Genomic DNA, 54,527 nt, shown 5'->3' with positions numbered 1-54,527 from the left:
CATCATCAAGCCGTTCAAGTTGGACGACGTGCGCGAATCGTTGTCCGAGATCGGCGTGCAGGGCATTACCGTTACTGAAGTCAAAGGCTTCGGCCGGCAGAAGGGTCACACCGAGCTGTATCGCGGCGCGGAGTACGTGGTCGATTTCCTGCCTAAGGTGAAGATTGATGTCGCCATCGACGACAAGGATCTGGATCGGGTTATCGAGGCGATAACCAAGGCGGCCAACACCGGCAAGATCGGTGACGGCAAGATCTTCGTGGTCAATCTGGAACAGGCAATTCGCATCCGCACCGGCGAAACCGATACCGACGCGATCTAAGCCGCCACAAACCCAACGCCCCAGGAGAAAACAATATGACTCTGCGTAAATTCGCAGGGCTAGGAGCCCTGTTGTCCATCGTAATGCCCAGCCTTGCTCTGGCGGCAGACGAAGTGGCGGCCCCAGTCCTCAACTCCGGCGATACCGCCTGGATGTTGACCTCGACAGCTCTCGTGCTGTTCATGACCATTCCCGGCCTCGCGCTGTTCTATGGCGGCATGGTTCGGTCGAAAAACATTCTTTCCGTGATGATGCAGTGCTTCGCCATTACCGGTCTGATCAGCGTTTTGTGGGTCATTTATGGCTACAGTATCGCGTTCGACACCACCGGCATGGAGCAGGGCGTCGTCAACTTCAACTCGTTCTTCGGCGGCATGGGCAAGGCGTTCCTCGCTGGTGTCACACCAGCCAGCCTGACCGGCCCGGCGGCGCTGTTCCCTGAAGCTGTGTTCATTACCTTCCAGATGACCTTCGCGATCATCACTCCGGCGCTGATCGTCGGTGCGTTCGCCGAGCGGATGAAATTCTCCGCAATGCTGGTCTTCATGGGCGTCTGGTTCACCCTGGTGTATGCGCCGATCGCGCACATGGTCTGGTCCGGTAACGGCGGCCTGATGTGGGACTGGGGCGTGCTGGACTTTGCTGGCGGCACCGTGGTGCACATCAACGCCGGTATCGCCGGTCTGGTGGCCTGCCTGGTACTGGGCAAGCGCAAAGGTTTCCCAAGCACCCCGATGGCGCCGCACAACCTTGGTTACACCCTGATGGGGGCGGCCATGCTGTGGATCGGCTGGTTCGGCTTCAACGCCGGTTCCGCTGCGGCAGCCAACGGCACCGCTGGCATGGCGATGCTGGTGACCCAAATCGCAACCGCCGCCGCTGCGCTGGGCTGGATGCTCGCCGAGTGGCTCACCCATGGTAAACCTAGCGCGCTGGGTATTGCTTCGGGTGTGGTTGCCGGTCTGGTTGCCGTCACGCCGGCTGCCGGCACTGTCGGCCCGATGGGCGCACTGGTGATCGGCCTGGCTGCGGGCGTGGTGTGCTTCTTCTGCGCCACTACCCTTAAACGCAAACTCGGCTACGACGATTCCCTGGACGCCTTCGGCGTGCATGGTATCGGCGGTATCCTCGGTGCGATCCTGACCGGTGTGTTTGCTGCACCATCGATGGGTGGCTTCGGCACTGTGACCGACATCGCCGCGCAAGTATGGATTCAGTGCAAAGGCGTAGGCTTCACAGTGATCTACACCGCGATCGCAACTTTCGTCATCCTCAAGGTCCTGGATGCGGTCATGGGCCTGCGCATCACCGAAGAAGAAGAGGCAGTCGGCATCGATCTGGCGCTTCACAACGAACGCGGCTACAACGTGTAGGCACGCGAAAAAAATTGCCCGGCTTGCCGGGCATTTTTTTGTCTGGAATTTGTCATTGAAGGCAGAGCTGAAAGGATTTTTCCTTCCGGTTTGATGTTGTTTGCGTCGGGTGTTTTTGTGCAGCCAAAGGCTTACAGGATTGAAGGAATATTAGGGTCTTTGTTTTTTCCCAGAGCGCGCTAGAATGCGCCCCGAACGTGCGGAGAACTGTATGTGGCAACAGACTCTGATTACCTTGCGGGCGAGGCCCCGGGGCTTTCATCTGGTAACGGACGAGTTACTCGCCGGCTTGCCTGAACTCAAGGTTTGTCGGGTCGGTCTGTTGCACTTGTGGCTACAGCATACCTCGGCTTCGTTGACCATCAACGAGAACGCCGATCCGGCGGTACGTCGAGACTTCGAACGATTTTTCAATCGTCTGATCCCACAAGGAGCGGACGGCTATGAGCACAACGACGAAGGCCTGGACGACCTCCCGGCGCACTTCAAGGCCAGCGTGCTTGGTTGTCAGCTGAGTTTGCCGATTTCGGCAGGTCGATTGGCGTTAGGGACCTGGCAAGGCGTTTATCTGGGCGAGCACCGCGACCATGGCGGTGCCCGTAAAGTCCTCGCCACCGTATACGGTGACGGGGCGTAACCGCTGGTCACCAGCGGCTGTTGATTTTTTTCCGGCAACCTTCGACAGAAGGCAAAGCTGGGCTATAACTAATCTGCTTTTCGCAAGTCATGAGGTAGAACATGAGCGACGATGATCTGGAAAACGACGACCTCGAAGTAGGCGACGAAGACGAAACCGAAGAAGGTCTGGAAGCAGCGGCGGAAGACGTTGCTGACGACGATGGCGGTGACGATACACCGGCCCCGGCTGCCAAAGGCAAAGCCAAGGCGGCGGTATCGGTCGATGAGTTGCCGAGTGTCGAAGCCAAGAACAAGGAGCGCGATGCTCTCGCGCGGGCCATGGAGGAGTTTTTGGCCAAGGGCGGCAAGGTGCAGGAAGTGGAGGCCAATGTGGTCGCCGATCCGCCCAAGAAGCCTGACAACAAGTACGGCAGCCGGCCTATCTGAGCCTGCTTCCCGCTTGCTGAAAAAGCCCGCCGTCGCTGCGGGCTTTTTCGTGCCTGAAACAAAACCCTCAGGCCTGATGCAAATTCTGTAGGAGCCGGCTTGCTGGCGATGGCAACAAGTCAGTCAATATCGATGTTGAATGATAAAGCGCAATCGCCAGCAAGCCGGCTCCTACAGATTCGATGTTGCGTCGGTATTCCACCGCGCCAACAATGCCGGCAACTCGGTCAGGCTGCGAATCTGCGCATTGGGCAATCGCTCGGCTTCCCAGACCTTCCCCGCCGGGTTGAACCAGATCGCCCGCAATCCAGCCTGTTGCGCACCGGCAATGTCATCGCCCGGATGATCGCCGATGTGCACCGCTGTGTCGGCCGCCGCACCGCCGCGTTGCAAAGCCTCGTGGAACAGTCGCGCATCGGGCTTGGCGATGCCTATGTCTTCGGCACACAACGCAAACTTGAAGTAATCCGCCAGGCCCAGCCTACGCACATCGGCGTTGCCATTGGTGACCACGCCGAGGGCGTAATGGTTGGCCAGCACTTCGAGGGTCGGATGCACCTCCGGGAAGATGTCCAGTTGGTGCCTGGCGTGCAGGAATACTTCAAAGCTCTTGTCCGCAAGATCCGACGCCTCGCCATGCCCATAGCCAGCTTCTTCCAGCGCGTGAAACAGGACCCGGCGACGCAATGCACTGATGCGATGCTTGAGTTCCGGTTCGTTAGCCAGCACCCGTTCGCGGATCGACCAGAGATGCTCCACCGGGACAGACCCCAGGTTCGGCGCGTGCTGGGTTAGCCATTCCCGCAAAACGGCTTCGGCGCTGATGATCACCGGGGCGGTGTCCCACAGGGTGTCGTCGAGGTCGAAGGTGATCAATTGAATGCTCATGAATCGTCGCCCTTAATGCGTTTGGCCCGTGGGTGGGCGCTGTCGTAGACCGTGGCCAGGTGCTGGAAGTCCAGGTGGGTGTAGATCTGCGTGGTCTTGATGTCCGAGTGTCCGAGCAGTTCCTGCACCGCGCGCAGGTCCTGGGAGGATTCCAGTAAATGGCTGGCGAAGGAGTGTCGCAACATGTGCGGATGCAGGTTCTGACCCAGTTCGCGCTCGCCGGCAGCCTTGACCCGCACCTGAATAGTTCTCGGGCCGAGGCGCCGGCCTTGCTGGCTGATGAACACCGCATCGTCTGCCGGATTGGCCATTGCCCGCAGTGGTAACCATTGTTCCAGCGCTTCGCGGGCTTTTTTGCCGACGGGCAGCAACCGGGTCTTGCTGCCCTTGCCGAGCACCTGGACCATGCCGTCGGCCAGATCGAGCTGATCGAGATTCAGCCCCGTCAGTTCTGACAGTCGCAAGCCTGAGGAGTAGAACAGCTCCAGGATCGCCTGATCCCGGCGCGCCAGAAAGTCATCCTCCACCCCACCTTCCAGCAGTTGCAGTGCGCGGTCGGTGTCCAGGGTTTTCGGCAAGCGCCGTTCGCCTTTCGGCGGCGAGAGGCCATTGGCCGGGTCGTGGTCGCACAGGCCTTCGCGGTTCAGATAGTGATAGAGCCCGCGAACGGCCGACAGCAAACGCGCCAGGCTGCGAGACGATTGACCCTGAGCATGCAGACGGGCGATCAGGCTGCGCAGGCGCTGGATGTCGAGCGCTGTCCAGCTGTCAATGTTCTGTTTGGTGCACCATCCCAGCACTTTGTCGAGGTCGCGGCGGTAGGCCGACAGCGTGTGCGGCGACACCTGCCGCTCACTGCGCAGGTGTTCGCAGTAAGCGTCCAGTTGCCGTTCCATGCTCAGCGTACCGAGCGCAGGGAGCTGTTGACCCGTGGCAGTACGCGGCCCATGACTTCGGCGATGTAACTCAGGAACAAGGTGCCGACCGAGCTTTTGTAATGCTGTGGGTCACGGCTGGCGATGGCCAGGATGCCGTGGATGCCTTGATGGCTGATGGCGACAACGGCGGTGGAGCCGATCTGCTTGCGTTGTTCTTCACCGAACAGGAAGTCCAGTTCATGCTCGCGCAGGCTGCCGCTGACGCTTTTGTCTTCGGTAAGCAAGCCGCCGATGGCTACCTGTGCTTCGGCGTGGGTGGCCCAGCGGCCCACCGGCATGGCGTTTTCGCCAAGCAGGATGAGGCTGACGAAGGGCACCTGGAAATCCTGGCGCAGGCTGTCTTCGACCGACATCACCACGTCTTCCAGGCTGGCGGCGTCCATCAACGCGAGGATCAGGCGACGGGTCTTGTCGAACAACCGGTCGTTGTCCCGGGCGACGTCCATCAACTGCGAGAGGCGATGACGCATCTCGATGTTGCGGTCGCGCAGTATGGTCATCTGGCGCTCGACCAGCGATACGGTGTCACCGCGTCGATGGGGGATGCGCATTGCCGGAAGCAGTTCTTCGTGCTCGACGAAAAAGTCCGGATGAGCCTCCAGGTACGCGGCAACGGCCGCCGCCTCCAGAGTCTCGGACGCTGATTCGTCGGCTTGTTGTGTGGGTGCCTGAGGCTTATCGGTCATGGATTTCGCTCGCTCAAAGACGCACTTGTCCTTCATATACGCGCACTGCCGGGCCGGTCATCATCACCGGTTGGCCAGGGCCCGCCCATTCGATGGACAGACGCCCGCCAGGCAGGTCGATCAACAGCGGCGAATCCATCCACCCCTGGCTGATCGCAGCCACTGCAGCGGCGCAGGCCCCGGTTCCGCAGGCCTGGGTTTCCCCGGCTCCGCGTTCCCAGACACGCAACTGCGCACGGTTGCGGTCGATGACCTGGAGAAATCCGACATTGACCCTCGCCGGGAAGCGCGGGTGATGTTCGATTTTCGGCCCCAGTTCATGCACCGGTGCATTGTTGATATCGCTGACACGCACCACGGCATGGGGGTTGCCCATGGACACGGCGGCCAGATCGACTGATGTACCCGCGACGTCGACCTGATAACTCAAGGCCTGCTCAGGTGCCTGGAACGGAATATCCGCTGGCACCAGGCGTGGGGCGCCCATGTTGACGCTGATCTGGCCGTCGTTTCGCACGTCCAGTTCGATGACGCCGCTTTTGGTCTCGACGCGGATCTGCCTTTTTGCAGTCAGGCGCTTGTCGAGCACGAAGCGGGCGAAACAGCGCGCACCATTGCCGCACTGTTCCACTTCGGAGCCATCGGAGTTGAAAATCCGATAACGGAAATCCACGTCCGGGTTGCTCGGCGCCTCGACGATCAGCAACTGGTCGAAACCGATGCCGGTATGCCGATCGCCCCATTGCTTGGCGTGCTTGGGCAGAATATGCGCGTGCTGGCTGACCAGGTCGAGGACCATGAAGTCATTGCCCAGGCCGTGCATTTTGGTAAAACGCAGCAGCATGGCTTACTCCGGCAGCAGGCTTTCGCCAGCAAACAACTCGGCTACCGTTTCACGGCGACGCACTTCAAATGCCTGATCACCGTCCACCAACACTTCGGCGGCGCGGCCGCGGGTGTTGTAGTTGGAACTCATGACAAACCCATAGGCACCGGCCGAATGAACGGCCAGCAGGTCGCCTTCTTCCAGCGCAAGCTCACGATCCTTGGCCAGGAAATCGCCGGTCTCGCAGATTGGGCCGACGATGTCGTAAGCGCGGGCAGCCGAAGTGCGCGGGCGTACGGCAGTCACGTCCATCCAGGCTTGATACAGCGCCGGGCGGATCAGGTCGTTCATGGCAGCGTCGACGATGGCGAAGTCTTTGTGCTCGGTGTGCTTGAGGTACTCGACCTGGGTCAGCAGCACGCCGGCATTGGCGACGATGAAGCGGCCCGGCTCGAACACCAGCGCCAGGTCGCGACCGTCGAGACGTTCGCGCACGGCTTTGATGTAGTCGGCAGCCAGTGGCGGCTCTTCGTCTTTGTATCGCACGCCCAGGCCGCCACCGAGATCGATGTGACGCAGGTAAATGCCACAGTCGCCAAGGCGATCGACCAGGCCCAGCAGGCGGTCCAGAGCATCGATGAACGGCGGCAGGGTGGTCAGTTGCGAACCGATGTGGCAATCGACACCGACCACTTCCAGGTTCGGCAATTGCGCGGCACGCACGTACACGTCTTCGGCGTCGGCGATGGCGATGCCGAACTTGTTCTCTTTGAGACCGGTGGAAATGTACGGGTGGGTGCCGGCATCGACGTCCGGGTTCACGCGCAGCGAAATCGGCGCACGAACACCCAGTTCGGCAGCGACCACTTGCAGACGCTCCAGCTCGTCGGTGGATTCGACGTTGAAGCAGTGCACGCCGACTTCCAGGGCGCGACGCATGTCGTCACGGGTCTTGCCGACACCGGAGAACACGATCTTGTCGGCGCTGCCGCCAGCGGCCAGTACACGTTCCAGCTCGCCACGGGAGACGATGTCAAAACCGGCGCCCAGGCGCGCGAGGACATTCAGTACGCCCAGGTTGGAGTTGGCCTTGACCGCAAAGCACACCAGGTGCGGCATGCCGGCCAGCGCATCGGCGTAAGCCAGGTATTGGGCTTCGATGTGCGCGCGCGAGTAAACGTAGGTCGGTGTACCAAAGCGCTCGGCGATGGCAGACAGGGCAACACCTTCCGCGAACAATTCACCGTCACGGTAGTTAAAAGCGTCCATGATGTTCCCTTATTGGTAGACGTCGTGCTTGTGTGCCTTGGAAGCAGGCTGCTGTTGCGACGATTTGGCCTGCTCGACAGGGTCCATGTTCTCGTCGGGCAGGTACAGCGGGCCTTTTTGACCACAAGCCGACACGAGACAGGCAACCGCGACGAGCGCAGCAAGGGAAGAGATCAGGCGCTTCATGGCGAAATCCTTGAAAATGCATTAATTGCGCCGGAGTATACCGGCCACCCGACAGCTTGCCTATGCAACGGCCCGCCCGTCCGGCGGGGCTTGGCTGCAAGCACATCGAGCCCTGTGGGAGCGGGCTTGCCCGCGATGAGGCCATATCAGGCGCATTAATGTTGAATGTAAGGCCCCGATCGCGAGCAAGCTCGCTCCCACAGTTAGGTAGCTGGTCATTATCCTTTGCAATCAGCGGGGCTCGGTCGTATCTTGCGGCGCTTGAGCCTGATCAGACACTTTTTGAGGTTGCCGTAATGAGTTTGTCCGAAGCGCGTTTCCATGACCTTGTCGATGCCACCCAGCAAATCCTGGAGGACATCTTTGACGACAGCGACCTGGATATCGACCTCGAAAGCTCGGCCGGTGTGCTGACCGTCAAGTTCGAGAACGGCAGCCAGCTGATTTTCAGTCGCCAGGAGCCGCTGCGTCAGCTGTGGCTGGCGGCGGTGTCCGGTGGTTTCCACTTCGACTACGACGAAGAAAGCGAGCGCTGGATGTGCGACAAGAGCGAAGAGCAGCTGGGTGAAATGCTTGAGCGTATCGTCCAGCAGCAGGCCGGTGTCGAACTCGACTTCGAAGGCCTGTGAGATCGTGACCCAGCCAGCGCCCGTCCGTCCGCCCAAGCCGCTCTACAGCAATGTCAGCCCGGCAGTCCCTTCGCCGTGCAGCGGTGTGTGTCGGCTGGATGAGCAGAAAGTCTGCCTGGGCTGCTTTCGCCACGTTGAAGACATTCGCGAATGGCGCTCGGCGGATGACGAACGGCGCAGAGTGATCTGTGCGCAGGCTACTCAACGCAAATCCTGCGTCTGACCTAAAATCCTGTGGGAGCTAGCCTGCTAGCGAATGCGTTCAATCAGTCGACCTCTGATTGATTGATAAACCGCTTCGCTAGCAGGCTAGCTCCCACAAGGTTCCTCGGTTTCAGCACCATGGTCGCCCCTGGCTTGTATATTTTTTGAGCTGTGATAGTGTCCGGATACGCCTCAACCCATCGAGGCTCGTGAAAACCCCGCCTTCTTCTGGCGGGGTTTTGCTTTTTTCGTGCAGAAGAAAGGAGTCTGCCCTGATCATGACCGCACCTTCCATCACCCTTACCCGTCTGGACGTCCAGCGTCTGGAGCGCCTGATCGACAGCCTGGACGACACGCTGCCGGGCGTTATCGCGTTGCAAACCGAACTGGATCGCGCCGATACGGTGGTCGGCCACGATGAAGTGCCCGCCGATGTCGTGACCATGAACTCCCGGGTGCATTGCCGTGAAGAAGGCAGCGGCAAGGACTATCACCTGACGCTGGTCTACCCGAAGGACGCCAACGCCGACGAAGGCAAGATTTCCATCCTGGCGCCTGTTGGCAGCGCGCTGCTGGGACTGAAGGTCGGCCAACACATCGACTGGCCGGCTCCGGGTGGCAAGACATTGAAGCTGACCTTGCTGGAAGTTGAGTCGCAACCGGCCAATGGTGGCGCCTTTCCCGAGTGACCCCGTCAGACCTGATCGAGCGCCTCGTTCAAAGCGCGCTCCAGGTCAGCCTTGTAGCGCAGATACAAATGAGTGGAGCTCGGCCCGTCACCGAGCAGGCCGGACAGGTCCAGGTCGGTGATGTAGCAGCGGTAGCGCTCGGTTTTGCGCCGCTGCCCAACGATTTCCCGGGCGACCACGCTGAACAGCTGGTCGCCATGCTCCAGCTCCGAGAACTCCCGCTGATTGCAGTACAACGTGACTTGCACCTGACCTGGCGCGGCTTTGCCGATGATCGCCTGGACGTCGTAGAACGGTTTCTTGACCGGGGTTTGCGGGGTCGGTCGCGCTTCGATTCGACGAGCCCGTCCCGGACCTGATGGCAACAGTTGGCAATACCGGGTCTCCAGGCTCAGGGGCTGGGTCGCTTCCATTGGCAGCGAGGCTTCGCGCCGATACTGGATCGATTGCAGGAAGCGTTGCAACGGCATCAACAGGCTTTGCTCGTCGTGCCAGGGCAAACATTGCTGCCACAAGGCATTGAGCTCATCGAGCACGTACACATCAACCTGATCTTCATTGACCCGGTAGAACACTTGAATGCACTCCGGCTGGCCCATTGGCAGGAACAGCGCGAGGGCGTGGTCTTCCAGTGCATTGGGGTCCAGGTGCAGGGGACTGAAGCTCGGTCGTTCTTCGCCCAGGTAGTCGATCAGCGCTGGCAGCGTGGCCAGGGCTATGTGACGGACCTGGCCGGGCACCAGCTCCAGCACGTGGTAATGCTGCTGGACCTGGATCAGGTAGCGATGATTGAGCTGGCTGAGCAGCAGGTTCTGCGCGTTATCGAAGATTTCTTCCACGCGTTGCGCGATGAATTGCGCGCGGTTATGGCAGAAGCAACGCACCCGCAGCCTCGGTTGCTGCGAACCTGTAGGCAGGTTGTTGAGGTGATCGCGCAAGCAGTCGAGCAGGGCGTGGGGGCCGTCGTAGCGGCTGACCAGCACTTCGTTCCAGCTATTGAGCGTGACCTGATCCAGGGTCAGTACGAGGTTTTCCCTGACGCCGGCATAACTCAAGGAATCGGTGCGCTCGGTGGTCATCAGAATGTTCAAGTCGCGGTGGTGCTTGAGCGGATCGATCCCGACGTTTACCAAAATCAGCACTTCGCTTGGCACGCTCGCTCGCAGCAGTGTTTCTTCTGCGACGGTGGGCAGCGGCAGAGCAATGGTCTGCTGGAGGCTGCCGAGCAGGTTGAACAGTTCGAACTCGCTCAAGTCGCTGCTGCCAGGGTGCAGGGCCAGGCGGGTGCTGCTGTCGATCACGCCGTTGCGGTGGCACCAACCGAGCAGTTCCAGCAAATGGCGACCGCGTTTGATCGGCGCGAAATGCTCCCACTCCAGTGCAGTCAGGCTGCCGTTGTACAAACCCCATTGACCTTGCCCCGGCTCTTTTTTGTTTGGGGCGTGCACCAGCGTGAGGGTGTCTTCGGCCAGGTCCGGGGCAATGCCGGGGTTAATGACCTCTACTTTGCCGGCCTTGCGCTCGAACGCGGCGTACAGGCGACGGCCCAGGACACTGAGATCGCGTTTGTTGATCCGGCTGACGGTTTGTTCGTCGCGGGCGAACTGGGTCAGGAAGCGGTAGCTGTAATTCAATTCGCTGACCAGGGCTCGCCTTTCCGAGCCGACCTGGCGGACTTTCCATTGGCTGCGACTATCAAGCAATGCCAGTTGTCGCTGATCCCAATGCCATTCCCGGGCCAGCCGTTCAAGCAAGCAGCGTTGCCAGCTCTGGGTTCGGCTGCTGGTGCCGGTCAGTTTGCGATTGACCTTCAGATACAGGGCGCGGCGGACCAGTTCCAATCGTTGCGGTTCGTTGCGAGCAGTGAGGTATTCCTCGATGCGCCGGTAAACCACCATGTACGGATCGAGCTCGTCGAGGTCCAGGTGATTGGCGAATACCGCTTGCTTGAAGCGCAGGCTCAGGCAATGAACCCTTGGGTGTTCGCTGGCATAAACTTCGGTCAGCAAAAGCTTGAGAACCGATTTGTAAGGTGACTCGATGCCCTTGAACAACTGCCAGAGCCCGGCACCGATAAATTCACCCGGTGGAATGTAGGCCAGGTGGCCAAGATCGAGAGTTTCGTCAGCGCGGATGAAACGTTTTGAAATCAGGGCGTGTGTATAGCGCTCGTAACTCGACTCTTCGTAGACCGGTACCAGCCACCAGATCGGTGTTCGCCCGGCCAGCCAGATCGCGGTGCGATAAAACTCGTCCAGCAACAGATAGTGCTGGGTGGTGCCGCAATCTTCAGAGCTCAGTTGGGTATCGCGCTCGCCGCGAACGAAACTCACCGGCTCGATCAGGAAAAAGTGCGCCTCGGCGCCCTGGCTCGCCGCCCAGGTTTCCAGCAACTGACATTTTTTGCGCAATTCGGCGAGTTCGTTCTCGGTCAGGTCAGGCCCATGACAGACCCACACATCCATGTCGCTCTGATCGGCTTGCGCCAAAGTGCCAAGGCTACCCATCAGGAACAGGCCATGAATCGGCCGCGGCGGATTGCTGCCATGGCGTGGCTTGTAGGAAAAAGAGCGGGTCAGGCGCTGTGCTTCGGCCAGGAGATTGGTGTCCGGCTCGAAATTCGACAGCCCGGCCGGCGTGCTGCCCGAAACGTAACCTGGCAATAACGGATGATTGACGTGGAAAAACAGAGGCAGCAGGGTCAGGACCGATTGTTGGCGGGTCGATAACCCTTCCATGGCCCGGCCCAGACGGCCTTCGTTGAGTTTCAGAAAGCGTGCGCGCAGCTGGTTCAGAACCTTGCGGTCGATTCCCTCGTCCAGATCGGGGCGGATTTCATGGTTGCGGGTCATGTCAGCTCAAACCGGCTCGCAGGGCCCGGGCATGGGACTCTTCGGATGAGGCGCAGTTTAGCGCCTTGAGCCGAGGACTTTTAAGCTGATTTTGTTTTTCTGGCGTCAGATTTCTATCGTCAGGCGACAAAAATCAGAACGTATGCCCGCGGAAATCCCAGGATCGGGGTCTCCGTGGGCGATGGGGCAGAATTCAGGCTGTTTCTTCGGCGTTAAGAATGGTCAGCACGGTTTGCACATTTTGCGCGGCGTCACGACCCAGGCTGGTTAGATAACCGCCATCAGGCTGGTCGGTCAGTTCTTTTTCAAAAAGGCGTTTGGCGGCGGCAATGTGTTTCGGGGCAGCGGTCTGATGAATCTTCAGACCTTCCTGGGAACTGTCCAGGTTGAAGAGTGCGAGGACTTCCAGTTCGGCAACCAACTCAGGGGTAAGCGACATAAGGACTCCAGACTTTCTAGGAATTGGACGACAGCGCCCCTAAGGTGAGCCCACTTGCGCGGCATGTCCAGTGCTCGCGACAGGGTTTTTTCGATGGGGGCAACGTTCCCCGGCGGAACGTAATTCACTGGGGTGGGATCAGTGTAGTCGCGGGCTGACTGGCAACCGGACGGATTGGCAACAAATTGTGTGGGATAGGCATTTTGTGGCGAGGGAGCTTGACCCCGCTGGGTCGCGGAGCGGCCCCAAGAGCTTTACGACTGCTTCCCAGTCGAGCGGGAGCAAGCTCCCTCGCCACAGTGATCGGCGTCGATGCTTACTTCTTTTCCGGCGGCAATTCGGGCAATGCGCGCAGCGCTGCTTCGTACCATTCGGTATTGAACGCGCGGTCTTCTTCGAGAATCGCGTCGATTTCTACTGCCAGTACATGAGCCATCAGATTGAGGATTTCTTCGCGCTCGTAACCCACCAGGGTCAGCTTGTTGAACGTCGCCTTGGCCGCTGGCGGATTGTCGCTTTCAATCTGGTTTTCGATGGCCTGGATCAGGGTGCTCTCGGCGAACTCTTCTTCGTCGTTGTCGATATCGGTTGGCTCGCTCATGGCAGGCTCCTTGGAGAAAGACGGCCAGTCTACCCGCATTCAGGCGCGTGATGCTGCTGGCAAGAAACCCTGAAGCGTTCTATAAACAGCCACTGCCCACCCCCGCACGGCCTGGAGGCTATGTGATGCTCAAGCTCTACGGTTTTTCTGTCAGTAACTACTACAACATGGTCAAACTGGCTCTGCTGGAAAAAGGCCTGCCGTTTGAAGAGGTGCCGTTTTATGCAGGCACCAGCCCCGAAGCGCTGGCGATCAGCCCGCGCGGGAAGGTCCCGGTTTTGCACGTCGAACAGGGTTTCATCAACGAAACCAGCGTAATACTGGAATACATCGAGCAGAGCCAGAAAGGTACGCCGCTGCTGCCGAGTGATCCGTTCGAACGCGCACAGGTTCTCGCGTTGGCCAGGGAAATCGAGTTGTATATCGAACTGCCGGGTCGGGCTTGCTACCCCGAAGCGTTTTTTGGCGCGAAGGTACCCGAGGCGATCAAGGAAAAGACCAAGGCTGAGTTGCAGCTCGGCATGGCAGCATTGGGCAGGCACGGAAAATTCAGCCCCTACGTGGCGGGCGACAGCCTGAGCGTGGCGGATCTGTATTTCCTGTACAGCGTGCCGTTGGCGTGTGGGGTCGCCAAGAAGCTGTTTGGCATCGACCTGTTGGCCGACTTGCCGGCAGCCAAGGCGTTGCTGGAGCGTCTGGGGCAAAACCCGAACGTGCAGCGAGTGGCGGCGGACAAGGAGGCGGGGATGCCCGCGTTCATGGCGATGATTGCGGGGAAGAAATAGGTCTTGTAGCGCGTCAATAACACATTCGCGGGCAAGTTGAATCGCCGCACCGCTTGCTCCTACGGGCTTGAATCAAACCCGGGGAGTGTGCGGTGCGACGCCCCTGCCAAGCTTCAGCGGCTGACGAGTAATGCCTGGCCGCGGGCTACCGCAGCCTTCACCTGCGCTGGCGCAGTACCGCCGATGTGGTTGCGGGCATTGACCGAACCTTCCAGGGTCAGCACGGCAAACACGTCCTGATCGATCTGGTCGCTGAACTTGCGCAGTTCCTCCAGGCTCATTTCTGCCAGATCCTTGCCGCTGTCCACGCCGTATTTCACGGCATGTCCAACGATTTCGTGGCAGTCGCGGAACGGCAGGCCGCGTCGCACCAGATAGTCAGCCAGATCTGTGGCGGTTGAAAAACCCCGCAGGGCCGCTTCGCGCATCATGGCGTGCTTGGGCTTGATCGCCGGGACCATATCGGCAAAGGCGCGCAGCGAGTCGCGCAGGGTGTCGGCGGCGTCGAACAGCGGTTCCTTGTCTTCCTGGTTGTCCTTGTTGTAAGCAAGAGGCTGGCCTTTCATCAGGGTCAGCAGGCCCATCAGCGCTCCAAATACGCGGCCTGTCTTGCCACGAACCAGCTCAGGCACGTCCGGGTTTTTCTTTTGCGGCATGATCGAACTGCCGGTGCAGAAGCGGTCTGGCAGATCAATGAACTGGAACTGCGCGCTGGTCCATAGCACCAGTTCTTCCGAGAAGCGCGACAGGTGCATCATCGCGATGCTGGCGGCCGAGCAGAATTCGATAGCGAAGTCGCGATCGGAGACGTTATCCAGCGAATTGCCGCCGACTGCGTCGAAACCCAGCAGCTGCGCGGTGAACTCACGGTCGATCGGGTAGGTGGTGCCGGCCAGTGCAGCGCTGCCCAGTGGCATGCGGTTGGTGCGCTTGCGGCAGTCGACCAGGCGCTCATAGTCGCGGCTGAGCATTTCGAACCAGGCCAGCATATGGTGGCCGAAGGTCACCGGTTGCGCGGTTTGCAGGTGAGTGAAACCGGGCATGATGCTGGCGGCTTCGCGCTCGGCTTGCTCGAGCAGACCTTTTTGCAGGCGGGTGATTTCGCTCAGGATCAGGTCGATTTCGTCACGCAGCCACAGGCGGATATCGGTGGCAACCTGATCGTTGCGGCTGCGGCCGGTGTGCAGCTTTTTGCCGGTCACGCCGATGCGGTCGGTCAGGCGCGCCTCGATGTTCATATGCACGTCTTCGAGGTCGATGCGCCAGTCGAACTGGCCGGCCTCGATTTCACCCTGGATGGTGTTCAGGCCATCGATGATGCTGTCGCGCTCGGCATCGGTCAGCACGCCAACCTTGGCCAGCATGGTGGCGTGGGCGATCGAGCCCATGATGTCGTGGCGATACAGGCGCTGGTCGAAAGTGACGGAGGCGGTGAAGCGGGCGACGAAGGCGTCGACGGGTTCACTGAAGCGGCCGCCCCAGGACTGATTGGTCTTGTCAGTGCTCATGAATTCGCTCGTTTCGGCTTGAAGTAAGAAGGCGTGGAACGCTGGCGCGGATAATAACAGGGTTGCCAATCCTGTCGCTGACACTGGTCGACACGTTTTTTTCGGGTTGTAACCATGAGCCTGCGCAATTTTGCCAGACGATATTTTTCATTTGAGCAATATCACTCCTGCAACCGTCTACAGTTGGACAGTAGGGATCAGCGCACTTTTCGGTGCGGAGGCTGACTACTACTATAAGAAGAGGGGGTTCATATTGCGTATCAGCAAACCCTGTGGCGGTGCATCGCCGATGCGGGCCTGGGCCGCCATTTGCCCGGCAGACGAAAATTTAGCCGCCGGACCAGCGGCACTTTTTGACGCTCGCGCTAGTCTTAGCGTGGATCGCGGTGACGGACGTCACTCCACCTGTCTACGCTATCCTTGTGCGAGACTCACGCAGGAATCCAGCGCAATATGAATGTCCTGATCGTTGATGACGAACCCTTGGCCCGCGAGCGCCTGAGCCGAATGGTCGGCGAGCTGGAGGGATACAATGTCCTGGAGCCAAGCGCCACGAATGGTGAAGAGGCGTTGGCACTGATCGACAGCCACAAACCGGATATCGTTTTGCTCGATATTCGTATGCCAGGCCTCGATGGCCTGCAAGTGGCTGCGCGACTGTGCGAACGCGAAACCCCGCCCGCCGTGGTGTTTTGCACGGGCCCCGATGAATTTGCCGTGGAAGCCTTACAGGCCAGCGCCGTAGGCTATCTGGTGAAACCTGTGCGAACTGAACAATTGCATGATGCGTTGAAGAGAGCCGAGCGTCCCAATCGCGCCCAGCTCGCGGCCCTGACCCGCCCTGCTGCCGAAAGTGGCAGCGGCCCGCGCAGCCATATCAGCGCCAGAACCCGTAAAGGGATAGAACTGATTCCTCTGGATCAGGTGGTGTACTTCATTGCCGATCACAAGTACGTGACTTTGCGTCACGAGGCCGGCGAAGTCCTGCTCGACGAACCGCTCAAGGCGCTCGAAGACGAATTCGGCGACCGTTTCGTGCGAATCCATCGCAATGCATTGGTGGCGCGTGAACGTATCGAGCGATTGCAACGCACACCGCTCGGGCATTTTCAGCTGTTTCTCAAAGGCCTGAACGGCGATGCATTGATCGTCAGTCGGCGTCATGTGGCCGGCGTGCGAAAAATGATGCAGCAGCTTTAATTCGCCGGCCGCAGGCGTATTTAACACCCGATTTCCGGACATCCGGGGCCAGGGAGGCCGCGCAGTATCTGATACAAGTCAAAGTGGATTTGGCTGAGCTGTTATTATCCGTCGCATTTATTCAGTACGGATTGATCCATGTCCTCTCGCGAGATCCGCATCGCCACCCGCAAAAGTGCGCTTGCCCTGTGGCAGGCCGAATACGTCAAAGCCCGTCTTGAAGCGGCCCATCCGGGCCTGCTCGTGACGCTGGTGCCCATGGTCAGTCGCGGCGACAAGCTGCTCGACTCGCCGCTGTCGAAAATTGGCGGCAAGGGTTTGTTCGTCAAGGAGCTGGAAACCGCGCTCCTGGAAAACGAAGCCGATATTGCCGTGCATTCGATGAAAGACGTGCCGATGGACTTCCCTGAAGGCCTGGGTCTGTTCTGTATCTGTGAGCGTGAAGACCCGCGCGATGCCTTTGTCTCCAATACCTACGCCAGTCTGGATGATTTGCCGCAAGGCAGTATTGTCGGCACATCGAGCCTGCGCCGTCAGGCTCAGTTGCTGACCCGCCGCCCGGACCTGGAAATCCGCTTCCTGCGGGGCAATGTCAACACTCGCCTGGCCAAGCTCGACGCCGGTGAATACGACGCGATCATTCTGGCGGCTGCCGGCCTGATTCGCCTGGGCTTCGAAGACCGCATCACCGCGACCATCAGTGTCGATGACAGCCTGCCGGCCGGTGGCCAAGGCGCAGTGGGCATTGAATGCCGCAGCGCTGACAGCGCAATTCATGCGCTGCTTGCGCCGCTGCATCATCAGGACACTGCCACCCGCGTCACTGCCGAACGTGCCCTCAATAAACATTTGAATGGCGGCTGCCAGGTGCCGATTGCCTGCTACGCCGTACTTGAGGGTGAGCAAGTGTGGTTGCGTGGCCTGGTGGGCGATCCGGGCGGTGGCCTGCTGCTCAGTGCTCAAGCGCGTGCTCCGCGTGGCGATGCCGAGGCGCTGGGTGTGCAAGTGGCAGAAGACTTGCTGAGTCAGGGTGCCGACGACATCCTCAAAGCGGTTTACGGCGAGGCAGGTCACGAGTGACCGGTTGGCGCTTGCTGCTGACGCGGCCCGTCGATGAATCGATGGCGCTGAGCAACTTGCTGGCCGGGCAGGGGGTTTTCAGCAGCAGTCTGCCGCTTTTGGACATCGTGCCGATGGCGGTCACTGACACAATGCTCCTGAGGGTTCAGGCGCTGGATCAATACTGTGCGGTCATTGTGGTCAGCAAGCCGGCGGCGAGAATCGGTGTCGAATTATTGAATCGGCATTGGCCACAACTTCCGCGCATCAAGTGGTTCAGTGTGGGTGCAGCGACGGCGCAAATGCTTCAAGACCGCGGCCTGGATGTGAGCTTTCCGGCAGAAGGTGATGACAGTGAGGCCTTGCTGACGCTGGCGCAATTGCGCGAGGCTATCGCCGGCCCGGATCCGCGAGTGTTGATCATGCGTGGGGAAGGCGGGCGCGAATTGCTGGCTGAGCGTATGCGTGAGCTTGGTGCTAGTGTCGAGTATCTGGAAGTGTACCGCCGCGACCTGCCGAAATATCCGCCAGCAGCACTCCCTGCAAGGATCGAGGCGGAACGCCTGAACGGGCTGGTGGTCAGCAGTGGACAAGGTTTTGAGCACCTGTACCAATTGGCAGGCGATGCCTGGCCGCAGTTGGCGCGATTGCCATTGTTTGTACCAAGTCCCAGGGTTGCCGAGCTGGCGCGTGCCGCCGGGGCCAAAACAGTTGTGGATTGTCGCGGCGCGAGTGCCGCGGCTTTGCTGACGGCGTTACGGGAGCATCCCGTACCCGTTTTTTAATGCAAAGGATGGATACGTGAGCGAAACAGCCTTGCCTAAAGATGACGTGCAGCCAGTGCTCGATGCACCGGTTGATGTACCTGGCGATGACATGCCGCCGCCTGCTGCAGTGCAGCACCGAGGCAATGGGCTGGCAATCGTCGCGCTGCTGCTGGGCGCCGCCGGTGTCGCGGTGGGTGGCTGGGGTGTCTGGCAGGTGCGGCACCTGCAAGCCAATAATCAGCAGCAGTTGAGTCAGGTTCAGGCTTTGAACGATCAGGCGCAAAGCCTGAAACTCAATGAAGAGCGTTTGACTGCGCGGCTGGCGGAGCTGCCTCAGGCCGATGAGCTGGAAGCGCGTAGCCGACTTGTCGCTCAGCTGCAGGGCGATCAACAGCGCTTGAACCAGCGTCTGGAAACTGTCCTGGGCGCCAGCCGCAAGGACTGGCGTCTGGCCGAGGCCGAGCACTTGTTGCGTCTGGCCAGCCTGCGACTGTCCGCCTTGCAAGACATCAGCAGCGCCCAGGCGCTGGTACAGGGCGCTGATGAAATTCTGCGCGAGCAGAATGACCCGGGCTCCTTCGCCGCACGCGAGCAAGTGGCCAAAACCCTGGTGGCTTTGCGCAGCACCGAACAGCCGGATCGCACCGGGTTGTTCCTGCGCATCGGGGCACTGCGTGATCAGGTGATCAGTCTCACTGAGCTGGCTCCGGAATATAAAGACCGTGGCGATTCGTTGCTCGGCCTGACCGCCGATGGCGACGGAGCCAGTCGCTGGGCTCAATGGTGGGATCAGATCTCGCGCTACATCCGCATCGACTTCAACGCCGACAAGAATGTCCGACCTCTGCTGGCGGGCCAGAGCCTGAGTCAGGTTCGCCTGGCGCTGAGCCTGGCGATGGAGCAGGCACAATGGGCTGCGCTCAATGGTCAGGCCGCAGTCTACACCCAGGCGCTGGATGAAGCGCGGGACGTACTCAAGGGCAACTTCAATCCGGATAACCCGCAAAGCAAAGTCATGCTGGAGCAGGTGGCTGAGTTGAGCAAGCAGCCGGTCACTGTGGTCACGCCTGACCTGACGGGCACGCTCAGTGCGGTTCAAGGGTATCTGGAGCGGCGCAATGTGAATGCCGAGGATTCCATCAAGCCGCTGCCAAAACCAGCCGCGAGCGCCGCGCAGGAGGCCACGCCATGAAACGCCTCTATGTGATCGTGTTCCTCGCCATTGCTGTCGCAGCGGCGTTGGGGTTGGCGATTGCCGAGCACGCCGGCTACGTGCTGGTGGCCTACAAGTCTTTCCGATTTGAGTCCAGCCTGTGGGCGACCCTGGCACTGGTGGCCGTGCTGTGGCTGGTCATCTGGGGCATAAAGGCACTGATCGAACTGGTAATGACCTCCAGTGGCGTGGTCAACCCATGGTCTCGGCGTAATCGCAGCCGTCGGGTGCAGGTGGCGATTGAGCACGGTCAACTGGATCTGGCTGAAGGTCGCTGGGCCAGCGCGCAACGTCATCTCTACCGGGCTGCTGAAGCCGAGCGCCAGCCGCTGCTTTATTATCTCGGTGCTGCCCGGGCCGCAAACGAACAAGGGCATTACGAGGAAAGCGACAATCTGTTGGAGCGCGCACTTGAGCGTCAACCCCAGGCCGAACTGGCCATCGCGTTGAATCACGCACAATTGCAGACTGATCGCGGCGATACCGAAGGCGCTCTGGCCACCCTTCAAGCGATGCGCGAACGCCATCCGCATAACGCGCAGGCCCTGCGTCAGTTGCAGCGCCTGCACCAGCAGCGCGGCGACTGGTCGGCAGTGATTCGCCTGTTGCCGGAGCTGCGCAAGGATAAGGTCCTGCCGGCCGCCGAACTTGCCGAGCTGGAGCGTCGGGCCTGGGGTGCGAACCTGTCTCTGGCAGCGCAAACGGACGAGGACGGAACGGTTGGTCAACAGTCACTCGATCGTGCCTGGAAACAGCTGACTTCGGCACAACGACAAGAGCCGCAGCTGGTGCTGGCCTATGCCGAGCAGTTGCGCCAACTGGGAGCCCAGGTTGAAGCCGAGGAAGTCCTGCGTACCGCGCTCAAACGCAACTACAACAGTCACTTGGCGCGTCTCTATGGATTGGTTCGCGGCAGCGATCCGGCTCGTCAGCTTCAAACCGCCGAAGGTTGGCTCAAGGATCATCCGGCGGATCCCAGCCTTCTGTTGACCTTGGGCCGGCTATGCTTGCAAAACAGTTTGTGGGGCAAGGCTCGGGACTATCTGGAAAGCAGCTTGCGCGTGGAGCGCAATCCCGAAGCCTGCGCGGAATTGGCGCGCCTGCTGGCGCAAATGGGTGACGCCGAACGTAGCAATCAGCTTTTTCAGGAAGGTCTCGGTTTGTTGGATGAGCGTCTGTTGGCGGCTCCGCTACCATTGCCGGTTCGCGTCTGAAGCGCGTCTTTTTGCAGCAACTGGCGAGGCACGCGCCAGCTGCTGTAGAAGTGCAAAATGCAGGCAGTTTCCTTTTTCTGGGTGGTCTTCAGCAAAATCCTACAAAGGACTACGTTTAATCCCCTCACCTGCGTCGGGATTTCCCTACACCTGTGGTGAAGTGTCTCTGGCAACCAGCCTTGAAACGCGTTCACGCTTTCCTCTACCGTAACTGTCTGTCTCAACTTTTACGGAAAAGCCATGATTTTGGCCCGCTCACGCTCCTTGTTTTTCATGGCTTTCATCGCCGGTGCTCTGGCGTTGGGCGGTTCCTATTATCTGGAATATGTCGTTGGTCTGCGGCCTTGCGGCTTGTGTCTGTTACAACGCTTTTGCCTGGCACTCTTTACCGGCTGCTGTCTGATGGCTTCAATTCATGGTGCCGGTCGTGTAGGGAATGGCCTCTACTGGCTGCTTACGCTTGTTTGCAGCCTGGCGGGAACTGTCACGGCATGGCGACAGGTGTTGCTGCAAAGCAATCCTCTGAATCATTTAACGGCATGCTCAACCAATTTGAATGACCTGTACGCCAATACATCCTGGGTGTCATTTGTGCGCAAGATGTTCGATGGTACGTCTGACTGTGTGGAAATTTCCTGGACGCTGTTCGATTTAAGCATCACGGAATGGAGCCTGCTGTTGTTTATTGCGATGATGATTCTGGCTGTTTCGCAGGTGTGGCGCGGAGTTCGGATCCGCTGTCAACGACCGCTTAGCGGCGACTCGTCGCGCCGAACGCTTATCAGTGATTAAACACTTGTATGAACATTATCGTCTGCGTACCTTGAAGCCAGTGTCGTGCGGGCATAATCTGGCCCGCACGTGTCATTGGAATTATGTTGCTCGATGACGCTCTGCCTGACCGCCCACCGACGTTACAAGAGGCGAGCGGGCATAGAGCAGCTGACCCACAAGGGAAGAGAGATCACCATGCTCGAAAGTTGTCAGAATGCTCAGGAACGCTGGGGTGGAGTGCACCTGCTGATCGACCGTTGGCTGCAGGAGCGCAAAGAGCTGATCGATGCATACGACAAGCTCGGTGCAGAGCCTGAGGCGCTGGGCGAGAACCGAAAGCCCTTGCAGGAGTTCTGCGGCGTGCTGGTCGACTACGTGTCAGCCGGGCATTTCGAAATTTATGAACAGTTGACGGGGGAGGCCAAGGCCTTCAACGACAAACGTGGGCTGGAACTCGCCGAGACGATCTATCCCCGTATCGATGTCATCACCGAGAAGCTTCTCGCGTTCAATGACCTTTGCGATGAAGGCAAATGTGTCGCCGAGAAGTTCAAGGAGCTGGGCGGACTGTTGCACGAGCGCTTTGAACTGGAAGACTGCCTGATCGAAGTGCTGCATACCGCACACAAGGAAGTCGATTCGGTTCAAGCCTGAATCGCTTCACGCGAGACTCAAAAACGGTGCGCCAGGGCGCGCCGTTTTTTATGCCCGCTCAGCTGGTAGCGCCACGAAGCTCGACTTCGAACACCAGTGGTGTGAACGGTGCGATCACGTCACCGGCACCGTCGGCGCCGTAGGCTTGAGACGAAGGAATCACAAGTCGCCACTTTGCACCGACGGGCATGTTTTGCAGCGCGCTCCGCCATCCGGCAATGACGCTGTCGAGACTGAACCATTGTGGTTGGTTGTTCTGGTCGAATACCGTGCCGTCGGGCAAGCGACCGATGTACAACACTTGCACCTTGCCATTGGGTCCGGCCGTCGCACCATTGCCCGCCGTAAGCTCGGTCAGCAATACACCATCCGCCAGTTCATGAACGCCCGGCCTGGCTTTTTCTTCAGCGAGAAAACGTTGTTCTTTTTCCATGGCCGCCTCGCTGCGCGGTTCGGCTGATTGCATGGCAATCCGGGCTTCGTGCTCGGTCAGGATCTGTTCGATCTGTTCGTCTTTCAGTGCCAGAGGTTTGCCTTGATAGGCTTGTTGCAGGCCTTCGATCAGCGCCTGAAGTTGCAGGTCGGGAACCTCCTGGCGCAAGCGTTCACCCAGGCTCGCCCCCAGGCTGTAAGCAAGATCGTGAGCCTCATTTTCTCGCGTGGTTTCGGCGGCATGTGCCACAGAAAAGAACACGCACAGCGATAAAAAAAAGTAGCGCGACATGGGCTCTCTCCGACCTGAATTGCGCGCGATTATGCCAGTGAGATTGCGCGCAGCGGTGAACTGCTTTTACGTCGACGCAGAAGTTTTTCCGTCCTTTGCAACACAGCGCTTTCGATAGTGTCAACATGCCCTAGCGGCGGTTGCTGCAGAGGTCTAGTATGAGCCGCACTCACTTCAGCCAGGAGGTAAACCATGTCGGCCACCAAGAAGCCAGTAAATACTCCATTGCACCTGCTCCAACAACTCTCGGGCAGCCTGCTCGAGCATCTGGAAACCGCTTGTTCCGAAGCCTTGGCTGATGCTGAGAAATTGCTCGCCAAACTGGAAAAGCAACGCGGTAAAGCCCAAGAAAAACTGCACAAGTCCCGCACCAAATTGCAGGACGCTGCAACCGCTGGAAAAGCCAAGGCGCAAGCCAAGGCCAAAGGCGCAGTAGGCGATCTCGAGGAGTTGCTTGATGCGCTCAAGGATCGTCAATCGGAAACTCGCACCTACATTCTGCAACTCAAGCGCGATGCTCAGGAAAGCCTGAAACTGGCCCAGGGCGTTGGTCGTGTACAAGAAGCTGTCGGCAAGGCGTTGTCCCTGCGTGCAGCCAAACCTGCTGCGGCCCCTGCGAAGAAAGCCGCCGCCAAACCGGCTGCTGCAAAAGCACCGGCCAAGCCTGCCGCTGCAAAAACTGCTGCTGCCAAACCAGCAGCGAAAACTGCCGCCGCCAAGCCCGCTGCAAAACCGGCAGCAAGAAAACCTGCCGCTGCCAGCACCGCCAAACCTGCGGCTAAAACCACGGCCGCAAAACCTGCCGCTGCTCGTTCTGCCGCCAAGCCAGCCGCTGCTCGAACTGCCGCTGCGAAACCTGCTGCAAAACCGGCCGCCAAACCTGCTGCCAAACCAGCAGCACGAACCGCTGCCGCTAAACCTGCAGCGAAGCCTGCCGCCAAACCTGTTGCGGCCAAAACCGCTGCCAAGCCAGCGGCCAAACCTGCTGCCAAAGCACCGGCAAAACCAGCCGCTAAAACAGCTACTGCGAAACCCGCCGCTGCTAAACCTGCCGCCAAGCCTGCTGCAAAACCAGCTGCCAAACCGGCAGTGAGAAAGCCGGTTGCCGCCAAGCCAGCCACAGCACCTGTGGCCAAGCCTGCTACTCCGGCTCCAGCCGCAGCACCTGCCTCGGCATCCACCCCATCGACAGCTACGCCAGCACCAACGCCGGCGTCTGCTCCGAGTGCAGCAGTGACCTCCCCGACCAGCGCTTCCTAAGTGCCGGTTACCGCGACGCGCAGTTGATGCAGCGCGTCGCGGTCCAGGTGGGCGGCGCCAGCCGCCACACCTTCAAGCCAGGCCGAGAGATCGGTCGCCTCATCCTGCGGCCAATTGTGTGCCGATCGTTCCAGTCGCAATAGCAGATGTCGCTCGGCTTCCAGCTCCAGCGCCTTCACTTGTTCACGCAAAGTATGCAAATCGACGTCTTCCGACGCCGCTGCTTTCCACTGCGTGCGCAAGGCTCGTAACGGCCGAACCACGTCGGCGTCCCAGGACTCGGCCACAGTGCGAAGTTGCTGCAAGCGCTGTTCATTGCAGGCGACTCCTCGCCGGCTCAGCCATGCAGCGCACAGCAGCAGGCAGACGTTAACGCCCGCCGACTGCAATTGCAGGCAGGCCTGTTCAACGCCCGGTCGGGCGTAACTGCTCAGGGAAAAGCTCCACAGGTCAGAGGACATAGTGCTACTCGCGCCAGTTGCGAGCGAAGCTGGTAGACTCCGCCGCCATTATGATTCGACTTCAGAACCTGACTTTACAGCGTGGCCCGCAACGTCTGCTAGAAGACGCCGAGCTGACGCTGCACGCCGGCCAGAAAGCCGGCCTCATCGGTGCCAACGGCGCCGGCAAATCGAGCCTGTTCGCCCTGCTTCGGGGTGAACTGCACCCGGACTCTGGTGATTGCTTCCTGCCGGCCGACTGGCGTATCGCCCACATGCGCCAGGAGGTCGACACGCTCGAACGCCTGGCGGTCGACTACGTGCTTGATGGCGACCTGCGCCTGCGTCAGGTGCAACGTGACCTGGCAGTAGCCGAAGCGGCCCACGACGGTGCCGCTCAGGCCCGCCTGCACTCCGAGCTCGATAGCGCCGACGGTTACACCGCCGATGCCCGTGCCCGCAAGTTGCTGGCCGGTTTGGGGTTCACCAACGAGCAGATGGATCGCCAGGTAGGAGATTTCTCCGGTGGCTGGAGGATGCGTCTGAACCTGGCGCAGGCCTTGATGTGTCCTTCGGACCTGCTGCTCCTCGACGAACCGACCAACCACTTGGACCTCGACGCCATCATCTGGCTCGAAGAGTGGCTCAAGAGCTATCCCGGCACCTTGATGCTGATTTCCCACGACCGGGATTTCCTCGATGCCGTGGTCGATCATGTGGCCCACGTCGATCAGCGCAAGATCACCTTGTACCGCGGTGGCTACAGCGCTTTCGAGCGTGCCCGTGCCGAACGTCTGGCCCAGCAACAACAGGCGTACGAGAAGCAGCAGGTGCAACGTGCGCACATGGAAAGCTACATCGCCCGCTTCAAGGCCCAGGCCACCAAGGCCCGTCAGGCCCAGAGCCGGATCAAGGCGCTGGAGCGGATGGAAGAGTTGACCGCTGCCCACGTCGACTCGCCGTTCGATTTCGTCTTCCGTGAATCACAGAAAATTTCCAGCCCGCTGATTGATCTGTCCGATGCTCGCCTGGGCTACGGCGACAAAGCCGTATTGGAAAAGGTCAAGCTGCAACTGACGCCGGGCGCTCGGATCGGTTTGCTTGGTCCGAACGGCGCCGGTAAATCGACCCTGATCAAGAACCTTGCCGGTGAGCTTTCGCCTCTGGCCGGGCGCTTGACCCGTGGCGAGAACACTGTGGTCGGTTATTTCGCCCAGCATCAACTCGACTCTCTGGACTCCAAGGCCAGCCCGTTGCTGCACTTGCAACGTCTGGCGCCGACCGAGCGCGAACAGACCCTGCGCGACTTCCTCGGCGGTTTCGACTTCCGTGGCGCGCGGATCGATGAGCCGGTGCTGAATTTCTCCGGTGGCGAGAAGGCGCGTCTGGCCTTGGCGTTGATTGCCTGGGACCGGCCGAACCTGCTGCTGCTCGACGAACCGACGAACCACCTGGACCTGGAAATGCGCCTGGCGCTGACCATGGCCCTGCAGGAGTTCAGTGGTGCTGTGTTGGTGGTCTCTCACGATCGCCACTTGCTCAAAAGCACCACCGACAATTTCTATCTGGTGGCAGACGGCAAGGTTGAGGAATTCGACGGCGACCTGGAGGACTACACCCGCTGGCTGGTGGAGTATCGCCAGCGCAATGCGCCGGTCAGCAACACGCCGGTCAACCCGGACAAGACTGACAAGAAAGCCCAGCGTCAGGCCGCTGCTGCGTTGCGTCAGCAACTGGCGCCGCACAAGCGCGAGGCCGACAAGCTTGAAGTCGAGCTGGGCAAGCTTCACGAAAAACTGGCGAAGATCGATGCCAGTCTCGGCGACAGCGATATCTACGAGCCGGCGCGCAAAAACGAATTGCGTGACCTGCTGGCCGAACAAGCCAGGCTGAAGGTACGTGAGGCGCAGTTGGAAGAGTCTTGGATGGAAGCGCTCGAACTGCTGGAAAGCATGCAGGCGGAGCTGGAGGCGCTGTCCTGATGGACGCCTTCAAGCTGCCCCTGCCCGCCATGTGGGTGGAGCCGATCTGGCTCGGCGTACAAATCCTGTTGATCCTGCTGGCCGGCTACGTTGCCCAGCGTTTCGTCGCCAAATGCCTGACCCGTCTCGGCGAGCGCTATCCGTTTCCGCCGCAGTTGCTGATGCCGCTGCGCGGTGGCCTGCGCTGGCTGATCATGGGCAGCGCATTGATTTTGGTGCTGGAGCGTCTCGGGGTTTCGGCCACGGTGCTTTGGACGGCGTTGTCGGGGTTTGTCGCAGTCGCGGCGGTGGCGTTTTTCGCCATGTGGAGCGTGCTCTCCAATTTACTGTGCGCGATCCTGATTTTCACCGTCGGCCCGTTCCGGCTGGGCGACGTGGTCGAACTGGTGGATACCACTGACAAGCCGGGCGTGAAAGGGCGCGTGATTGCGATCAATCTGCTCTACACCACATTGATCGAGGCCGAGGAACTCGGCACCGGCAGCGCCATGGTGCAAGTGCCCAACAGCTTGTTCTTTCAGCGTTCGGTCAGGCGTTGGCGCGGGACGGATGTGTTTCCTTCCAGCGGATTTGAGAAGTAGCCCTCAAGATCGCAGCCTTCGGCAGCTCCTACATTGGAACGTGTTTTCCCGTAGGAGCTGCCGAAGGCTGCAATCTTTGTTTTCGACCATCAGCATTCCCTTTTCCTACAAAAAATCGGTAGTCATGGGCCCAAAGCCGCATTAGCTTAGACATCTGTCACGAGTCTGAGTCGAGGTGTGCAATGGAGCTTCAAACGTGGCTGGCGTTCTTTGCCGCCTGCTGGGTGATCAGTCTTTCCCCTGGTGCCGGCGCCATTGCGTCGATGTCCAGCGGTCTGCAATACGGGTTCTGGCGCGGTTACTGGAACGCCTTGGGCCTGCAATTGGGTCTAGCGGTACAAATTGCGATTGTCGGTGCCGGTGTCGGGGCGATTCTCACGGCGTCGGCGACGGCCTTCCATGCGATCAAATGGTTCGGCGTGGCGTACCTGGTCTATCTCGCGATCAAGCAATGGCGCGCGCTGCCCAGCGATATGAGCGATGACGCAGCGGTTCGCCAGATCGGCAAGCCCTTGGCCCTGGTGTTCCGTGGTTTTCTGGTGAACATCAGTAACCCCAAGGCGCTGGTGTTCATGCTCGCGGTACTGCCGCAGTTCATCGATCCGCATGCACCGCTGCTGATTCAGTACGTGATCATCGGCGTCACCATGATCTGCGTCGACTTGATCGTCATGGCCGGCTACACCGGCCTGGCCTCCAAAGTATTACGTCTATTGCGCACACCGAAACAGCAAAAGCGCATGAACCGGACGTTCGCCGGGTTGTTCATCGGTGCGGCGGCCTTCATGGCAACTTTGCGAAAAGCCGCCGTGTAAAAACATCCAAGTAAAAAAGGCGACCCTGACGGTCGCCTTTTTTGTTTGGAAATCAGCACCCTGGTGAGGATGAATCGCTAACAAAGCTTGAGCGAAACCCGGCAGGCGTTAACAATATGTAACTTCGTATTTCCAATTGAGATTCATTCATGATTGCGCCGTCCCGTTTACTGGCCTGGCTGCTGCTGCCGCTGTTTGCGTCATGCAGCTTTCAATTGCTGGCCGATCCCGTTGATGGCGCGCCGCAGGCGTTGCACTTGCTTGATTACATCGGCGCGGACTACCCGGACACGGTGCAGGCTGGAAGCATCATTAATGAGGCCGATTACCGCGCCCAACAAGAGTCGATCAAGGCATTGCAGGCCTTGGTCGAGGCCATGCCGGCCAAGCCGGAGAAAGCCGCTCTGGAGCAGGGCGTGGTCATTCTGCGAAATGCAGTCGCCGCTCGTCAGGAGGGCGCCGAAGTAGCCCGGCAGTCTCGGCAACTGGGCGCAAAGCTGGCCGTGGCCTATGAGGTCAGCCAAGCCCCGATCATTACGCCTGATCCCGCCCGCGGTGCGCCGCTATATGCCCAGCACTGTTCGGTCTGCCACGGTGACACCGGTGCCGGCGACGGCCCGGCGGGTGTCGGCCTGACCCCGCCGCCATCCAATCTGCGCGATGCCACGCGTCTGGATCGCCTGAGCCTCTACGCGATCTACAGTGCTGTGGGCCAGGGCGTGGAGGGGACGGATATGCCGGCTTTTGCTGATCAGCTTGACGATCGTCAACGCTGGGACCTGGCGACCTATATCGCCAGCTTCAGTGCCGAAGTGGCTGCGGTCAACGGTGACAAAATCTACAACATCGCCGACCTGTCCCGTCAGACGCCGGTTGAAGTGCAGGCCGCCGAAGGGCCGCAAGCAGCGGCGACATTCCGTGCCCAAAGAGCGCAGCCTCCACAGGTCAAACGTGGACCGGCGCAATTGCTCGATTACACCGCCGCTACCCTGGACAAGAGTATCGCGGCGTATCGTGCCGGTGATCACGATCAGGCCTATGACCTGTCGGTAGCGGCTTACCTGGAAGGCTTCGAACTGGTTGAGAGCTCTCTCGACAATGTCGATGCCAATGTGCGCAAAGACACCGAAAAATCCTTGATGGCTTACCGTCAGTCGTTGCAGGACGGTTTGTCGGTGAACGAAGTCGAGCAGCGACTGGATGCGGCCAAGGCAAAACTGAAAACCTCAGCCGGATTGTTGGGTGGCGATGGCTTGAGCTGGTCCCTGAGCTACATCTCCGGTCTGCTGATCCTGTTGCGTGAAGGGCTGGAAGCGATCCTGGTGCTGGCGGCGATACTGGCGTTCCTGCGCAACACCGGCCAACAATCGGCGGTACGCAGCGTCAACGTCGGCTGGGGCCTGGCGTTGGTCGCAGGTTTGGCGACCTGGGCGGTGGCAGCCTATGTGATCGATGTCAGCGGTTCACAGCGTGAGTTGCTGGAAGGCGCGACGGCATTGTTCGCCGCCGTCATGGTGCTGTGGTTGGGCGTGTGGATGCACGACCGTCGCCACGCAGCGGCCTGGCAAGACTACATCAAGAGCAGCCTGGTGGGCGGCGGCGGACGGTTCGGCTTTGCGACCCTGGCGTTTTTTTCGGTGTACCGCGAGTTGTTTGAAGTGATTCTGTTCTACGAAACCCTGTGGTTGCAGGCAGGTCCGGCGGGGCATAACGCGGTATTGGCCGGTGGCGCTACGGCGCTGGTGCTGCTGATCGGTCTGGCGTGGGTGATTTTGCGCGGATCGGCCAAGCTGCCGCTGTCGTTGTTCTTCAGCATCAACGCCGGCCTGTTGTGCGCGTTGTCGGTGGTGTTCGCCGGGCATGGCGTGAAGGCGTTGCAAGAGGCCGGAATCTTCGGCACGCGGCCGGTGCCGTTCATTGAGTTCGACTGGCTGGGGATTCACGCGGATGCGTATTCGCTGAGTGCGCAGGCTGTGGCGATCGTAGCGATCGTTGTGTTGTATGGTCGTAGCTGGGTGGCCGAGAAGCGGCGGGTTACGGCTTAACAGCATTCGCTACGCTCATAATCGCGAGCAGGCTCGCCCACAGGATTAGCGTTAACCTTGTGGGAGCGAGTCTGCCCGCGATGCTTTTCAACAGAGGAAAACATGATGCGCGTATGGATCGATGCCGACGCCTGCCCCCGGGCGGCCAAGGACCTGGTAGTGAAGTTCGCCCTCAAGCGTCAGTTCGAAGTGGTGCTGGTGGCCGGGCAACCGCAGATCAAACCGGGTCTGGCGCTGGTCAAGTTGATCGTAGTGCCGAGCGGCCCGGATGCCGCAGATGATTATCTGGTGGAACACGCGGTTCCCGGCGAGCTGGTGATTTGCAGCGACGTGCCGCTGGCCGATCGTTTGGTGAAGAAGGGTGTGGCCGCGCTGGATCCGCGTGGCAAGGAGTTTGACGCGCAGAACATGGGTGATCGGTTGGCGGTGCGTAATCTGTTTACCGATCTGCGCGAACAGGGCCAAGTGAGCGGTGGCCCGGCACCGTTTGGCGAGCGTGAGAAGCAGGCGTTTGCCAACGCGCTGGATCGGATCCTGACCCGGCTCACCCGTAAGATCTGAAAAGATCGCAGCCTGCGGCAGCTCCTACAATGGATCGGTGCGTATCCGTAGGAGCTGCCGCAGGCTGCGATCTTTTGATTTTGCTTTTACGCGTCGTTTTCGTGGGTCAGTTCCAGCACGCGATCCACGAGCTTGTTGATCCCGGACGCCGCTTCACTGATCGATTGCGCCAGCATGTAAGCCGGAGTCGTCACCAGTTTGCGCGCCTTGTCCTCGACGATGTCGTTCACTGCGCATTCCTTGTGGGTCGCACCCATCTTGTTCAGCGCGGCGGCTGTGTCGGTGTCGTTGCCGATCGTACAGGTCACACCGGGGCCGTAGATTTTTGCGGCCAGGGCCGGAGAAATGCAGATCAGGCCGACCGGCTTGCCTGCCTCGGCAAAGGCTTCGGTCAGCGTCAGTACATCCGGTTGAACGCTGCAGCCGGTGCCTTCGATGGCGAAATTGGAAAGGTTCTTGGCCGAACCGAAACCGCCGGGAACGATCAGTGCGTCGAACTCTTCGGCGTTTGCCTCACGGATGTCCTTGACCTCGCCACGGGCAATGCGCGCCGACTCCACCAGTACATTGCGCGACTCGGGCATTTCTTGCCCGGTCAGGTGGTTGATCACATGCAATTGCGCGATATCGGGTGCGAAACACTGCACCTGCGCGCCACGCTGGTCCAGGCGCAACAAGGTAATCACACTTTCGTAAATCTCGGCGCCGTCGTATACGCCACAACCGGAAAGGATCACTGCAACTTTTTTGCTCATGGGCTTTTCTCCAGATTCATGGCGTTAAATGTCCACTAATTTGTCACTCGTTGCCATAGGGTTAATTCGCGGCTACACCTAGCATCTGTCCTCAAGATTCCGATCAGGGCGCGTCATGGACTTCATTCTGTATGCGGTGCCGTTTTTCTTTGTGCTGATTGCCGTCGAATTGCTGGCCGATCGTTGGCGCGGGGTCAGCAACTATCGGATGGCGGACGCGATCAACAGCATCAGCACCGGTGTGTTGTCGACCACCACGGGCCTTTTGACCAAGGGTGTGGGGTTGGTGACCTACGCCTTCGCTCTCAAGCATCTGGCGCTGTTCGAGCTGCCCGCCGACAGCGTCTGGGTCTGGGTATTGGCCTTCGTCTTTTATGACTTCTGCTACTACTGGCTGCACCGCATGGGGCACGAGCGCAATATCCTCTGGGCCGCCCATTCGGTGCATCACCAGAGCGAGGACTACAACCTGTCCACCGCCTTGCGCCAAACCAGCACCGGTTTTCTGTTGAGCTGGATTTTCTATCTGCCGATGGCGGTCGTTGGTGTGCCGTTGATTGTGTTCGTCAGTGTCGCAGCGCTCAATTTGCTGTACCAGTTCTGGGTGCACACGCGGCACATTCCCAAGCTCGGCTGGTTCGAGTGGTTTTTCGTCACGCCATCCAATCATCGGGCTCACCATGCACAGAACGCTCTCTACATGGATCGCAACTACGGCGGGGTGTTCATTATTTGGGACCGTCTATTCGGCTCGTTCCAGGAAGAAGACGACAACGAACCAGTGATTTTCGGCGTGACCACGCCCTTGGCGAGCTGGAATCCGGTGTGGGCGAATGTGCAGTTCTATGCGCAACTATGGGCAGACGCCCGGCGTGCCGAAAATACCTGGGACAAGCTGCGAATCTGGTTCATGCGCACCGGTTGGCGGCCGGCTGATGTGGCGGCCAAATATCCCATGAACAAGCCGGACCTGAGCCAGTTCCGCAAGTTCGAAGTGGCGCTGGACGGGCGTCAACAGGTCTACGTGCTGTTGCAGTTCTGCGCCTACATTGCGTTGGGCAGTTACCTGATGAATCTGGAGCCGCGCTTGCCGGCCGCCGCCCTCCTGTTGGGCTGGGGAGCGGTGGCGTTCGGCTTGTTTGTACTGGGCGTGGCCCTGGAGAATCGCCCGTGGGCGTTGAAGCTGGAGCTATTGCGACTGGCATCGAACCTGCCGCTGGTGTGGCTGGCGCCGATGGTGGGACTATGGCCAGCCAGTGCCGTGGGTTGGGTCGGCTTGCTCAGTTACAGCCTGTTGAGTGGAATCGGCCTCTACTGCTGTAGAAACCGCTTCACTCGGCTGGCGTCGTAGGGCCTTCGGTTTTGGCTCGTTCGGCTTTCAGGGCCTGTTCGTCGGCGTAGATCTTTTTGGCCAGGCGGGCATTCTTGAAGCGCCGACGCAGCCATAGCACCACGCCCAGGACCAGCAAGGCGCCGAGTACCCACAGTTCATACTTCTTCACGCTGCCGAGCATGCCTTCGAGCACCGCGCCAAAGTGATAGGCCGCTGCCGCGAGGGCAGTGGCCCAGATTGCCGCACCAATCCCGTTCAGCAACAGGTAACGTCCCGGCGGATAACCCGACAGACCGATGGCCACCGGCATGACGGTGCGCAATCCGTAAACGAAGCGGAAACTCAGGACCCAGATATCCGGGTGTCTGCGGATATGCTCCAGCGCCCGGTCACCCATCATTTGCCAACGAGGTTTGCGGGCCAGTAATTTGCGGCCATGCTTGCGTCCCAGGAAGTACCACAGCTGATCGCCGGCATAACTGCCGCAAAAAGCCACGACCACCACCAGGTTGATGTCCATGTATCCACGGAACGCGAGGAAGCCCGCGAGCACGAGAATGGTTTCGCCTTCGAAAAACGTGCCAAGGAACAGGGCAAAATAGCCGAAGTCATGCAGAAATTGTTGGAGCATTGTCTGGGTGCTGGCGAAATGAACGCGCAGCCTAACCCTTCGGGCACATTCAGGAAAGTGTCCAAATGTGTCTCGACGTGAACATTTCCTACAAGGACAATGGAATGCGGCTACCTGTCACAGGGTGCGCACAACTGTCATGTGTTCGTCATAATGGCCGCTTATAACTGTCACGCTCGCCCGTCTGCGCGGGCTCAGGAGTCTGCCGTGAGTTTTACCCCCGCCAACCGTCTGTTCCCCGCCACCCGCCTGCGCCGTAATCGTCGAGACGATTTTTCGCGTCGTCTGGTTCGTGAAAATGTCCTGAGCGTCGATGATCTGATCCTGCCGGTGTTTGTGCTCGATGGCGAAAACCGTCGTGAAGCGGTGGCTTCGATGCCGGGCGTGGAGCGCCTGACCATCGACCTGTTGCTCGAAGAAGCGGCCAAGTGGGTCGAACTGGGGATTCCGGCACTGGCGCTGTTCCCGGTGACCCCTGCGGAGCTCAAGTCGCTGGATGCCGCCGAAGCCTGGAACCCCGAAGGCATCGCGCAACGCGCCACCCGTGCCTTGCGCGCGCAGTTCCCTGAGCTGGGGGTGATTACCGACGTTGCACTCGACCCGTTCACCACCCACGGTCAGGACGGCATCCTCGACGAGGAGGGCTATGTGCAGAACGACATCACCGTCGACGCGCTGGTCAGGCAAGCGCTGTCCCACGCCGAAGCTGGCGCTCAGGTGGTGGCCCCGTCGGACATGATGGACGGCCGCATCCAGGCGATCCGTGAAGCGCTCGAAGTGGCCGGTCACGTCAACGTGCGGATCATGGCCTACTCGGCGAAGTACGCCAGTGCTTATTACGGCCCGTTCCGCGATGCGGTCGGTTCGGCGCTTAACCTGGGCAAGGCCAACAAGGCCTCCTATCAGATGGACCCGGCCAACAGCAACGAAGCCCTGCACGAAGTGGCGGCGGACTTGTCAGAAGGCGCAGACATGGTCATGGTCAAGCCAGGCATGCCGTATCTGGACATCCTGTGCCGGGTCAAAGAAGAATTCAAAGTGCCGACGTTTGTTTATCAAGTCAGCGGCGAATACGCCATGCACATGGCGGCAATACAGAATGGCTGGTTGAGCGAAGGGGTTATTCTAGAGTCCCTGACCGCTTTCAAACGTGCAGGGGCTGATGGCATCCTGACGTACTTTGCCGTTCGTGCTGCTCAATTGTTACGAGAGCAAAAATAGCCCTCCCAGGAACATTCGATGAATACCGAAGTACTCACTGAAGTTGCCGTAAAAGACGCTCAACCGGTGGTGGAGCAAATCGACGAGACCCCGCCGGAGCTGGAGCCTGCTCCGCCTGCCGTGGTCGTCGAGGCTGCTGTGGCAGCGCCGGCGATTGCGATTCCCGGTCTGGATGACAGCAGCCTGTACATCCACCGTGAGCTGTCGCAACTGCAGTTCAATATCCGCGTGCTGGAGCAGGCACTGGATGAGTCCTACCCGTTGCTGGAGCGGCTGAAGTTTTTGCTGATCTTCTCCAGTAACCTGGACGAGTTCTTCGAGATTCGCGTTGCCGGCCTGAAGAAGCAGATCACCTTTGCCCGTGAGCAGGCGGGCGCCGATGGCCTGCAACCGCATCAGGCGCTGGCGCGCATCAGCGAACTGGTGCACGGTCACGTTGATCGTCAGTACGCCATTCTCAATGACATTCTGTTGCCGGAGCTGGAGAAACATCAGGTCCGCTTCATCCGGCGCCGTAACTGGACGACCAAGCTCAAGACCTGGGTACGTCGCTACTTCCGTGACGAAATCGCGCCGATCATCACTCCGATCGGCCTCGACCCGACGCACCCGTTTCCGTTGCTGGTGAACAAGAGCCTCAACTTCATCGTCGAACTTGAAGGCATCGATGCCTTCGGCCGCGACTCTGGCCTGGCGATCATTCCTGCGCCTCGTCTGTTGCCGCGCATCATCAAGGTGCCGGAAGAAGTCGGCGGCGCTGGCGACAATTATGTCTTCCTGTCGTCGATGATTCACGCTCACGCCGATGACCTGTTCCAGGGCATGAAGGTGAAGGGCTGCTATCAGTTCCGCCTGACCCGCAACGCCGACCTGGCGCTGGACTCCGAAGATGTCGAAGACCTTGCCCGCGCCCTGCGTGGTGAGTTGTTCTCGCGTCGTTACGGTGATGCGGTGCGTCTGGAAGTGGCCGACACCTGCCCGAAACATCTGTCCGATTACCTGCTCAAGCAATTCAACTTGAGCGAGTCGGAGCTGTATCAAGTCAATGGTCCGGTGAACCTGACGCGTCTGTTCAGCATCACCGGCCTGGACAGTCAGCGCGAGCTGCAATATCTGCCCTTCACCCCACAGATCCCGAAGCTGCTGCAAAACAGCGAGAACATCTTCAGCGTGATCAGCAAGCAGGACATTCTGCTGCTGCACCCGTTCGAGTCGTTCACCCCGGTGGTCGACTTGCTGCGCCAGGCCGCCAAGGATCCGCACGTGCTGGCGGTGCGTCAGACCTTGTACCGGTCGGGCGCCAACTCGGAAATCGTCGATGCGCTGGTGGATGCAGCGCGCAACGGCAAGGAAGTCACTGCGGTGATCGAACTGCGTGCGCGCTTCGACGAAGAGTCCAACCTGCAACTGGCCAGCCGTCTGCAAGCGGCCGGTGCGGTGGTGATCTACGGTGTGGTCGGCTTCAAGACCCACGCCAAGATGATGCTCATCCTGCGCCGCGAGGCCGGTGAGATCGTGCGTTACGCGCACCTCGGCACCGGTAACTACCACGCCGGCAACGCCCGCCTGTATACCGACTACAGCCTGCTGACCTCTGACGATGCCTTGTGTGAAGACGTTGGCAAATTGTTCAGCCAGTTGATCGGCATGGGTAAAACCCTGCGCATGAAGAAGTTGCTGCACGCGCCGTTCACCCTGAAGAAGGGCATGCTCGACATGATTGCCCGCGAAACCCAGTTCGCCGTCGACGGCAAGCCGGCGCACATCATTGCCAAGTTCAACTCGCTGACCGATCCGAAGATCATCCGCGCGCTATACAAGGCCAGCCAGTCGGGCGTGCGCATCGATCTGGTGGTACGTGGCATGTGCTGCCTGCGACCGGGCATCGCCGGGGTGTCGCACAATATCCACGTGCGTTCGATCATCGGACGTTTCCTGGAACACACCCGGGTCTTCTACTTCCTAAATGGCGGCGACGAGCAAATGTTCCTCTCCAGCGCCGACTGGATGGAGCGCAACCTCGACAAGCGCGTCGAGACTTGCTTCCCGGTCGAAGGCAAGAAGCTGATCATGCGGGTCAAGAAAGAGCTGGAGTTGTATCTCACCGACAATACGCACAGCTGGAGCCTGCAGTCGGACGGTCGTTACATCCGTAACACGCCGACCGGCAACCAGAACCCGCGCAGCGCCCAGGCTACTTTGCTGGAGCGATTGGGCAGCCCGATCCTGACTGTGCGGTAACGCCGGCCGGGAGTAAAAAAATGGCGATCCCAAGGGATCGCCATTTTTGTTTTCACCGAATTCTGTAGGAGCTGGCTTGCCAGCGATGGCGTACGTTCAGTCACCGCATGGCGTGATAACGCATCGCCGGCAAGCCGGCTCCTACAGGGACGTCAGCGAACACTGAGGACGATATCGACCCGGGTCAGCCATTGCGCTTCAATTTCGAAGTCGGCCTGGGTCAACTGGTTTTCATCCAGCCAGTTTTCCGGGAATACCACTTCCAGGCTGTTGCCATTGGCGTTCAGTTCCACCTGAGGCATTTGCTGGGTGCCGCGGATGTGGTGGAACAGGATCGCAAAGCGCAGCAGTACGCACAGGCGGATCAGCTTGATGCCGTCAACTTCGATATCGGCAAACTTGTCCTTGGGAATGTTGCGGCGGTGGCCGCGCACCAACAGTGCGAGCATCAATTGATCTTCGCGGGAGAACCCGGCCAGATCCGAATGCTCGATCAGGTAAGCGCCGTGCTTGTGGTACTGATAGTGGGCGATGTCCAGGCCCACTTCATGGACCTTGGCAGCCCAGCCGAGCAGTTCGCGCCAGACGCCGTCTTCCAGATCCCAGTCTGCAGCCACCTGATCGAAGGCATGCAGAGCCTTGCGCTCGACGCGCACCGCCTGCTCCAGGTCGACGTGATAACGCTCCATCAGCGAGGTGAGGGTACGTTCGCGCACGTCTTCATGATGATGGCGGCCGAGCAGGTCATAGAGCACGCCTTCACGCAGGGCGCCTTCGCAGTGATCCATGCGTTGCAGTTCCAGAGCATCGAAGATGGCTTCGAGAATCGCCAGGCCTGCCGGGAAAATCGCCCGGCGGTCCGGTTTGATGCCTTCGAAGTCGATCTTCTCGACATCGCCGAGCTTGATCAGCTTGCGCTTGAGCCACGCCAGCCCTTCGGCGTTGACCTCGCCGGTGCCATGGCCGCCAGCCTTGAGGGCCAGGCCGATGGCGCGGATGGTGCCCGAGGAGCCAATGGCTTCATCCCAGGTCAGGCGGTGCAGGGCGTGTTCGATGCTCATGATTTCCAGCCGCGCTGCGGTGTACGCCTGGGCGTAGCGGGCTGGGGTGATCTTTCCGTCCTTGAAATAACGCTGGGTGAAGCTGACGCAACCCATCTGCAGGCTTTCGCGCAGCAGCGGTTCGAAGCGCTGGCCGATGATGAATTCAGTACTGCCGCCGCCAATGTCGGCCACCAGGCGCTTGCCCGGTGTGTCGGCGAGGGTGTGGGAGACGCCGAGGTAAATCAGGCGCGCCTCTTCACGGCCGGAAATGACTTCCACGGGGTGACCGAGGATTTCTTCGGCGCGATGGATAAATTCGGCACGGTTACGGGCTTCGCGCAGGGCGTTGGTGCCAACGATCCGCACGGCGCCTGTTGGCATACCGTTGATCAGTTGGGCAAAGCGCTTGAGACAGTCGAGCCCGCGCTGCATCGACTCTTCGCTGAGGCGGCGCTCTTCGTCGATGCCGGCCGCCAGCTGAACTTTCTCCCCGAGGCGCTCGAGAATGCGGATTTCACCGTTCTGGGCTTTGGCCACGACCATGTGAAAGCTGTTGGAGCCCAGGTCGATTGCGGCGATCAGGGACAGATTCTTGGCTTTGGATTGCGGCATGGTCAGGGGTCTCGGTCGATAACCTCGACATCGTGCCACGATCAACGGCTGACGCCAACGCGCATGGTTCAATGCCTTGATCCAGCGCACGGCTTGCGGACATGGGCTATACCCAAATTCATGAGCCACCATAGCGAGACTCAATCATCTGCACCTTCCTGAACGTAGGAAGGGCGGCTATGATGGGCCACGTTTTTTTGCTTACAACCTGGAGAATTCCATGAGCAGCGATCTTATCAAACACGTTAGCGACGCTAGCTTCGAGGCCGACGTACTCAAGGCCGAAGGCGCTGTACTGGTCGACTACTGGGCTGAGTGGTGTGGCCCTTGCAAAATGATCGCTCCGGTTCTGGACGAAATTGCCGAAACCTACAAAGGCAAGCTGACCGTTGCCAAACTGAACATCGACGAAAACCAGGAAACCCCGGCCAAGCACGGCGTGCGCGGTATCCCGACCCTGATGCTGTTCAAGAACGGCAACGTTGAAGCGACCAAGGTCGGCGCACTGTCGAAGTCGCAACTGGCCGCTTTCCTCGACGCCAACATCTAAGCGTCGTTGCAGCGTGTCAGAAAAAAGCCCCGCAAATAGCGGGGCTTTTTCGTTATAGAGGGCTAGACGCTCCGAAACTCAGGTGTTACATTCGGCCCCGCGCTGGTTTCTCCAGTGCCCCCTGCTAGCCGTCGCCGACGCACTCCTTTTCGAATAAGTACGCGATCCTGTCGCCTTCTCTGCGGCGCGGCCTCATTAAGCCAAAAGCTTAATTTCCCCCCTCCATAAATGATTACGTCATTCCTATATGAATCTGACTGAACTCAAGCAAAAGCCGATTACCGAACTGCTCGAATTGGCCGAACAGATGGGCATAGAAAATATGGCCCGTTCGCGCAAGCAGGACGTGATTTTCTCCCTGCTGAAAAAGCACGCGAAAAGCGGCGAGGAAATCTCCGGTGATGGCGTGCTGGAGATTCTCCAGGACGGCTTCGGCTTCCTGCGCTCCGCTGACGCTTCCTATCTCGCAGGTCCAGACGATATCTACGTCTCGCCGAGCCAGATCCGTCGTTTCAACTTGCGCACCGGTGACACCATCGTTGGCAAGATCCGCCCTCCGAAGGAAGGCGAGCGTTATTTCGCGTTGCTCAAGGTCGATACGATCAACTTCGACCGTCCGGAAAACGCGAAAAACAAGATTCTCTTCGAGAACCTGACCCCGCTGTTCCCGACCGTGCGCATGAAGATGGAAGCCGGTAACGGTTCCACCGAAGACTTGACCGGTCGTGTCATCGACCTGTGCGCCCCGATCGGTAAAGGCCAGCGCGGTCTGATCGTTGCACCGCCGAAAGCCGGCAAGACGATCATGCTGCAAAACATTGCCGCGAATATCGCGCGTAACAACCCTGAAGTTCACCTGATCGTGCTGCTGATCGACGAACGTCCGGAAGAAGTGACCGAAATGCAGCGCACCGTGCGCGGCGAAGTGGTTGCCTCGACGTTCGACGAGCCGCCAACCCGCCACGTGCAGGTTGCCGAAATGGTGATCGAGAAGGCCAAGCGCCTGGTCGAGCACAAAAAGGACGTGGTGATCCTGCTCGACTCCATCACCCGTCTGGCCCGTGCCTACAACACCGTGATCCCGAGCTCCGGCAAGGTACTGACCGGTGGTGTCGATGCCCACGCCCTGGAGAAACCGAAACGTTTCTTCGGCGCCGCGCGAAACATCGAAGAAGGCGGCTCGCTGACCATCATCGCCACCGCGCTGGTTGAAACCGGCTCGAAGATGGACGAAGTGATCTACGAGGAGTTCAAAGGTACCGGCAACATGGAGCTGCCTCTGGATCGCCGTATCGCTGAAAAACGCGTCTTCCCGGCCATCAACATCAACCGTTCCGGTACCCGCCGCGAAGAGTTGCTGACCGCCGACGACGAGTTGCAGCGCATGTGGATTCTGCGCAAGCTGCTGCACCCGATGGACGAAGTCGCTGCCATCGAGTTCCTGGTCGACAAGCTGAAAACGACCAAGACCAACGATGAGTTCTTCCTGTCGATGAAACGCAAGTAAGTCGAGCAGGCCAAAAAGCCGGGGAAACCCGGCTTTTTGCTATCTGTTTTTTGATCAACAGGCAGTTCGTGGTTCTGAACCGAAGGGTTCGGCGCTAAACTGCCTGCCCCGAACGCCACGGCCAACACGAGGCTCACGCATGCAGTATCGCGACTTGCGCGACTTTATCAGCGGGCTGGAACAGCGCGGCGAACTCAAGCGCATCCAGATCCCGGTGTCCCCAGTGCTCGAAATGACCGAGGTCTGCGACCGCACATTGCGCGCAAAAGGCCCGGCCCTGCTATTCGAAAAGCCAACCGGTTACGACATACCGGTGCTCGGCAATCTGTTCGGCACCCCCGAGCGTGTGGCGTTGGGCATGGGCGCCGAAGCGGTCAGCGAACTGCGCGAGATCGGCAAGTTGCTGGCGTTCCTCAAGGAACCCGAGCCGCCGAAGGGGCTGAAAGATGCCTGGTCCAAACTGCCGATTTTCCGCAAGATCATTTCGATGGCACCCAAGGTCGTCAAAGATGCGGTCTGCCAGGAAGTGGTCATCGAAGGCGACGACGTCGACCTCTCGACACTGCCAGTACAGACCTGCTGGCCGGGCGATGTTGCGCCGCTGATCACTTGGGGCCTGACCGTCACCAAAGGCCCGAACAAGGATCGCCAGAACCTCGGCATCTATCGTCAGCAAGTGATTGGCCGCAACAAGGTCATCATGCGCTGGCTGAGCCACCGCGGCGGCGCGCTGGACTACCGAGAGTGGTGCGAGAAGCATCCGGGCCAGCCGTTCCCCGTGGCCGTGGCGCTGGGCGCCGACCCTGCGACCATCCTTGGTGCAGTGACGCCTGTCCCCGACAGCCTTTCCGAGTACGCCTTCGCTGGCCTCTTGCGCGGTAATCGCACCGAACTGGTGAAGTGCCGGGGCAACGACCTGCAAGTGCCGGCCACCGCCGAGATCATCCTCGAAGGCGTGATCCATCCGGGCGAGATGGCCGATGAAGGCCCTTACGGCGACCACACCGGTTACTACAACGAAGTCGACAGCTTCCCGGTGTTCACCGTTGAGCGCATCACCCACCGGATCAAGCCGATCTACCACAGCACCTACACCGGCCGTCCGCCGGATGAGCCGGCGATCCTCGGCGTTGCGTTGAACGAAGTGTTCGTGCCGATCCTGCAGAAGCAGTTCCCGGAGATCACCGATTTCTATCTGCCGCCTGAGGGCTGTTCCTATCGCATGGCCATCGTGACCATGAAGAAGTCCTATCCCGGCCACGCCAAGCGGGTAATGCTCGGTGTCTGGTCGTTTTTGCGACAGTTCATGTACACCAAGTTCGTTATCGTCACCGACGACGATATCAACGCCCGGGACTGGAACGATGTGATCTGGGCCATCACTACGCGCATGGACCCCAAGCGCGACACGGTGATGATCGAAAACACGCCGATCGACTACCTGGACTTCGCTTCACCGGTGTCTGGCCTGGGTTCGAAAATGGGCCTCGATGCCACGCATAAATGGCCTGGTGAAACCACCCGCGAGTGGGGCCGGGTGATCGTCAAGGACGATGCCGTCACACAACGGATCGATGCCATCTGGAATCAGTTAGGAATAGATTGATGCGTGTAACCTTGCAGCCCTCCGGAGCAGTGCTTGAGATATTGCCCGGCGAGCGGATTCTCGATGGCGCACGACGCCTGGGCTATGAATGCCCGCAAAGCTGCCGCAACGGCAATTGCCACGTGTGCGCGGCGCTGTTGGTGGAAGGCCGGGTCGAACAGGCCGGCAATGTGCGGGACCATGGCGAGTTCTACACTTGCATAGCGGAGCCGCTGGAAGACTGCATCGTGCTGTGGGATGGCGTGCTCGCGCTGGGAGAACTGCCGGTGCGCAGCGTGTCGTGTCAGGTCCTTGAGTGCAAGGAAGTGGGTGGCGATACCTGGCGCGTGCGTCTGCGGGCTCCAGCCGGGAAACCGCCGCGTTACCATGCCGGGCAATACTTGATGATCGAACGGGAGAGTGGCGAGAAATCCGCTTTCTCCCTGGCCTCGGCACCGCACGGGGGGCGCGACCTCGAGATTCACGTCCTGGCGCGCGAAACCAGTGCGCTGAGTCTCATCGAGCAGCTCCAGCGCCGCCCCATGGTGCGGGTCGAGCTGCCATTCGGCGATACCCATCTCGCGGAACTGCCGGACGGCCCCTTGGTGCTGATCGCAGCAGGTACTGGCATGGGCCAGATCCACAGCCTGATCGAACATTGCCGGGCCTCTGGTTTCAAATACCCGGTGCACCTGTATTGGGGAGTGCGCCGCCCTGAAGATTTTTATCAGATCGAACATTGGGACGAATGGCTGAAGTTACCCAATCTGTTCCTGCACAAAGTCGTCAGCGACCAATGCGGATGGGGGGGGCGCTGCGGCATGCTGCATGAAGCGGTTTGCGAGGACTTCCCGAACCTGAAGCCTCTGCATGTGTACGCCAGCGGCTCTCCGGCGATGGTCTACGGCACACTGGACGCGCTGGTGGAGGCGGGCATGGACGCTCACCAAATGCGCGCCGACGTTTTTGCGTATGCGCCTCGATCTTGATCCTCGATCTTGATTACGCCCCTCCAAACTGTAGGAGCGAGCATGCTCGCGATGAACTCAAGAGCGCCGCGGGCAGCCAGACTCCCCGCGTAATCGTTAACGACCATCGCGAGCCTGCTCGCTCCTACAGGTTATAACTCTCTATATAGCTTATCGGTATTTATACAAATTTATAAATGTCGGTAGGTTATATGTCGTCCAGGCTATTAATTAAGAACTGTGCAATGGCATTTAAATTGCCTTAAAACTTATGTGCCTTATTGTTACAACGGTGCGTTCTATTAAGTAATTCCTTCACTCGCGGGGAGCTGAACGCTATTCGCCATGAGCGCCATTGAATCCGCTTTTTTGAATCTGGCTTACCCTCCGCGGCTCGATCTGGGGCCGCAGCTCACGCACGAACAATTGCTCGGCTCAATGCAATCGACCATGGCACGCCACAAGGGCGGGCCGGTGTGGCTGTTCGCGTATGGATCGCTGATCTGGCGGCCGGAATGCACGGCGGTCGAGCGGGTTCGCGGCCGGGTGCATGGGTACCATCGCGGGCTGTACCTGTGGTCCCACGAACATCGCGGCACCCCGGAAATGCCCGGCCTGGTGTTTGGCCTGGATCGCGGCGGCTCGTGCAGTGGTTTCGCCTATCGCTTGCCCGAAGAGCAACTGGAAGCCTCGCTGTATGCGCTTTGGCAGCGTGAGATGCCGTTCCCTTCCTATCGCCCGCACTGGCTCAACTGCCGTCTCGAAGACGGTAGTCAGGTTCAGGCCTTGGGATTTGTTCTGGAGCGGCATCTACCGAGCTATGCCGGCAACCTGCCGGATCATGTGCTGAGCCACGTGTTTGAAAACGCTTGCGGGCGTTACGGCACCACTCGTGATTATGTCGAGCAGACCGCGCACGCCCTGCGCAGCCACGCCATGCCAGACCGGAATCTGGAGGCGCGGCTCAAGCGTTGTAAGTCAAAAGCCGATCAAGCGAGTGCTTCGCGGCCCTGACTGGCGACTTGTTTGTGACGTAGCGTCGGGGCCAGGAAGGCCATCGCCAGCAGGCAGGCGCCGACCAGCAGCACGAAACCGCCATCCCAGCCGAAATGGTCCACGGTGTAGCCCATCGCTGCACTGGCCGCGACCGACCCCCCCAGATACCCGAACAGCCCCGTGAATCCTGCTGCCGTACCGGCCGCTTTCTTCGGTGCCAGTTCCAGTGCCTGCAGGCCGATCAGCATCACCGGGCCGTAGATCAGGAAGCCGATGGACAGCAGCGCGATCATGTCGACCATCGGGTTGCCGGCCGGATTGAGCCAGTAAACCAGCGTCGCAACTGTCACCAGTGCCATGAACACCATGCCGGTCAGGCCACGGTTGCCACGGAAGATCTTGTCCGACATCCAGCCGCACAGCAGCGTGCCCGGAATGCCTGCCCACTCGTAGAAGAAGTATGCCCACGAGGTTTTATCCACGGTGAAGCCCTTGGCTTCCTTGAGGTAGGTCGGCGCCCAGTCCAGCACGCCGTAGCGCAGCAGGTAAACGAAGACGTTGGCCAGGGCGATGTACCAGAGCATTTTGTTGCGCAGCACGTATTTGACGAAGATTTCCTTGTGTGAAGGGCGTTGTAAGAAGCGTTACCTGTTTTCGTTGAGGGACATTCGAGCTGCCTGAAAGAGGGCAGGCCTTTGGGAAAGGTCCTTCGCTCAAAACGGAAGTCATGGCGTTATGCGCAACGACCTTGGTCCGTAACCTTTTGTGCTGTTGCCAGGTCTGGCGTTGCAGGCGAAGGGAGTAGGGATATGCGGTGGTGGTTGTGTGGAGTGTTGTTGCTGACTTCTGTGGGTATCAGGGCTGGGGAGGTATTCCTGATTCCAGAGAACAATCCCAAGCCGATTTATCCGATGGCGCTGCATCGGGCGGGCATCACCGGCATGGTGCGTATCAGCATGGGACCCACTCGCTTTCACCGACGCAACTGCCGGAAGAGAAGCGTCTGGCGCTGATTGCCAAGCTCAACAAAAGCATCCCTACGATAGTCATGCGCTGTAATTCCTACCCGGCGAGTCGGTATGTACGGTTTTTGCCGGAGGAGATTCGGGTGTTGCTCTGAATCTCAAAAATAAGCGCGACTCAAGGCCGCGCTTATTGGCAGGCGGAGATTCAGCGAACCTGCACCACCACTTTCCCGACCGCCTTGCGCTGTCCAAGGTCATTGATCGCCTGCGCTGCATTGCTCAGCGGATACACCTGTGACACCAGCGGTTTCAACTTGCCTTCGGCAAACCAGCCAAACAACTGCTGGAAATTCGCCGCATTGTCCTGCGGCTGGCGTTGGGCAAATGAGCCCCAGAACACGCCGAGCACAGCGGCGCCCTTGAGCAGGGCCAGGTTGACCGGCAATTCGGGAATGCGTCCGCTGGCGAAGCCGACCACCAGCAGGCGGCCGTTCCAGGCGATGGCGCGGATGGCCTGATCGAACAGGTCGCCACCGACCGGGTCGTAGATCACGTCGGCGCCCTGGCCGTCGGTGAGGCGCTTGATTTCATCCTTGAGGCTGGTTTCGCTGTAGTTGATCAACTCATCGGCGCCAGCAGCCTTGGCCACGGCGAGTTTCTCTGCGCTGCTGGCGGCGGCGATGACGCGGGCGCCCATGGCTTTGCCGATTTCCACCGCTGCCAGGCCGACGCCGCCGGAAGCGCCGAGCACCAGCAGGGTTTCACCGGGTTGCAGGTTGGCGCGCTGCTTGAGGGCGTGCATCGAGGTGCCGTAGGTCATGCTGAACGCGGCGGCGGTGTTGAAGTCCATCGACGGCGGGATAGGCAGCACGTTGTAGCCTGGCACCGCGACCTGTTCGGCGAAACTACCCCAGCCGGTCAGGGCCATGACCCGGTCGCCGACTTTCAGGTGGCTGACCTTTTCGCCCACTTCGCTGACGATCCCGGCCGCTTCACCGCCCGGGGAAAACGGGAAGGGCGGTTTGAACTGGTACTTGCCCTCGATGATCAGCGTGTCGGGGAAATTAACCCCGGCGGCGTGCACCTCCAGCAGGACTTCGTTCTTCTTTGCGACAGGACTGGCGACTTCTTCCAGCACCAGCGATTCGGCGGGGCCGAAGGCTTTGCACAGCACGGCTTTCATCAGGGCTATTCCTTTGGGAGTGATGGCCGATAAGTGTAGGTGTGTGAGTCGACGGGTCAACGAGCATGCCCGGCCCTGATAGTCAGCCATAAGCTTGTGCTGGCGTGGCGGGTCGTTATGCTAGGCCGCAAACCGGATAAGGAGCGAATTGTGAAAGCGTGGATCATGTTGATGCTGGCCCTGTCTCTGCCTGTGGCAGCGGTGGCCGAAGAAGCCAAAGAAGAAACAGCGCCGAAGGTCAACTACATCACGTTGAGCCCGCCGTTCGTGGGTAACTACGGACTGGACGGTACGCCGAAGCTCAAGGTCTACAAGGCTGATGTGGCGTTGCGTGTGACCGGTGACGAGGCGACCAAAGCAGTGAAGGCCAATGAGCCGTTGATTCGTAACCAGCTGGTGGCGCTGTTTGCCCAACAGACCACCGAGACGATGAATAACGTTGAGGCCAAGGAAAAGCTGCGTCAGGAAGCGCTGAAACAGACCCAGCAGATCATGAATGATGAAACCGGCAAGCCGGTGGTTGAGGATTTGTTGTTCAACAACCTGATCATCCAGTAATGCTGGATCCGTAGGAGCCGGCTTGCTGGCGATAGCGCCCTCGAGACCGCCATCGCCAGCAAGCCGGCTCCTACGAAGGCATATCAGCGCAGTGCAATCACTGCCGCCCACTGATCTTCAGTCACTGGCATCACCGAAAGCCGCGAACCCTTCTGCACCAATGGCATCTCGGCCAACGCAGCCTGCTGCTTCAGATAGTCCAACTTCAGCACCCGAGCAAACGTTTCGACGTGTGCGACATCGATCGCACTCCAGGCGTTTTTCTCTGCTGTGGCCTTTGGGTCGTAGTAATGGCTTTCCGGATCCAGCGCCGTAGGGTCCGGATACGCGGCTTCGACAATCTTGCCGATCCCGGCAATACCTGGCTCGGGGCAGCTTGAGTGATAAAAGAAAAACTCGTCCCCCACCGTCATCGCCCGCAGGAAGTTGCGCGCCTGATAGTTGCGAACTCCGTCCCAGCGCGCTTTGCCGAGCTTTTCCAGCCCCTTTATCGAGAGTTCGTCGGGCTCGGATTTCATCAGCCAATAGGCCATGGTCTTGGCTCCTTGCGAGGTGAATGGGCAGGTTGTCAGGCGATTTTATGACAAACCGACAGTCGGTTGACGCCATCATTTGCGCAGCGGTTCACGTTGACGCAAAATGCCGGCCTTTAAAGCTTGACGCTGCTGCACGGCCTACAAACGGAAACCGCTGCTGTCATCGTGTTGATATGCCTTTGGGGGGCAATCGATGAAACGCAAACCGGATTTACTATGGATTTTGGTCATTTTGTTCGGCCTTGGCGTCGTGACCACTGGCTATGCCCAAAGCCTGTGGGCCAACAAGACCGATGCGCCGGTCGAACTCGCAGAGCTGCAACAACAGTCGACAGCCTTCAAGCGCTGATCCTGTCTTTTCGGCGCCGCTGATTCCAGTGGCGCCTAATCCGCGTAATACCAGGCCTTGTCCGTAACCGTCCCTTGCAGCGGCACATCCCAGCTCGCCTGAGCCAATCGCTCGACTTTCTGGCATTCATGGGCCAGCCCCAACAACGTCGGCTTGCGCCAGTCATTGCGACGCGCCAGGTAGGCCAGGCTTCGATCATAGAAGCCGCCACCCATGCCCAGTCGTCCACCGACGTCGTCAAAACCCACCAGCGGAAGCAGTACCAGGTCCAGCGCCCAGATTTTGCGCTGGCGGGCGATGTTGGCTCGTGGTTCGAGGATTCGGAAGCGGTTGGGCTTGAGTTTTTCCCCAGGGCGAACTCGCTGGAAGGCCATTTTGGTTCGCGGCCAGGCGCTCAGCACCGGAAGGTAAGTGGCCTTGCCTCGGCGTTGGGCGGCACGCAACAGCAGGCGCGGGTCGATTTCACCGTCGGTGGGCAGGTAGAGCGAGATGTGTTTGGCGCGGCGAAACAATGGCTGTTGAGCCAATTGTCTATACAGCCCGCGAGCGGCCTGGCGCTGCTGACTGGGTGTCAGTGCGCGGCGGGCCTTGCGCAGCATGCGTCGAAGTTGCGGGCGGGGAAGCAGCGCAGGTTCGGTCATGGAATCGGGCTTCGGCAGGACGGATACGTAAATCGTACCCGTAAAAAAGCCGATGCCGGTATTTGAACCGGCATCGGACTGGAATCAGGCTCCCCGGATGGACCGCTGCTGACTTAGCCCTTGAACCCGAAAGTTCAAGGTGGAAGATGCAGTAGGCTTTAAGGCTTTCCGTCTAGCGGACATGCACACCAGCCCAACGTGCAACCTCCAGGGTAGTGCGAATCGGCTCAGGGACGTGGTCAACTGGCAAGCACCCCAGGGAGTGATGCGAGTATAACTCAAGCGATCGCGCGAATCAGCCTTTGGTGACGTCCGGATCGGTGGCGAGCACCAGATCGACACGATCGAGCAAGTCGCGAACCTGCTCGCGGGTCGAACCGCTTGCCTGTGCATCCGGGCGTTCTTCCTTGTGCAGCAGGTCATGCGTGATGTTCAGCGCAGCCATTACGGCGATGCGATCGGCGCCGATGACTTTGCCGCTGCTGCGGATCTCGCGCATCTTGCCGTCCAGGTAGCGGGCGGCGCTCACCAGATTGCTGCGTTCTTCCTGGGGGCAGATGATCGAATACTCTTTGTCGAGGATCTGCACGGTGACGCTATTGCTTGAACTCATGAGTCTTGCTCCAGGGCCTTGAGGCGCGAAATCATCGATTCGACCTTACGCCGGGCGATTTCGTTTTTTTCAATGAGGTGCGCGCGTTCCTCGCGCCAGGTCTTTTCCTGAGCTAGTAAGAGTCCGTTTTGGCTCTTAAGTTGCTCGACTCGGGTAATCAGCAACTCGAGTCTGGCCATCAGTGCTTGCAGATCGGTGTCTTCCATTGTCTTCACTGTCTGATGGGTGTTGGACTGCGTGAGCGAACGTGTTGGCGATGAACCTGAGAACGTTGCGGGGTGTCAGGTACCCAGCGTAATCGTTTGCGACCATCGCGAGCGTGCTCGCTCCTACGGGGTAGTCGATGTAGGATACAAGGCCTTCATTCTAGACATAGCGCCGTCTGGCGCCTAGCTGCCCATGACCATTCAGAATTCCCCGTACCAAGCCTTCGCCACCCTGCTGACTTCCAGCGGCCATAACGTCTCACCTGCCGAATTGCATGGACTGCTGCTCGGCCGCAGCTGCGCCGGCGCTGGTTTCGAGCCAGAAGGCTGGCTGATCGATGCGGCCGAACTGCTCGAAAACGAGCCGCAGGACAACGTTCGCAGCGCCTTGATCGGTTTGCAAGAGATGGTAAAGGGAGAGCTCACCGGCGATGACGTAACTGTCGTTTTGTTGCTGCCGACCGACGATGCGCCGCTCACGGAGCGTGCCGCCGCCCTGGGCCAATGGTGCCAGGGTTTCCTCAGTGGCTTCGGCCTGAACTGCCGTGACAGCAGCGCCCTGAGCACTGAGGCCACTGAGGTTCTGCAGGATCTGGCGGCCATTTCCCAGGTGCAAGACGCCCTGGAGGAGTCCGACGACGGTGAAAACGACTATATGGAAGTCATGGAGTACCTGCGCGTCGCGCCGCTGCTGTTGTTCTCCGAGACCAAAAAAGACGTACCGGCCGCTGCCAAACCGTCTTTGCATTAATCGTAAGAAAGGGAAAACCATCTGCCCATGATCCATATCCCGAAATCGGAATACAGCCGTCGCCGCAAGGCCTTGATGGCGCAGATGGAACCCAACAGCATCGCCATTCTGCCCGCCGCCGCAGTTGCCATCCGCAACCGCGATGTCGAGCACGTCTACCGCCAGGACAGTGATTTCCAATACCTCAGCGGTTTTCCCGAGCCTCAGGCTGTGCTGGTGTTAATGCCGGGGCGCGTGCATGGCGAATACATCCTGTTCTGCCGCGAACGCAACGCCGAACGCGAGTTGTGGGATGGTCTGCGTGCGGGGCAAGAGGGCGCTATTCGCGATTTCGGCGCTGACGACGCATTCCCTATCACCGATATCGACGACATCCTGCCGGGCCTGATCGAAGGTCGCGACCGGGTGTATTCGGCGATGGGCAGCAACCCCGAATTCGACCGTCACCTGATGGACTGGATCAACGTGATCCGCTCCAAGGCCAACCTCGGCGCCCAGCCACCGAACGAATACGTTGCCCTGGATCATCTGCTTCACGACATGCGCCTGTATAAATCGACGACAGAAGTGAAGGTGATGCGCGAGGCCGCGCGGATTTCCGCCCAAGCGCACATTCGGGCCATGCAGGCTTGCCGCGCCGGGCTGCACGAATTCAGTCTGGAAGCGGAGCTTGATTACGAATTCCGCAAGGGCGGAGCGAAAATGCCGGCCTATGGTTCGATCGTCGCGGCGGGACGCAACAGCTGCATCCTGCATTACCAGCAGAATGATGCGGTGCTCAAGGACGGTGACCTGGTGTTGATCGACGCCGGTTGCGAGATCGATTGCTACGCCAGTGATATCACCCGCACCTTTCCTGTCAGCGGCAAGTATTCAGCGGAACAGAAAGCGATTTACGAGTTGGTACTGGCTTCCCAGGAAGCGGCCTTCGCCGAAATCGCACCGAACAAGCACTGGAATCAGGCGCACGAAGCGACGGTCCGGGTCATCACGGCCGGTCTGGTCAAACTCGGCCTGCTTGAGGGTGACATCGACGAGTTGATCGCCAGCGAAGCCTACAAGGCCTTTTACATGCACCGGGCCGGGCATTGGCTGGGGATGGACGTGCATGATGTCGGCGAATACAAGGTCGGTGGCGAATGGCGCGTTCTGGAAGTCGGCATGGCGCTGACCGTGGAGCCGGGCATTTACATTGCTACGGACAATCAGAAAGTCGCAAAAAAATGGCGTGGCATTGGCGTGCGCATCGAGGACGACGTAGTGGTCACTAAAACCGGCTGTGAAATCTTGACCCGTGGCGTGCCGAAAACGGTTGCCGAGATCGAGGCCCTGATGGCTCAAGCGCGGACGCAAGCCGCATGAGTCGAGTCAATCTGGCAATTATCGGTGGCGGTCTGGTCGGTGCGAGCCTGGCGTTGGCTTTACAGGCCGGGGCCAAGGCCCGGGGCTGGAAGATCGTGCTGATCGAACCGTTTGCCCCTGGCGACACGTATCAACCGAGTTACGACGCCCGTTCTTCGGCGTTGTCCTTCGGTTCTCGGCAGATTTACCAGCGGTTGGGCATCTGGCAGGAAATTTCCCGTCGCGCCGAACCGATCAAGCAGATTCATGTGTCCGACCGTGGCCGTTTTTCCACTGCGCGGCTGTCGGCCATGGAAGAGGGCGTTCCCGCGCTGGGTTATGTGGTTGAAAACGCTTGGCTGGGCCAATGCCTGTGGCAAGGCCTGGACAAGGATGTGATCAGCTGGCGTTGCCCGGCGGAAGTTACGCGCATGGAGCCGCTGACCGATGGCTATCGCCTGACCCTCAACGATGAAACCACTCTGGAGTGCGACCTCGCGGTGCTCGCCGATGGCGGTCGTTCCGGTCTGCGCGAGCAACTGGGGATCGGCATCAAGAAGCGCCCGTACAACCAGAGCGCGCTGATTGCCAACATCACCCCGAGCGAATCCCACAACGGCATGGCGTTCGAGCGCTTCACCGATGACGGTCCAATGGCATTGCTGCCGCTGCCGGACAATCGCTGTGCGCTGGTCTGGACCCGTCTGGGGATGGACGCGCAACGGCTCGCGGCCCTCGATGAACGCAGTTTTCTCAGCGAGTTGCAGGGCGTGTTCGGCTATCGCCTCGGCACGTTGAAACAGGTCGGAGCGCGGCATCTGTATCCGTTGACGCTGGTGGAGGCCGAGGAGCAGGTGCGTGCGCATCTGGCCGTGCTCGGCAACGCCGCTCACAGCCTGCACCCGATTGCCGGCCAGGGTTTCAACCTGTCCCTGCGTGATGCTCAGGCGTTGGCCGATGCCTTGCTCGCCAGTGAAAAACCACTGGGCGATTTCGCCACGTTGCAGGCGTACCGCGAACATCAGCGCCTCGATCAGGACCTCACCGTGGGCTTCTCCGATCAGGTCACGCGGCTGTTCGGCAGCACCCAGCCGCTGGTGTCCCTGGGGCGCAACATTGGCTTGCTCGGTCTCGACCTGCTGCCCCCGGCCAAGCGCTGGTTCGCTCGCCAGGCCATGGGTTTGGGTACTCGTCCTGATGCTTAAGTGGCTGACTCGCAAAATCGGCAAGGCGCGATTGATGCGCCGCTTCATGAGCTTCTATCCGCCATACCTGGGCGCGGGCGTGCGGGTGCAACACATCAGCGATGACTTCCGGGATGTCCGGGTGAGCATGGGCCTGACCTGGTACAACCGCAATTACGTCGGTACCCAGTTCGGGGGCAGCCTGTACTCGATGGTCGATCCGTTTTTCATGTTGATGCTGATGGAAAACCTCGGACGCCAATACATCGTCTGGGACAAAGCCGCCGACATCGATTTCATCTCGCCGGGCAAAGGTCCGGTCTTCGCCCGCTTCACCATCGACGACACCTTGCTCGATGAGATCCGCCGGCAGACGGCCAATGGCGAAAAATACCTGCCGCAATTGCAAGTCGATATTCACGACGGCGCTGGCCACCTCGTGGCCCGGGTCGGGAAAACCCTTTACGTGCGGCTCAAGCCGCAAGAGAGACAGGCTTAAAGCATGGAAATGCGCGCAGATCTGGTGATTGTCGGGGCAGGAATGGTTGGTAGCGCCCTGGCGCTGGCGTTGCAGGACAGCGGGCTGGAAGTGCTGCTGCTGGACGGCAGCCCGTTGAGCGTCAAGCGCTTCGACGACCAGGCGCCGTTTGAACCGCGGGTGAGCGCCTTGTCGGCGGCAAGCCAGCGGATTCTCGAGCGCCTGGGCGTATGGGACGGTATCGTCAAACGCCGCAGTGCCCCTTACACCGACATGCACGTCTGGGACGGCAGCGGCACCGGGCAGATCCACTTCTCGGCCGCCAGCGTGCATGCCGACGTGCTGGGGCATATCGTCGAGAACCGCGTTGTTCAGGATGCCTTGCTTGATCGATTGCACGATGGCGACCTGGGGATGCTGGCCAACGCGCGCCTGGAGCAGATGCGCCGCTCCGGTGACGACTGGCTGCTGACCCTGGCCGATGGCCGCACCTTGCGCGCGCCGCTGGTGATCGCGGCGGACGGCGCCAATTCGGCGGTGCGACGCCTGACCGGTGTCGCGACGCGCGAGTGGGATTACCTGCACCACGCGATCGTCACCAGTGTGCGTTGCTCGAAACCTCATCAAATGACGGCCTGGCAGCGATTTACCGACGACGGTCCTTTGGCCTTCCTGCCGCTGGGGCGGGATGGTCAACAGGATTGGTGTTCAATTGTCTGGTCGACCACGCCAGGCGAGGCTGATCGCCTGATGGCAATGGACGACGAGGGGTTCTGCAAGGCGCTTGAGCGGGCCTTCGAAGGGCGGCTCGGTGAAGTCCTCAGTGCCGATCCACGATTGTGTGTGCCGCTGCGTCAACGCCATGCCAAGCGCTATGTGGCTGAAGGCCTGGCGTTGATCGGCGATGCGGCCCACACCATTCACCCACTGGCCGGGCAAGGTGTGAACCTTGGATTTCTCGATGCTGCGGTGTTGGCTGAAGTGCTGTTGCAAGCCGCTGCCAGAGGCGAGCGGCTTGCGGATGTAAAGGTGCTCAGCCGGTTTGAGCGTCGTCGCATGCCGCACAACCTGGCGTTGATGGCCGCGATGGAAGGCTTCGAGCGGTTGTTCCAGGCCGATCCGCTGCCGGTGCGCTGGTTGCGCAATACCGGGTTGAAGATGGTTGACCAGATGCCCGAGGCCAAGGCGTTGTTTGTGCGTGAGGCGTTAGGGCTGATCGGCGATTTGCCAGCGCTCGCCAAAGCCTGAGGTTCCCCTACAGCGAGTGCGGTGGGATTTGCGGTTGTGCAACATCTGGTAACTCCTCCGCAAACTGTTCGATTGAGAAGGGAAATGTGAGTCCTTATCATTTGGCCTCATTTTTTCAATCGAGAGACCGCTCCCATGTTGGCACCGAAGCGTCTACTGACCGCAATCGCCCTGACCCTGATCGGCAGCACCGCCGCTCAGGCTGCTGACGAGGTGGTGGTCTATTCCTCGCGGATCGACGAGCTGATCAAGCCAGTCTTCGATGCCTACACCGCCAAGACCGGTGTAAAGGTGAAGTTCATCACCGACAAGGAAGCGCCGCTGATGCAGCGCATCAAGGCCGAGGGCGAGAATGCCACGGCCGACCTGCTGCTGACCGTCGATGCCGGTAACCTCTGGCAGGCCGAGCAGATGGGCATCCTCCAGCCGTTCACCTCGAAGACCATCGACACCAACATACCGCTGCAATATCGCGCCGCTTCC

The 54,527-nt window shown here is 59.8% G+C and carries 57 protein-coding genes, 1 other RNA gene and 1 pseudogene (2 of these 59 running past the window's edge); 37 read left to right on the top strand and 22 right to left on the bottom strand.

The genetic code is table 11. The annotated features are described in order from the left end of the window. The 4 genes from glnK to sutA all read left to right on the top strand — a co-directional run. Positions 1–322: the 3' portion of a P-II family nitrogen regulator gene (gene glnK, locus AD668_RS26305; RefSeq protein WP_002555808.1), read on the top strand. The gene continues 17 nt to the left of window position 1, outside the view; 322 of the gene's 339 nt are visible here — the last part of the coding sequence; its start codon lies beyond the left edge, outside the window; its stop codon occupies positions 320–322. A gap of 35 nt (positions 323–357) precedes the next feature. After that, positions 358–1,695, top strand: coding sequence for an ammonium transporter (locus tag AD668_RS26300; RefSeq protein WP_053163791.1), 1,338 nt, complete (start codon positions 358–360; stop codon positions 1,693–1,695). 211 nt (positions 1,696–1,906) lie between these two features. Next, a complete protein-coding gene (locus AD668_RS26295) occupies positions 1,907–2,332 on the top strand; it encodes a secondary thiamine-phosphate synthase enzyme YjbQ (RefSeq protein ID WP_053163788.1) in 426 nt (141 codons plus the stop codon). 101 nt (positions 2,333–2,433) lie between these two features. Further along, a complete protein-coding gene (gene sutA, locus AD668_RS26290; protein ID WP_053163787.1) occupies positions 2,434–2,760 on the top strand; it encodes a transcriptional regulator SutA in 327 nt (108 codons plus the stop codon). A gap of 171 nt (positions 2,761–2,931) precedes the next feature. Here sutA and AD668_RS26285 read toward each other — a convergent pair whose 3' ends face one another. Genes AD668_RS26285 through AD668_RS29255 form a run of 6 tightly spaced genes read right to left on the bottom strand, consistent with a single transcriptional unit; the run spans position 2,932 to position 7,553 of the window. Continuing rightward, the gene (locus AD668_RS26285) at positions 2,932–3,648 is read right to left on the bottom strand and encodes an HAD family hydrolase (RefSeq protein WP_053163785.1); all 717 of its coding nucleotides are present in this window, start codon (positions 3,646–3,648) and stop codon (positions 2,932–2,934) included. Next, positions 3,645–4,544 (bottom strand): tyrosine recombinase XerC, encoded by a 900-nt coding sequence (xerC, locus tag AD668_RS26280; protein WP_053163783.1) that lies wholly within the window; start codon positions 4,542–4,544, stop codon positions 3,645–3,647. Before xerC ends, AD668_RS26285 begins: the two co-directional genes overlap by 4 nt. Before the next feature lie 2 nt (positions 4,545–4,546). Further along, positions 4,547–5,272 carry a DUF484 family protein gene (locus AD668_RS26275; protein ID WP_053163781.1) on the bottom strand — a complete coding sequence of 242 codons (726 nt, stop codon included), beginning with the start codon at positions 5,270–5,272 and terminating at the stop codon, positions 4,547–4,549. Positions 5,273–5,285: 13 nt separating this feature from the next. Then, positions 5,286–6,116: a diaminopimelate epimerase gene (gene dapF, locus AD668_RS26270; protein ID WP_053163779.1), complete on the bottom strand. Its 831-nt coding sequence runs from the start codon at positions 6,114–6,116 to the stop codon at positions 5,286–5,288. Between the two features lie 3 nt (positions 6,117–6,119). Beyond that, entirely contained in the window at positions 6,120–7,367 is a 1,248-nt protein-coding gene (gene lysA / locus AD668_RS26265; RefSeq protein ID WP_053163776.1) for a diaminopimelate decarboxylase, read from the bottom strand. A gap of 9 nt (positions 7,368–7,376) precedes the next feature. Then, positions 7,377–7,553: a lipoprotein gene (locus AD668_RS29255; RefSeq protein WP_082344570.1), complete on the bottom strand. Its 177-nt coding sequence runs from the start codon at positions 7,551–7,553 to the stop codon at positions 7,377–7,379. 296 nt (positions 7,554–7,849) lie between these two features. Here AD668_RS29255 and cyaY point away from each other — a divergent pair, with 296 nt between their 5' ends. The 3 genes from cyaY to rnk all read left to right on the top strand — a co-directional run bounded on the left by cyaY (position 7,850) and on the right by rnk (position 9,075). Beyond that, the gene (gene cyaY, locus AD668_RS26260; protein WP_053163774.1) at positions 7,850–8,182 is read left to right on the top strand and encodes an iron donor protein CyaY; all 333 of its coding nucleotides are present in this window, start codon (positions 7,850–7,852) and stop codon (positions 8,180–8,182) included. A 4-nt stretch (positions 8,183–8,186) separates the two neighbouring features. Then, positions 8,187–8,405, top strand: a complete 219-nt coding sequence (locus AD668_RS29245; protein ID WP_082344568.1) for a DUF1289 domain-containing protein — start codon at positions 8,187–8,189, stop codon at positions 8,403–8,405. A 259-nt stretch (positions 8,406–8,664) separates the two neighbouring features. Next, positions 8,665–9,075, top strand: a complete 411-nt coding sequence (gene rnk / locus AD668_RS26255) for a nucleoside diphosphate kinase regulator (RefSeq protein WP_007911103.1) — start codon at positions 8,665–8,667, stop codon at positions 9,073–9,075. Between the two features lie 5 nt (positions 9,076–9,080). Here the strand turns inward: rnk and AD668_RS26250 are convergent, their stop codons facing one another. From AD668_RS26250 to AD668_RS26240, 3 genes are all read right to left on the bottom strand, one after another. Then, the gene (locus tag AD668_RS26250) at positions 9,081–11,927 is read right to left on the bottom strand and encodes a class I adenylate cyclase (protein WP_053163772.1); all 2,847 of its coding nucleotides are present in this window, start codon (positions 11,925–11,927) and stop codon (positions 9,081–9,083) included. A gap of 193 nt (positions 11,928–12,120) precedes the next feature. After that, a complete protein-coding gene (locus tag AD668_RS26245) occupies positions 12,121–12,366 on the bottom strand; it encodes a TIGR02647 family protein (protein ID WP_053163770.1) in 246 nt (81 codons plus the stop codon). Between the two features lie 316 nt (positions 12,367–12,682). Beyond that, positions 12,683–12,967 carry a hypothetical protein gene (locus AD668_RS26240; protein WP_053163768.1) on the bottom strand — a complete coding sequence of 95 codons (285 nt, stop codon included), beginning with the start codon at positions 12,965–12,967 and terminating at the stop codon, positions 12,683–12,685. 125 nt (positions 12,968–13,092) lie between these two features. Here AD668_RS26240 and AD668_RS26235 point away from each other — a divergent pair, with 125 nt between their 5' ends. Then, entirely contained in the window at positions 13,093–13,752 is a 660-nt protein-coding gene (locus AD668_RS26235; protein ID WP_053163767.1) for a glutathione S-transferase family protein, read from the top strand. Positions 13,753–13,865: 113 nt separating this feature from the next. On the opposite strand, the gene argH is transcribed toward AD668_RS26235, so the two are convergent. Next, on the bottom strand, positions 13,866–15,260 hold the full coding sequence (gene argH, locus AD668_RS26230) for an argininosuccinate lyase (RefSeq protein WP_053163765.1): 1,395 nt from the start codon (positions 15,258–15,260) through the stop codon (positions 13,866–13,868). A 453-nt stretch (positions 15,261–15,713) separates the two neighbouring features. On the opposite strand from argH, the gene AD668_RS26225 reads away from it, so the two are divergent. The 7 genes from AD668_RS26225 (at position 15,714) to AD668_RS26195 (ending at position 22,141) form a co-directional block, all read left to right on the top strand. Beyond that, positions 15,714–16,460, top strand: a complete 747-nt coding sequence (locus tag AD668_RS26225) for a LytTR family DNA-binding domain-containing protein (protein ID WP_053163763.1) — start codon at positions 15,714–15,716, stop codon at positions 16,458–16,460. A 138-nt stretch (positions 16,461–16,598) separates the two neighbouring features. After that, the gene (hemC, locus tag AD668_RS26220; RefSeq protein ID WP_053163761.1) at positions 16,599–17,540 is read left to right on the top strand and encodes a hydroxymethylbilane synthase; all 942 of its coding nucleotides are present in this window, start codon (positions 16,599–16,601) and stop codon (positions 17,538–17,540) included. Then, positions 17,537–18,304 carry a uroporphyrinogen-III synthase gene (locus AD668_RS26215; protein WP_053163759.1) on the top strand — a complete coding sequence of 256 codons (768 nt, stop codon included), beginning with the start codon at positions 17,537–17,539 and terminating at the stop codon, positions 18,302–18,304. Before hemC ends, AD668_RS26215 begins: the two co-directional genes overlap by 4 nt. A gap of 16 nt (positions 18,305–18,320) precedes the next feature. Then, positions 18,321–19,478 carry a uroporphyrinogen-III C-methyltransferase gene (locus AD668_RS26210; RefSeq protein WP_053163758.1) on the top strand — a complete coding sequence of 386 codons (1,158 nt, stop codon included), beginning with the start codon at positions 18,321–18,323 and terminating at the stop codon, positions 19,476–19,478. Beyond that, positions 19,475–20,713 carry a heme biosynthesis protein HemY gene (locus AD668_RS26205; protein ID WP_053163757.1) on the top strand — a complete coding sequence of 413 codons (1,239 nt, stop codon included), beginning with the start codon at positions 19,475–19,477 and terminating at the stop codon, positions 20,711–20,713. Before AD668_RS26210 ends, AD668_RS26205 begins: the two co-directional genes overlap by 4 nt. Before the next feature lie 240 nt (positions 20,714–20,953). Then, a complete protein-coding gene (locus AD668_RS26200) occupies positions 20,954–21,505 on the top strand; it encodes a disulfide bond formation protein B (RefSeq protein WP_053163755.1) in 552 nt (183 codons plus the stop codon). Between the two features lie 177 nt (positions 21,506–21,682). Then, positions 21,683–22,141, top strand: a complete 459-nt coding sequence (locus AD668_RS26195; RefSeq protein ID WP_053163753.1) for an Rsd/AlgQ family anti-sigma factor — start codon at positions 21,683–21,685, stop codon at positions 22,139–22,141. A gap of 58 nt (positions 22,142–22,199) precedes the next feature. On the opposite strand, the gene AD668_RS26190 is transcribed toward AD668_RS26195, so the two are convergent. Continuing rightward, positions 22,200–22,865: an FKBP-type peptidyl-prolyl cis-trans isomerase gene (locus tag AD668_RS26190; protein WP_053163751.1), complete on the bottom strand. Its 666-nt coding sequence runs from the start codon at positions 22,863–22,865 to the stop codon at positions 22,200–22,202. Between the two features lie 192 nt (positions 22,866–23,057). Between AD668_RS26190 and AD668_RS29240 the strand changes: the two genes are divergently transcribed. Then, positions 23,058–24,125, top strand: coding sequence for an AlgP family protein (locus AD668_RS29240; RefSeq protein WP_082344567.1), 1,068 nt, complete (start codon positions 23,058–23,060; stop codon positions 24,123–24,125). Here the strand turns inward: AD668_RS29240 and AD668_RS26175 are convergent. Beyond that, positions 24,122–24,586, bottom strand: coding sequence for a TIGR02444 family protein (locus tag AD668_RS26175; RefSeq protein WP_053163747.1), 465 nt, complete (start codon positions 24,584–24,586; stop codon positions 24,122–24,124). The two genes, AD668_RS29240 and AD668_RS26175, sit on opposite strands and share 4 nt — an antisense overlap. Before the next feature lie 50 nt (positions 24,587–24,636). Here AD668_RS26175 and AD668_RS26170 point away from each other — a divergent pair, with 50 nt between their 5' ends. The 5 genes from AD668_RS26170 to AD668_RS26150 all read left to right on the top strand — a co-directional run bounded on the left by AD668_RS26170 (position 24,637) and on the right by AD668_RS26150 (position 30,549). Further along, entirely contained in the window at positions 24,637–26,547 is a 1,911-nt protein-coding gene (locus tag AD668_RS26170) for an ATP-binding cassette domain-containing protein (protein ID WP_053163743.1), read from the top strand. Continuing rightward, positions 26,547–27,128, top strand: a complete 582-nt coding sequence (locus AD668_RS26165) for a mechanosensitive ion channel family protein (protein ID WP_053163741.1) — start codon at positions 26,547–26,549, stop codon at positions 27,126–27,128. Before AD668_RS26170 ends, AD668_RS26165 begins: the two co-directional genes overlap by 1 nt. A gap of 182 nt (positions 27,129–27,310) precedes the next feature. Next, positions 27,311–27,943, top strand: a complete 633-nt coding sequence (gene rhtB / locus AD668_RS26160; RefSeq protein WP_053163739.1) for a homoserine/homoserine lactone efflux protein — start codon at positions 27,311–27,313, stop codon at positions 27,941–27,943. Between the two features lie 149 nt (positions 27,944–28,092). Then, the gene (locus AD668_RS26155; protein WP_053163737.1) at positions 28,093–29,988 is read left to right on the top strand and encodes a cytochrome c/FTR1 family iron permease; all 1,896 of its coding nucleotides are present in this window, start codon (positions 28,093–28,095) and stop codon (positions 29,986–29,988) included. Between the two features lie 105 nt (positions 29,989–30,093). Beyond that, positions 30,094–30,549 carry a YaiI/YqxD family protein gene (locus AD668_RS26150; protein ID WP_053163735.1) on the top strand — a complete coding sequence of 152 codons (456 nt, stop codon included), beginning with the start codon at positions 30,094–30,096 and terminating at the stop codon, positions 30,547–30,549. 86 nt (positions 30,550–30,635) lie between these two features. Here the strand turns inward: AD668_RS26150 and elbB are convergent, their stop codons facing one another. Then, positions 30,636–31,304 carry an isoprenoid biosynthesis glyoxalase ElbB gene (gene elbB, locus AD668_RS26145; RefSeq protein WP_053163733.1) on the bottom strand — a complete coding sequence of 223 codons (669 nt, stop codon included), beginning with the start codon at positions 31,302–31,304 and terminating at the stop codon, positions 30,636–30,638. A gap of 115 nt (positions 31,305–31,419) precedes the next feature. Between elbB and AD668_RS26140 the strand changes: the two genes are divergently transcribed. Continuing rightward, positions 31,420–32,655 (top strand): sterol desaturase family protein, encoded by a 1,236-nt coding sequence (locus tag AD668_RS26140; protein WP_053163731.1) that lies wholly within the window; start codon positions 31,420–31,422, stop codon positions 32,653–32,655. Here AD668_RS26140 and AD668_RS26135 read toward each other — a convergent pair. Beyond that, on the bottom strand, positions 32,636–33,268 hold the full coding sequence (locus tag AD668_RS26135; protein WP_053163729.1) for a DedA family protein: 633 nt from the start codon (positions 33,266–33,268) through the stop codon (positions 32,636–32,638). The genes AD668_RS26140 and AD668_RS26135 overlap by 20 nt on opposite strands. A 207-nt stretch (positions 33,269–33,475) precedes the next feature. Here AD668_RS26135 and hemB point away from each other — a divergent pair, with 207 nt between their 5' ends. Together hemB and ppk1 are read left to right on the top strand one after the other, a co-directional pair. Continuing rightward, positions 33,476–34,489, top strand: a complete 1,014-nt coding sequence (gene hemB / locus AD668_RS26130; protein ID WP_053163727.1) for a porphobilinogen synthase — start codon at positions 33,476–33,478, stop codon at positions 34,487–34,489. Positions 34,490–34,507: 18 nt separating this feature from the next. After that, complete coding sequence (gene ppk1 / locus AD668_RS26125) at positions 34,508–36,730, top strand: polyphosphate kinase 1 (RefSeq protein ID WP_053163725.1); 2,223 nt, start codon at positions 34,508–34,510, stop codon at positions 36,728–36,730. Between the two features lie 152 nt (positions 36,731–36,882). Here ppk1 and ppx read toward each other — a convergent pair whose 3' ends face one another. Further along, on the bottom strand, positions 36,883–38,385 hold the full coding sequence (ppx, locus tag AD668_RS26120) for an exopolyphosphatase (protein ID WP_053163833.1): 1,503 nt from the start codon (positions 38,383–38,385) through the stop codon (positions 36,883–36,885). A 220-nt stretch (positions 38,386–38,605) separates the two neighbouring features. Between ppx and trxA the strand changes: the two genes are divergently transcribed. The 5 genes from trxA (at position 38,606) to AD668_RS26095 (ending at position 44,009) form a co-directional block, all read left to right on the top strand. Then, positions 38,606–38,935: a thioredoxin TrxA gene (gene trxA, locus AD668_RS26115; RefSeq protein ID WP_003206727.1), complete on the top strand. Its 330-nt coding sequence runs from the start codon at positions 38,606–38,608 to the stop codon at positions 38,933–38,935. Positions 38,936–39,182: 247 nt separating this feature from the next. Beyond that, complete coding sequence (gene rho, locus AD668_RS26110; protein ID WP_003206716.1) at positions 39,183–40,442, top strand: transcription termination factor Rho; 1,260 nt, start codon at positions 39,183–39,185, stop codon at positions 40,440–40,442. Between the two features lie 139 nt (positions 40,443–40,581). Then, on the top strand, positions 40,582–42,048 hold the full coding sequence (gene ubiD, locus AD668_RS26105; protein WP_053163723.1) for a 4-hydroxy-3-polyprenylbenzoate decarboxylase: 1,467 nt from the start codon (positions 40,582–40,584) through the stop codon (positions 42,046–42,048). Then, the gene (locus tag AD668_RS26100) at positions 42,048–43,016 is read left to right on the top strand and encodes a CDP-6-deoxy-delta-3,4-glucoseen reductase (protein WP_053163721.1); all 969 of its coding nucleotides are present in this window, start codon (positions 42,048–42,050) and stop codon (positions 43,014–43,016) included. The genes ubiD and AD668_RS26100 overlap by 1 nt, the downstream gene beginning before the upstream one ends. Positions 43,017–43,340: 324 nt before the next feature. Next, entirely contained in the window at positions 43,341–44,009 is a 669-nt protein-coding gene (locus tag AD668_RS26095; RefSeq protein ID WP_053163718.1) for a gamma-glutamylcyclotransferase, read from the top strand. On the opposite strand, the pseudogene AD668_RS26090 reads toward AD668_RS26095, so the two are convergent. Both AD668_RS26090 and AD668_RS26085 read right to left on the bottom strand, forming a co-directional pair. Continuing rightward, positions 43,985–44,617 (bottom strand): annotated as a pseudogene (locus AD668_RS26090) (MFS transporter); the annotation flags it as partial. The gene AD668_RS26095 and the pseudogene AD668_RS26090 sit on opposite strands and share 25 nt — an antisense overlap. A 544-nt stretch (positions 44,618–45,161) precedes the next feature. Then, positions 45,162–46,139: an NADPH:quinone oxidoreductase family protein gene (locus AD668_RS26085; RefSeq protein ID WP_053163717.1), complete on the bottom strand. Its 978-nt coding sequence runs from the start codon at positions 46,137–46,139 to the stop codon at positions 45,162–45,164. 150 nt (positions 46,140–46,289) lie between these two features. On the opposite strand from AD668_RS26085, the gene AD668_RS26080 reads away from it, so the two are divergent. Next, positions 46,290–46,697: a flagellar basal body-associated protein FliL gene (locus AD668_RS26080; protein WP_053163714.1), complete on the top strand. Its 408-nt coding sequence runs from the start codon at positions 46,290–46,292 to the stop codon at positions 46,695–46,697. A gap of 83 nt (positions 46,698–46,780) precedes the next feature. On the opposite strand, the gene AD668_RS26075 is transcribed toward AD668_RS26080, so the two are convergent. After that, entirely contained in the window at positions 46,781–47,230 is a 450-nt protein-coding gene (locus AD668_RS26075; RefSeq protein ID WP_053163712.1) for an EVE domain-containing protein, read from the bottom strand. A gap of 196 nt (positions 47,231–47,426) precedes the next feature. Between AD668_RS26075 and AD668_RS29700 the strand changes: the two genes are divergently transcribed. Next, positions 47,427–47,582, top strand: a complete 156-nt coding sequence (locus tag AD668_RS29700) for a hypothetical protein (protein ID WP_165798728.1) — start codon at positions 47,427–47,429, stop codon at positions 47,580–47,582. Between the two features lie 35 nt (positions 47,583–47,617). Here AD668_RS29700 and AD668_RS26070 read toward each other — a convergent pair whose 3' ends face one another. The 4 genes from AD668_RS26070 to AD668_RS26060 form a co-directional block, all read right to left on the bottom strand. Further along, a complete protein-coding gene (locus AD668_RS26070; RefSeq protein WP_053163710.1) occupies positions 47,618–48,223 on the bottom strand; it encodes a 5-formyltetrahydrofolate cyclo-ligase in 606 nt (201 codons plus the stop codon). Between the two features lie 86 nt (positions 48,224–48,309). Then, a non-coding RNA gene (gene ssrS, locus AD668_RS29230) (6S RNA) lies at positions 48,310–48,488 on the bottom strand. Between the two features lie 30 nt (positions 48,489–48,518). Next, positions 48,519–48,836: a cell division protein ZapA gene (locus AD668_RS26065; protein WP_053163708.1), complete on the bottom strand. Its 318-nt coding sequence runs from the start codon at positions 48,834–48,836 to the stop codon at positions 48,519–48,521. Then, positions 48,833–49,042: a TIGR02449 family protein gene (locus AD668_RS26060; RefSeq protein ID WP_007982902.1), complete on the bottom strand. Its 210-nt coding sequence runs from the start codon at positions 49,040–49,042 to the stop codon at positions 48,833–48,835. The genes AD668_RS26065 and AD668_RS26060 overlap by 4 nt, the downstream gene beginning before the upstream one ends. A gap of 193 nt (positions 49,043–49,235) precedes the next feature. Between AD668_RS26060 and AD668_RS26055 the strand changes: the two genes are divergently transcribed. From AD668_RS26055 to AD668_RS26030, 6 genes are all read left to right on the top strand, one after another. Then, positions 49,236–49,793, top strand: coding sequence for a YecA family protein (locus tag AD668_RS26055; RefSeq protein ID WP_053163706.1), 558 nt, complete (start codon positions 49,236–49,238; stop codon positions 49,791–49,793). 27 nt (positions 49,794–49,820) lie between these two features. After that, positions 49,821–51,155 (top strand): Xaa-Pro aminopeptidase, encoded by a 1,335-nt coding sequence (gene pepP / locus AD668_RS26050; RefSeq protein ID WP_053163704.1) that lies wholly within the window; start codon positions 49,821–49,823, stop codon positions 51,153–51,155. Next, positions 51,152–52,339, top strand: coding sequence for a 2-octaprenyl-6-methoxyphenyl hydroxylase (gene ubiH, locus AD668_RS26045; RefSeq protein WP_053163702.1), 1,188 nt, complete (start codon positions 51,152–51,154; stop codon positions 52,337–52,339). The genes pepP and ubiH overlap by 4 nt, the downstream gene beginning before the upstream one ends. Beyond that, positions 52,332–52,817 carry a DUF4442 domain-containing protein gene (locus tag AD668_RS26040; RefSeq protein WP_053163700.1) on the top strand — a complete coding sequence of 162 codons (486 nt, stop codon included), beginning with the start codon at positions 52,332–52,334 and terminating at the stop codon, positions 52,815–52,817. The genes ubiH and AD668_RS26040 overlap by 8 nt, the downstream gene beginning before the upstream one ends. Positions 52,818–52,826: 9 nt before the next feature. Continuing rightward, positions 52,827–54,044 carry a 2-octaprenyl-3-methyl-6-methoxy-1,4-benzoquinol hydroxylase gene (locus AD668_RS26035; protein ID WP_172681866.1) on the top strand — a complete coding sequence of 406 codons (1,218 nt, stop codon included), beginning with the start codon at positions 52,827–52,829 and terminating at the stop codon, positions 54,042–54,044. A gap of 135 nt (positions 54,045–54,179) precedes the next feature. Continuing rightward, positions 54,180–54,527 carry the beginning of an extracellular solute-binding protein gene (locus AD668_RS26030; protein WP_053163697.1) on the top strand. The gene runs 657 nt beyond the window's last position, so only the first 348 of its 1,005 coding nucleotides appear in the window; the start codon lies at positions 54,180–54,182; its stop codon lies off the right edge, out of view.

The sequence above is a fragment of the Pseudomonas sp. P1.8 genome (genome assembly GCF_001269805.1).
Taxonomy (GTDB): Bacteria; Pseudomonadota; Gammaproteobacteria; order Pseudomonadales; family Pseudomonadaceae; genus Aquipseudomonas.
The sequence above is the reverse complement of the archived record's forward strand: the minus strand, read 5'-3'. Positions and strand labels throughout refer to the sequence as shown.

Bases quoted from the DNA above. Each gene is read 5' to 3' on its own strand.
- AD668_RS29240 (WP_082344567.1), top strand. From the start codon at position 23,058: ATGTCGGCCACCAAGAAGCCAGTAAATACTCCATTGCACCTGCTCCAA.
- rnk (WP_007911103.1), top strand. From the start codon at position 8,665: ATGACCGCACCTTCCATCACCCTTACCCGTCTGGACGTCCAGCGTCTG.
- ubiD (WP_053163723.1), top strand. From the start codon at position 40,582: ATGCAGTATCGCGACTTGCGCGACTTTATCAGCGGGCTGGAACAGCGC.
- AD668_RS26095 (WP_053163718.1), top strand. From the start codon at position 43,341: ATGAGCGCCATTGAATCCGCTTTTTTGAATCTGGCTTACCCTCCGCGG.
- AD668_RS26250 (WP_053163772.1), bottom strand. From the start codon at position 11,927: ATGACCCGCAACCATGAAATCCGCCCCGATCTGGACGAGGGAATCGAC.
- AD668_RS26240 (WP_053163768.1), bottom strand. From the start codon at position 12,967: ATGAGCGAGCCAACCGATATCGACAACGACGAAGAAGAGTTCGCCGAG.
- AD668_RS26300 (WP_053163791.1), top strand. From the start codon at position 358: ATGACTCTGCGTAAATTCGCAGGGCTAGGAGCCCTGTTGTCCATCGTA.
- AD668_RS26040 (WP_053163700.1), top strand. From the start codon at position 52,332: ATGCTTAAGTGGCTGACTCGCAAAATCGGCAAGGCGCGATTGATGCGC.
- AD668_RS26150 (WP_053163735.1), top strand. From the start codon at position 30,094: ATGCGCGTATGGATCGATGCCGACGCCTGCCCCCGGGCGGCCAAGGAC.
- AD668_RS26035 (WP_172681866.1), top strand. From the start codon at position 52,827: ATGCGCGCAGATCTGGTGATTGTCGGGGCAGGAATGGTTGGTAGCGCC.
- lysA (WP_053163776.1), bottom strand. From the start codon at position 7,367: ATGGACGCTTTTAACTACCGTGACGGTGAATTGTTCGCGGAAGGTGTT.
- AD668_RS26295 (WP_053163788.1), top strand. From the start codon at position 1,907: ATGTGGCAACAGACTCTGATTACCTTGCGGGCGAGGCCCCGGGGCTTT.
- AD668_RS26285 (WP_053163785.1), bottom strand. From the start codon at position 3,648: ATGAGCATTCAATTGATCACCTTCGACCTCGACGACACCCTGTGGGAC.
- rhtB (WP_053163739.1), top strand. From the start codon at position 27,311: ATGGAGCTTCAAACGTGGCTGGCGTTCTTTGCCGCCTGCTGGGTGATC.
- AD668_RS26275 (WP_053163781.1), bottom strand. From the start codon at position 5,272: ATGACCGATAAGCCTCAGGCACCCACACAACAAGCCGACGAATCAGCG.
- ubiH (WP_053163702.1), top strand. From the start codon at position 51,152: ATGAGTCGAGTCAATCTGGCAATTATCGGTGGCGGTCTGGTCGGTGCG.
- AD668_RS26155 (WP_053163737.1), top strand. From the start codon at position 28,093: ATGATTGCGCCGTCCCGTTTACTGGCCTGGCTGCTGCTGCCGCTGTTT.
- AD668_RS26085 (WP_053163717.1), bottom strand. From the start codon at position 46,139: ATGAAAGCCGTGCTGTGCAAAGCCTTCGGCCCCGCCGAATCGCTGGTG.
- AD668_RS26195 (WP_053163753.1), top strand. From the start codon at position 21,683: ATGCTCGAAAGTTGTCAGAATGCTCAGGAACGCTGGGGTGGAGTGCAC.
- AD668_RS29255 (WP_082344570.1), bottom strand. From the start codon at position 7,553: ATGAAGCGCCTGATCTCTTCCCTTGCTGCGCTCGTCGCGGTTGCCTGT.
- AD668_RS26170 (WP_053163743.1), top strand. From the start codon at position 24,637: ATGATTCGACTTCAGAACCTGACTTTACAGCGTGGCCCGCAACGTCTG.
- sutA (WP_053163787.1), top strand. From the start codon at position 2,434: ATGAGCGACGATGATCTGGAAAACGACGACCTCGAAGTAGGCGACGAA.
- AD668_RS26245 (WP_053163770.1), bottom strand. From the start codon at position 12,366: ATGTCGCTTACCCCTGAGTTGGTTGCCGAACTGGAAGTCCTCGCACTC.
- AD668_RS26175 (WP_053163747.1), bottom strand. From the start codon at position 24,586: ATGTCCTCTGACCTGTGGAGCTTTTCCCTGAGCAGTTACGCCCGACCG.
- hemC (WP_053163761.1), top strand. From the start codon at position 16,599: ATGTCCTCTCGCGAGATCCGCATCGCCACCCGCAAAAGTGCGCTTGCC.
- AD668_RS26140 (WP_053163731.1), top strand. From the start codon at position 31,420: ATGGACTTCATTCTGTATGCGGTGCCGTTTTTCTTTGTGCTGATTGCC.
- AD668_RS26075 (WP_053163712.1), bottom strand. From the start codon at position 47,230: ATGGCCTATTGGCTGATGAAATCCGAGCCCGACGAACTCTCGATAAAG.
- AD668_RS26055 (WP_053163706.1), top strand. From the start codon at position 49,236: ATGACCATTCAGAATTCCCCGTACCAAGCCTTCGCCACCCTGCTGACT.
- elbB (WP_053163733.1), bottom strand. From the start codon at position 31,304: ATGAGCAAAAAAGTTGCAGTGATCCTTTCCGGTTGTGGCGTATACGAC.
- cyaY (WP_053163774.1), top strand. From the start codon at position 7,850: ATGAGTTTGTCCGAAGCGCGTTTCCATGACCTTGTCGATGCCACCCAG.
- rho (WP_003206716.1), top strand. From the start codon at position 39,183: ATGAATCTGACTGAACTCAAGCAAAAGCCGATTACCGAACTGCTCGAA.
- trxA (WP_003206727.1), top strand. From the start codon at position 38,606: ATGAGCAGCGATCTTATCAAACACGTTAGCGACGCTAGCTTCGAGGCC.
- AD668_RS26205 (WP_053163757.1), top strand. From the start codon at position 19,475: ATGAAACGCCTCTATGTGATCGTGTTCCTCGCCATTGCTGTCGCAGCG.
- AD668_RS26100 (WP_053163721.1), top strand. From the start codon at position 42,048: ATGCGTGTAACCTTGCAGCCCTCCGGAGCAGTGCTTGAGATATTGCCC.
- dapF (WP_053163779.1), bottom strand. From the start codon at position 6,116: ATGCTGCTGCGTTTTACCAAAATGCACGGCCTGGGCAATGACTTCATG.
- AD668_RS26235 (WP_053163767.1), top strand. From the start codon at position 13,093: ATGCTCAAGCTCTACGGTTTTTCTGTCAGTAACTACTACAACATGGTC.
- pepP (WP_053163704.1), top strand. From the start codon at position 49,821: ATGATCCATATCCCGAAATCGGAATACAGCCGTCGCCGCAAGGCCTTG.
- AD668_RS29700 (WP_165798728.1), top strand. From the start codon at position 47,427: ATGAAACGCAAACCGGATTTACTATGGATTTTGGTCATTTTGTTCGGC.
- xerC (WP_053163783.1), bottom strand. From the start codon at position 4,544: ATGGAACGGCAACTGGACGCTTACTGCGAACACCTGCGCAGTGAGCGG.
- AD668_RS26165 (WP_053163741.1), top strand. From the start codon at position 26,547: ATGGACGCCTTCAAGCTGCCCCTGCCCGCCATGTGGGTGGAGCCGATC.
- AD668_RS26065 (WP_053163708.1), bottom strand. From the start codon at position 48,836: ATGAGTTCAAGCAATAGCGTCACCGTGCAGATCCTCGACAAAGAGTAT.
- AD668_RS26070 (WP_053163710.1), bottom strand. From the start codon at position 48,223: ATGACCGAACCTGCGCTGCTTCCCCGCCCGCAACTTCGACGCATGCTG.
- AD668_RS26190 (WP_053163751.1), bottom strand. From the start codon at position 22,865: ATGTCGCGCTACTTTTTTTTATCGCTGTGCGTGTTCTTTTCTGTGGCA.
- AD668_RS26135 (WP_053163729.1), bottom strand. From the start codon at position 33,268: ATGCTCCAACAATTTCTGCATGACTTCGGCTATTTTGCCCTGTTCCTT.
- AD668_RS26200 (WP_053163755.1), top strand. From the start codon at position 20,954: ATGATTTTGGCCCGCTCACGCTCCTTGTTTTTCATGGCTTTCATCGCC.
- AD668_RS26060 (WP_007982902.1), bottom strand. From the start codon at position 49,042: ATGGAAGACACCGATCTGCAAGCACTGATGGCCAGACTCGAGTTGCTG.
- ppx (WP_053163833.1), bottom strand. From the start codon at position 38,385: ATGCCGCAATCCAAAGCCAAGAATCTGTCCCTGATCGCCGCAATCGAC.
- ppk1 (WP_053163725.1), top strand. From the start codon at position 34,508: ATGAATACCGAAGTACTCACTGAAGTTGCCGTAAAAGACGCTCAACCG.
- AD668_RS26225 (WP_053163763.1), top strand. From the start codon at position 15,714: ATGAATGTCCTGATCGTTGATGACGAACCCTTGGCCCGCGAGCGCCTG.
- argH (WP_053163765.1), bottom strand. From the start codon at position 15,260: ATGAGCACTGACAAGACCAATCAGTCCTGGGGCGGCCGCTTCAGTGAA.